Source organism: Lysinibacillus sp. UBA5994, assembly GCF_002429725.1.
In the GTDB taxonomy this organism is placed as follows: Bacteria; Bacillota; Bacilli; order Bacillales_A; family Planococcaceae; genus Lysinibacillus; species Lysinibacillus capsici.
The window spans coordinates 57672-107659 of record NZ_DJAU01000056.1 but is presented as its reverse complement, the minus strand read 5'-3'; the positions used below and the strand labels follow the sequence as shown (position 1 = coordinate 107659).

The 49988-nt window shown below is 38.8% G+C and carries 51 protein-coding genes, 2 pseudogenes and 1 riboswitch; of the genes and pseudogenes, 7 read left to right on the top strand and 46 right to left on the bottom strand.

Features of this window, described 5'->3' with window-relative positions:
• Positions 1-838 (top strand): saccharopine dehydrogenase family protein (locus B3D98_RS16800; RefSeq protein WP_288584486.1); only part of this gene is annotated, 838 nt, incomplete at its 5' end.
• Positions 835-1863 carry a carboxynorspermidine decarboxylase gene (locus B3D98_RS16795; protein ID WP_288584483.1) on the top strand — a complete coding sequence of 343 codons (1029 nt, stop codon included), beginning with the start codon at positions 835-837 and terminating at the stop codon, positions 1861-1863. The genes B3D98_RS16800 and B3D98_RS16795, both read left to right, overlap by 4 nt.
• Before the next feature lie 45 nt (positions 1864-1908).
• On the opposite strand, the gene B3D98_RS16790 is transcribed toward B3D98_RS16795, so the two are convergent.
• From B3D98_RS16790 to mce, 6 genes are all read right to left on the bottom strand, one after another.
• A complete protein-coding gene (locus tag B3D98_RS16790) occupies positions 1909-2790 on the bottom strand; it encodes an amidase (protein ID WP_288584480.1) in 882 nt (293 codons plus the stop codon).
• Positions 2791-2833: 43 nt separating this feature from the next.
• A riboswitch (cyclic di-GMP riboswitch) is annotated at positions 2834-2925 on the bottom strand.
• Positions 2926-3062: 137 nt separating this feature from the next.
• Positions 3063-3551 carry a chemotaxis protein CheW gene (locus tag B3D98_RS16785; RefSeq protein ID WP_004231214.1) on the bottom strand — a complete coding sequence of 163 codons (489 nt, stop codon included), beginning with the start codon at positions 3549-3551 and terminating at the stop codon, positions 3063-3065.
• Between the two features lie 23 nt (positions 3552-3574).
• Positions 3575-4690 (bottom strand): M20/M25/M40 family metallo-hydrolase, encoded by a 1116-nt coding sequence (locus B3D98_RS16780; RefSeq protein ID WP_048392312.1) that lies wholly within the window; start codon positions 4688-4690, stop codon positions 3575-3577.
• A 134-nt stretch (positions 4691-4824) separates the two neighbouring features.
• Complete coding sequence (locus tag B3D98_RS16775; RefSeq protein WP_288584471.1) at positions 4825-5778, bottom strand: hypothetical protein; 954 nt, start codon at positions 5776-5778, stop codon at positions 4825-4827.
• 106 nt (positions 5779-5884) lie between these two features.
• A complete protein-coding gene (locus B3D98_RS16770) occupies positions 5885-7432 on the bottom strand; it encodes an acyl-CoA carboxylase subunit beta (protein ID WP_009370220.1) in 1548 nt (515 codons plus the stop codon).
• A gap of 5 nt (positions 7433-7437) precedes the next feature.
• Positions 7438-7851, bottom strand: a complete 414-nt coding sequence (gene mce / locus B3D98_RS16765; protein WP_004231207.1) for a methylmalonyl-CoA epimerase — start codon at positions 7849-7851, stop codon at positions 7438-7440.
• Between the two features lie 125 nt (positions 7852-7976).
• Here mce and prli42 point away from each other — a divergent pair, with 125 nt between their 5' ends.
• On the top strand, positions 7977-8072 hold the full coding sequence (gene prli42, locus B3D98_RS16760; RefSeq protein ID WP_009370219.1) for a stressosome-associated protein Prli42: 96 nt from the start codon (positions 7977-7979) through the stop codon (positions 8070-8072).
• 22 nt (positions 8073-8094) lie between these two features.
• Here the strand turns inward: prli42 and B3D98_RS16755 are convergent, their stop codons facing one another.
• The 10 genes from B3D98_RS16755 to B3D98_RS16710 form a co-directional block, all read right to left on the bottom strand.
• Entirely contained in the window at positions 8095-9105 is a 1011-nt protein-coding gene (locus B3D98_RS16755) for an aromatic acid exporter family protein (protein ID WP_081010952.1), read from the bottom strand.
• Between the two features lie 152 nt (positions 9106-9257).
• Entirely contained in the window at positions 9258-9698 is a 441-nt protein-coding gene (locus B3D98_RS16750; RefSeq protein WP_004231203.1) for a BrxA/BrxB family bacilliredoxin, read from the bottom strand.
• Between the two features lie 161 nt (positions 9699-9859).
• Entirely contained in the window at positions 9860-10957 is a 1098-nt protein-coding gene (gene meaB / locus B3D98_RS16745; RefSeq protein ID WP_103118406.1) for a methylmalonyl Co-A mutase-associated GTPase MeaB, read from the bottom strand.
• Positions 10957-13110: a methylmalonyl-CoA mutase gene (gene scpA, locus B3D98_RS16740; RefSeq protein ID WP_288584458.1), complete on the bottom strand. Its 2154-nt coding sequence runs from the start codon at positions 13108-13110 to the stop codon at positions 10957-10959. The genes meaB and scpA overlap by 1 nt, the downstream gene beginning before the upstream one ends.
• Positions 13107-14810 carry a methylmalonyl-CoA mutase family protein gene (locus B3D98_RS16735; RefSeq protein ID WP_288584455.1) on the bottom strand — a complete coding sequence of 568 codons (1704 nt, stop codon included), beginning with the start codon at positions 14808-14810 and terminating at the stop codon, positions 13107-13109. The genes scpA and B3D98_RS16735 overlap by 4 nt, the downstream gene beginning before the upstream one ends.
• Positions 14811-14931: 121 nt before the next feature.
• The gene (locus B3D98_RS16730) at positions 14932-16275 is read right to left on the bottom strand and encodes a dihydrolipoamide acetyltransferase family protein (RefSeq protein ID WP_259950890.1); all 1344 of its coding nucleotides are present in this window, start codon (positions 16273-16275) and stop codon (positions 14932-14934) included.
• Positions 16276-16445: 170 nt separating this feature from the next.
• Positions 16446-17429, bottom strand: coding sequence for an alpha-ketoacid dehydrogenase subunit beta (locus B3D98_RS16725; protein ID WP_016993882.1), 984 nt, complete (start codon positions 17427-17429; stop codon positions 16446-16448).
• Positions 17429-18445: a thiamine pyrophosphate-dependent dehydrogenase E1 component subunit alpha gene (locus B3D98_RS16720; protein ID WP_259950889.1), complete on the bottom strand. Its 1017-nt coding sequence runs from the start codon at positions 18443-18445 to the stop codon at positions 17429-17431. The genes B3D98_RS16725 and B3D98_RS16720 overlap by 1 nt, the downstream gene beginning before the upstream one ends.
• An 86-nt stretch (positions 18446-18531) precedes the next feature.
• A complete protein-coding gene (lpdA, locus tag B3D98_RS16715) occupies positions 18532-19959 on the bottom strand; it encodes a dihydrolipoyl dehydrogenase (RefSeq protein WP_054549169.1) in 1428 nt (475 codons plus the stop codon).
• Positions 19960-20136: 177 nt separating this feature from the next.
• The gene (locus tag B3D98_RS16710) at positions 20137-21231 is read right to left on the bottom strand and encodes a Leu/Phe/Val dehydrogenase (RefSeq protein WP_048392303.1); all 1095 of its coding nucleotides are present in this window, start codon (positions 21229-21231) and stop codon (positions 20137-20139) included.
• Positions 21232-21618: 387 nt separating this feature from the next.
• Here B3D98_RS16710 and B3D98_RS16705 point away from each other — a divergent pair, with 387 nt between their 5' ends.
• Positions 21619-21855, top strand: a complete 237-nt coding sequence (locus B3D98_RS16705; RefSeq protein WP_004231186.1) for a DUF2627 domain-containing protein — start codon at positions 21619-21621, stop codon at positions 21853-21855.
• A 47-nt stretch (positions 21856-21902) separates the two neighbouring features.
• On the opposite strand, the gene B3D98_RS16700 is transcribed toward B3D98_RS16705, so the two are convergent.
• From B3D98_RS16700 to nusB, 15 genes and pseudogenes are all read right to left on the bottom strand, one after another.
• Complete coding sequence (locus tag B3D98_RS16700) at positions 21903-22631, bottom strand: glycerophosphodiester phosphodiesterase (RefSeq protein ID WP_054549168.1); 729 nt, start codon at positions 22629-22631, stop codon at positions 21903-21905.
• Entirely contained in the window at positions 22624-24195 is a 1572-nt protein-coding gene (locus B3D98_RS16695; RefSeq protein ID WP_048392301.1) for a DUF342 domain-containing protein, read from the bottom strand. Before B3D98_RS16695 ends, B3D98_RS16700 begins: the two co-directional genes overlap by 8 nt.
• 278 nt (positions 24196-24473) lie before the next feature.
• Positions 24474-24653, bottom strand: coding sequence for a hypothetical protein (locus tag B3D98_RS16690; RefSeq protein ID WP_081010951.1), 180 nt, complete (start codon positions 24651-24653; stop codon positions 24474-24476).
• A gap of 302 nt (positions 24654-24955) precedes the next feature.
• A pseudogene (gene spo0A / locus B3D98_RS16685) lies at positions 24956-25637 on the bottom strand (sporulation transcription factor Spo0A).
• A gap of 384 nt (positions 25638-26021) precedes the next feature.
• Complete coding sequence (locus tag B3D98_RS16680; protein WP_048392300.1) at positions 26022-26969, bottom strand: SpoIVB peptidase S55 domain-containing protein; 948 nt, start codon at positions 26967-26969, stop codon at positions 26022-26024.
• 122 nt (positions 26970-27091) lie between these two features.
• Positions 27092-28783: a DNA repair protein RecN gene (gene recN, locus B3D98_RS16675; protein WP_269898197.1), complete on the bottom strand. Its 1692-nt coding sequence runs from the start codon at positions 28781-28783 to the stop codon at positions 27092-27094.
• Between the two features lie 33 nt (positions 28784-28816).
• Positions 28817-29266 (bottom strand): transcriptional regulator AhrC/ArgR, encoded by a 450-nt coding sequence (ahrC, locus tag B3D98_RS16670; RefSeq protein ID WP_004231170.1) that lies wholly within the window; start codon positions 29264-29266, stop codon positions 28817-28819.
• Positions 29267-29366: 100 nt separating this feature from the next.
• Complete coding sequence (locus B3D98_RS16665; RefSeq protein ID WP_004231167.1) at positions 29367-30185, bottom strand: TlyA family RNA methyltransferase; 819 nt, start codon at positions 30183-30185, stop codon at positions 29367-29369.
• On the bottom strand, positions 30185-32086 hold the full coding sequence (dxs, locus tag B3D98_RS16660; protein WP_288584431.1) for a 1-deoxy-D-xylulose-5-phosphate synthase: 1902 nt from the start codon (positions 32084-32086) through the stop codon (positions 30185-30187). Before dxs ends, B3D98_RS16665 begins: the two co-directional genes overlap by 1 nt.
• A 163-nt stretch (positions 32087-32249) precedes the next feature.
• Positions 32250-33131 carry a polyprenyl synthetase family protein gene (locus B3D98_RS16655; RefSeq protein ID WP_054549165.1) on the bottom strand — a complete coding sequence of 294 codons (882 nt, stop codon included), beginning with the start codon at positions 33129-33131 and terminating at the stop codon, positions 32250-32252.
• Positions 33132-33134: 3 nt separating this feature from the next.
• Positions 33135-33368: an exodeoxyribonuclease VII small subunit gene (xseB, locus tag B3D98_RS16650; protein ID WP_008179899.1), complete on the bottom strand. Its 234-nt coding sequence runs from the start codon at positions 33366-33368 to the stop codon at positions 33135-33137.
• Positions 33365-34723, bottom strand: coding sequence for an exodeoxyribonuclease VII large subunit (gene xseA / locus B3D98_RS16645; protein WP_054549164.1), 1359 nt, complete (start codon positions 34721-34723; stop codon positions 33365-33367). The genes xseB and xseA overlap by 4 nt, the downstream gene beginning before the upstream one ends.
• A 230-nt stretch (positions 34724-34953) precedes the next feature.
• Positions 34954-35769, bottom strand: coding sequence for an undecaprenyl-diphosphate phosphatase (locus tag B3D98_RS16640; protein ID WP_048392294.1), 816 nt, complete (start codon positions 35767-35769; stop codon positions 34954-34956).
• Positions 35770-35898: 129 nt separating this feature from the next.
• Positions 35899-36735 carry a bifunctional methylenetetrahydrofolate dehydrogenase/methenyltetrahydrofolate cyclohydrolase FolD gene (folD, locus tag B3D98_RS16635; protein ID WP_288584418.1) on the bottom strand — a complete coding sequence of 279 codons (837 nt, stop codon included), beginning with the start codon at positions 36733-36735 and terminating at the stop codon, positions 35899-35901.
• Positions 36710-36982 (bottom strand): annotated as a pseudogene (nusB, locus tag B3D98_RS16630) (transcription antitermination protein NusB); the annotation flags it as partial. The gene folD and the pseudogene nusB, both read right to left, overlap by 26 nt.
• Before the next feature lie 383 nt (positions 36983-37365).
• Between nusB and B3D98_RS16625 the strand changes: the two are divergent.
• Positions 37366-38268, top strand: a complete 903-nt coding sequence (locus tag B3D98_RS16625) for a MerR family transcriptional regulator (RefSeq protein WP_288584416.1) — start codon at positions 37366-37368, stop codon at positions 38266-38268.
• Between the two features lie 124 nt (positions 38269-38392).
• A complete protein-coding gene (locus tag B3D98_RS16620) occupies positions 38393-39562 on the top strand; it encodes an MFS transporter (protein ID WP_048392291.1) in 1170 nt (389 codons plus the stop codon).
• Positions 39563-39657: 95 nt separating this feature from the next.
• Here B3D98_RS16620 and B3D98_RS16615 read toward each other — a convergent pair whose 3' ends face one another.
• Together B3D98_RS16615 and B3D98_RS16610 are read right to left on the bottom strand one after the other, a co-directional pair.
• Positions 39658-40068: an Asp23/Gls24 family envelope stress response protein gene (locus tag B3D98_RS16615; protein WP_004231142.1), complete on the bottom strand. Its 411-nt coding sequence runs from the start codon at positions 40066-40068 to the stop codon at positions 39658-39660.
• 111 nt (positions 40069-40179) lie between these two features.
• A complete protein-coding gene (locus tag B3D98_RS16610) occupies positions 40180-40506 on the bottom strand; it encodes a nucleoside triphosphate pyrophosphohydrolase (RefSeq protein ID WP_048392290.1) in 327 nt (108 codons plus the stop codon).
• A 103-nt stretch (positions 40507-40609) separates the two neighbouring features.
• Here B3D98_RS16610 and B3D98_RS16605 point away from each other — a divergent pair, with 103 nt between their 5' ends.
• Entirely contained in the window at positions 40610-41017 is a 408-nt protein-coding gene (locus B3D98_RS16605) for a hypothetical protein (RefSeq protein WP_259420381.1), read from the top strand.
• A 176-nt stretch (positions 41018-41193) separates the two neighbouring features.
• Here the strand turns inward: B3D98_RS16605 and accC are convergent, their stop codons facing one another.
• The 13 genes from accC to B3D98_RS16540 all read right to left on the bottom strand — a co-directional run bounded on the left by accC (position 41194) and on the right by B3D98_RS16540 (position 49895).
• Positions 41194-42561, bottom strand: coding sequence for an acetyl-CoA carboxylase biotin carboxylase subunit (gene accC, locus B3D98_RS16600; protein ID WP_004231135.1), 1368 nt, complete (start codon positions 42559-42561; stop codon positions 41194-41196).
• A 14-nt stretch (positions 42562-42575) separates the two neighbouring features.
• Positions 42576-43082 (bottom strand): acetyl-CoA carboxylase biotin carboxyl carrier protein, encoded by a 507-nt coding sequence (gene accB, locus B3D98_RS16595; protein WP_004231133.1) that lies wholly within the window; start codon positions 43080-43082, stop codon positions 42576-42578.
• A gap of 200 nt (positions 43083-43282) precedes the next feature.
• Complete coding sequence (locus tag B3D98_RS16590; RefSeq protein WP_004231131.1) at positions 43283-43837, bottom strand: SpoIIIAH-like family protein; 555 nt, start codon at positions 43835-43837, stop codon at positions 43283-43285.
• The gene (locus B3D98_RS16585; protein WP_048392288.1) at positions 43838-44257 is read right to left on the bottom strand and encodes a hypothetical protein; all 420 of its coding nucleotides are present in this window, start codon (positions 44255-44257) and stop codon (positions 43838-43840) included.
• A 62-nt stretch (positions 44258-44319) separates the two neighbouring features.
• Positions 44320-44463, bottom strand: a complete 144-nt coding sequence (locus B3D98_RS16580; RefSeq protein ID WP_004231124.1) for a hypothetical protein — start codon at positions 44461-44463, stop codon at positions 44320-44322.
• Position 44464: 1 nt separating this feature from the next.
• A complete protein-coding gene (locus tag B3D98_RS16575) occupies positions 44465-45376 on the bottom strand; it encodes a stage III sporulation protein AE (protein WP_004231121.1) in 912 nt (303 codons plus the stop codon).
• Positions 45377-45388: 12 nt separating this feature from the next.
• Positions 45389-45766 carry a hypothetical protein gene (locus tag B3D98_RS16570; protein WP_016994741.1) on the bottom strand — a complete coding sequence of 126 codons (378 nt, stop codon included), beginning with the start codon at positions 45764-45766 and terminating at the stop codon, positions 45389-45391.
• A 5-nt stretch (positions 45767-45771) separates the two neighbouring features.
• On the bottom strand, positions 45772-45981 hold the full coding sequence (locus B3D98_RS16565) for a hypothetical protein (protein ID WP_012295089.1): 210 nt from the start codon (positions 45979-45981) through the stop codon (positions 45772-45774).
• Between the two features lie 90 nt (positions 45982-46071).
• Positions 46072-47079, bottom strand: a complete 1008-nt coding sequence (locus tag B3D98_RS16560) for an NAD(P)H-dependent flavin oxidoreductase (protein ID WP_048392287.1) — start codon at positions 47077-47079, stop codon at positions 46072-46074.
• A 194-nt stretch (positions 47080-47273) separates the two neighbouring features.
• A complete protein-coding gene (efp, locus tag B3D98_RS16555; protein ID WP_004231115.1) occupies positions 47274-47831 on the bottom strand; it encodes an elongation factor P in 558 nt (185 codons plus the stop codon).
• A gap of 17 nt (positions 47832-47848) precedes the next feature.
• Entirely contained in the window at positions 47849-48910 is a 1062-nt protein-coding gene (locus B3D98_RS16550) for a M24 family metallopeptidase (RefSeq protein ID WP_081010950.1), read from the bottom strand.
• 2 nt (positions 48911-48912) lie between these two features.
• Positions 48913-49347, bottom strand: a complete 435-nt coding sequence (gene aroQ, locus B3D98_RS16545) for a type II 3-dehydroquinate dehydratase (protein ID WP_004231111.1) — start codon at positions 49345-49347, stop codon at positions 48913-48915.
• Between the two features lie 122 nt (positions 49348-49469).
• Complete coding sequence (locus B3D98_RS16540; protein WP_048392286.1) at positions 49470-49895, bottom strand: hypothetical protein; 426 nt, start codon at positions 49893-49895, stop codon at positions 49470-49472.
• Positions 49896-49988: the final 93 nt, after the last annotated feature.

The following is a 49988-nucleotide window of genomic DNA, read 5'->3' as shown; positions in this document are numbered from 1 at the left end:
TGGCTTAACTGCATTACTTGGAAGCGGTTTTGACCCAGGTGTAACAGGCGTTTTCACAGCTCATGCACAAAAACATGAATTTGATGAAATCCACTATATCGATATCGTGGATGCCAATGCGGGAGATCATGGATATCATTTCGCAACAAACTTCAACCCAGAAATTAACATTCGTGAAATTACAGCGAATGGTCGTTACTGGAAAGAAGGCGAGTGGATTGAAACTGCACCACTTGAGAAAAAAGAAGTGTATAACCTACCTGAAATCGGACCAAAAGATATTTACCTTCTATACCATGAAGAGCTTGAATCCCTTGCAAAAAATATCAAAGGTTTAAAACAAATCCGCTTCTGGATGACGTTCTCTGAAAAATACTTAACACACTTAAAAGTGTTAGAAAACGTAGGTATGACATCAATTGAGCCAATCGAATTCGAAGGGCAAATGATTCAACCAATCCACTTCCTTAAAGCGGTATTACCAGATCCAGCTTCACTTGGACCACGTACAAAAGGTAAAACAAACATCGGTTGTATCATTCGCGGTCTAAAAGATGGCAAAGAAAAAACGTACTATGTGTACAACGTATGTGACCACGAAGAGTGCTACAACGAGGTTGGTTCACAAGCGATTTCTTACACAACTGGCGTACCAGCTATGATCGGTGCAATGCTTGTGATGAACGGTGAATGGCGTAAACCAGGTGTATGGAATGTGGAAGATTTCAATCCAGATCCATTCATGGATGCACTAAATAAATGGGGTCTACCATGGCAAGAAAGCCATAACCCAGAATTATTAGACCTTGATTTAGATGCAAAGGAATTAAGCCGATGAAACCAATTGATTTTTCAAAAGTTCCATCCCCTTCTTATGTAGTGGATGAGCGATTATTAACAAAGAATCTTGAGCTTTTAAAATCAATTCAAGATCGAACAGGCTGCCGCATTTTATTAGCCCTTAAAGGCTTCTCTATGCATTCAACATTCCCACTAGTAGGGGAATATTTAGCGGGCATTACATCTAGCTCACTGCATGAGGCACGTCTTGGCNNGGCTCAGTTCAAGGATAAAGTTAAATCTGCTGGTAAAACAATTGAATGTGGTATTCGTGTGAATCCTGAATACTCTGAAATTGAAACAGCTCTTTATGATCCTTGTTACACAAACTCTCGCCTTGGTACAACATTGGCTAACTTTGATAAATCACAGCTTGATGGTATCGATGGCTTACACTTCCATGCGATGTGTGAACAAAATTCTGATACATTAGAGCGTATTATTGAAGTAGTTGAGGAAAAATTTGGTGATGTTTTACACCAAATGAAATGGTTAAACTTCGGTGGCGGTCACCATATTACACGTGATGATTATGATGTAGAAAAACTTGTGAACATCATTAATTATATTCAAGAAAAGTATAACCTGCTTGTTTATCTTGAGCCAGGTGAAGCAGTAGCCCTTAATACAGGCTATTTAGTAGCAACGGTGCTAGATATTCAAGAAAATGGAATGGATCTTGCTATTTTAGATACATCAGCAACATGTCACATGCCTGATGTACTTGAAATGCCTTACCGTCCAATGATTATTGGTTCTGGACAAGCAAATGAATTAGCACACACATATCGCTTAGGCGGACTAACATGTCTAGCTGGTGATGTGATTGGCGATTATTCGTTTGAACAGCCATTAAAACCAGGTGATCGTCTTGTATTCACAGATATGGCTCATTATTCAATGGTGAAAAACCATATGTTTAACGGTGTCAACTTACCATCTATCGTTTCTTATAATGATGAAGAAGGTATTAAAGTCATTCGTGAATTTAAATTCGAGGACTACAGTGGTCGACTGTCCTAATACCAATAGAAAAGCCCTTCCAGTTTAACACTGGAAGGACTTTTTTTATGGACGCATGGTCATCCAATTCTCCACATAATGAATGGCTACTCCATGAAAAGCATCGTTATTTGAAAAATGTTGCTGAACAAGTATAAGCTGTTCATTCATAAAGGCTTCTCCATTATCATAAAAAGTAATATTTTCCCCTTCCTCTGAAGCGCCTGTTTCTACACCAATTACAATTGATTTATTCACAGTGGAAGCATAAGCGATTTCATGTTCTACAATAGAGATAATATCTTTTGCAGCATCACGATAGGCCATGATCGTCACACTATCCGTATGGTCAATGACCCAATCAGCTAATAACCCTTTTCCAAATTGGTTATTATACTGAACTTCATCAAACCAAAATGGCATATCTACTTCTAAAGTAAGTTGTAACTGACTTGCTTTCTCACTTGCTTTCATTATTAGTGTTTGATAGGATTCTATCGTTTGTGCTTGATGTAAGCTCCATCCACTATTTAAATAAGGTTCTACATCAAGATGAACCCCAGAAAATTGCTCAGATTCAGTTGAATTCTCATTATATGTATGTAACCAATTAAACAATTCGTCTTGGCTTCGACTACCCTCAGCTGAAACCCAGCTTGCAGCACCATCCAATGCATAAATGCGAATACCTCTGTGAGAAGCGTTACTAATAAAATGCTTATAGTCATTGCTCGCTATGCCTTGATCGATTTGCAGATAAACTTTATTGACATCGTTATGTTCTAAAAATAATAATATTTTTTCTTGGTCATCCATGATGAGGGATGTATCCCACAGCCAAGTAGCCTTTTCCTGTATAGACATTGCATCAACCTTTCCACTTGATAAAGCTAATGAACTAATCATGATGACGATTAGTGCGGTCCATACTTTTAATTGTCTCTTCATACGAACTAACTCCATTCTACTCGCCACGGCTCCTAGAACAGAACCTGGCAACCTGACAATCTTGCACTGAAATTATAGTGTTTAGACTCATGGCTTTGCGTCCCTCCCTTTCGGTGAAGTTTGCCTTTTTCAGTTTTTTCTTAATCATTATCATACGCGGTTAGTAATTGTTTGTCTGTAGGTATAATGCATAATTGTCACATGTATGATCAGGTAAAAACGACAAAATACAGGTTAAATTTACTATTCAAACATAAAAAAACGTAGAGTACTTAAGCCTCTACGTTTTCCTTTTCATTTTCAAGCATTTTGTGTAAATAATCGATAATTTCCCTAATTCCCTCTAATGAATTAACCAGTATTTTTGGATCAACATATGTTATCATTCGATTTTCAAGATTAGCTACCGCAGTAAAATAGCGTGTTTTACTATAATTGACTAGACCCAATTGCTGAAGTACTGATTCATCGAAATCAAGAATTTCACGTGCTTCTGTAACAAGTAATCCATAATTAACAACATCTGTATTCAACACAATGATACGAGCAGTTGCTGTATTCGATGAACGATTGTACAGTATGCGTTCAAAATCAAGAACAGGTACAAGCTCACCGCGAATTCTTGTAAAGCCTAGAAGATAGTTAGGTAAATGAGGAATAGGTGTTACTTGCTCTAATTTTTCAATTGAAATCGCTTGCTCCACAGGTACAGCATACTCCTCTGTCCCACAAGCAAAAACGACTGCTTTGACACTTTCCATAGGGTCACATCCTTATTCGACTGTTAGTTTTTCGCCGATTCTTTGACGATTTCTACTAGTAAATCTGCTAATTTTTCAAGTTCTTCTACTGGTATTTTTTCATTTGTTGTATGGATATCCTCGTATCCAACAGATAAATTAACTGTAGGAATACCAAAGCCTGCGATGACGTTTGCATCTGAGCCTCCACCAGAAATGCCTAGTGTCGGTGTACGATCAATATTGCGTGCAGCAGCCATAGCTACCTGAACTACTTTATCAGATTCCGTTACACGGAAGCCTGGATACATTAGCTTCACTTCTACCTCTGCACGTGCGCCTAAAGAAGCAGCTACTTGTTCAAACGTATCTTGCATATGCTTTGTTTGCGCATCCAATTTAGCTTTGTCTATAGAGCGTGCTTCTGCAAGGATTGTCACTTCGTCACAAACAATATTCGTCGCTTGTCCACCTTCAAAACGCCCAATATTCGCTGTTGTTTCTTCATCTAAACGACCTAGTTTCATTTGAGCAATGCATTTTGATGCGACAGTTATGGCAGAAATGCCCTTTTCAGGAGCAACCCCTGCATGTGCCGTTTTTCCAATAATCTTTGTGAAAATTTTCGCTTGGAATGGTGCTGCTGTCACGATACCACCAACTTTACCATCGCTATCAACCGCAAATCCATATTTTGCTTTAATGTTAGCTGGATCTAACTCTTTAGCGCCAACAAGGCCACTTTCTTCACCAGCCGTAATAATAAATTCAATATCGCCATGTGCAATATTTTGCTCTTTCAAACGTTTGACCATCTCAAATAGAGCAGCTAGTCCTGCTTTATCATCGGCACCTAAAATCGTCGTACCATCTGATACGATATAGCCATCTTCACGTAAAGACGGTTTGATGCCTTTTCCTGGAACGACAGTATCCATATGAGAAGTGAAATAGATTGGCTCTACATCCAATGTGCCTTTTAATGTGGCAATAATATTACCTGCCCCATGTCCATTACGCGTATGTGCATCGTCTTGAATCACTGAAAATCCAAGTGCAGTTAACTTATCTACAAGAATTGGTGCTATTAGTTGTTCATGTTTTGTTTCCGAATCAATTTGTACGAGCTCAAAAAACTCTTCTACTAAACGACTTGTCATGTTGTAAAACTCCCTTAGTTTACGTGTATTTCCACGTTATAGTATATGTATCATTTTAGCACAACGTCAGAAGAGTTGAAATCATTGAACAATACTACCAAAATAAAAAGTCTGAGAAAAATCTCAGACTTTCCCTAGTCATTGAAAATAAGCTCTTTTTCTTTTTCTAATGATTGTAGGTAGTTGACAGCTTTATTATGTTTATCCTGTAAGCGCCAAATCGTATTATGTACATCATCTTGAACACGCGAGACCTGTTCCCTTGCTGTAGAGATTTTAGAATGAACAGACCATGCTGAAAAAATATCATCAAAAAAGTAATCAGCAAACTTAACAAACCCATCTGTTTCAATATGCAGCGATTTCGTAGACATTTCATGAACATCTAATAATTCATTATGAAACCGTTGTAACGCAATTTGAGCACTATGTAAATAGTTTTCAGACTGATCGAGTTCATCATGCTTTAAGTGCGTAGCAATCAGCCCACCGCCAAAAAATGTATCCCATGTGGAATATCCATTGGCCGAATGTAATGAAGCTGCTGCTTGCCCTAGCCTTGTAAGAGCTACTTCTCCCGCTTCCTCCGCCTCTTTAATTTCTCTAATGAGCTGCTTTGTTAGCATTTCCTCATGTGCTAAATGCTCTAGCCTTTCTGCTTGGGCAGCATCATGAATCTGTAAATACTTCTTCTTTTTAAGGTAGACCTGTTGAAGTGATTGCTGTAGCGCATTTTCATCAATCTGGGCAAGCTGATTCATCACTTGCACGTTGTCCTCTGCTAAATCATTTTGCATTTTCTTTGCTTCATTCAGCTTTAATTCAAGTACTGCCGCCTTATCAATTTTTTCTGCCCTCAGTTCATCTTGTTGCCCTGTCCACGTACGAATCATATTCATAAACGAGAAACCATCCAATTTATCAAGTTTGGATCGAATTTGGTGGAGTGCTGCTGTATGAGTGTCTATTTCCTGTTGTGTATGTTTAATTTGCCCATCAATTAACTGATTTTGTTCGTTTAATCTAGATGCTTTTCTAAGTTGTGCATGAATCTTTTCTTGCTCTGTTTGTAATTGCTGCCATTCCATTCATCTCAACTCCTCATATCTATCAGTACGGATGACATACAAAAATGTTTCACTTTTTGGCAATGAAAAACCTAGCAACTTTTGAGCTGCTAGGCTTGTATGACTATTATAGAGGAATATTACCGTGCTTTTTCTCTGGACGTGTTTCATGTTTGTTTGACAGCATATCAAGTCCTTGAATCAGCTTGATACGTGTATCTCGTGGATCGATTACGTCGTCTACCATACCGCGAGATGCTGCAACATATGGGTTAGCAAATTTCTCTTTATATTCTTCGATTTTTGCTGCACGAGTTGCTTCTGGGTCATCTGATTTTGCAATTTCACGGGCAAAAATGATGTTAGCTGCGCCAGCAGCACCCATAACAGCAATTTCAGCATTTGGCCATGCAAATACAAGGTCAGCACCAATTGATTTAGAGTTTAAGGCAACGTAAGCGCCTCCATAAGCTTTACGTAAAATCACTGTAATTTTTGGAACAGTCGCTTCTGAGTAAGCATAAAGAATTTTCGCACCATGACGAATAATACCACCATGTTCTTGTTTAACACCTGGGAAGAAGCCAGAAACGTCTTCAAATGTGATGATTGGGATATTGTATGCATCACAAGTACGAATGAAACGAGCAGCTTTATCAGAAGAATCGATATCTAAGCCACCAGCAAGAACTTTTGGTTGGTTACAAACAAGCCCAACTGATTCGCCAGCAATACGTGCAAAACCGACAACTACGTTTTTAGCAAACTCTGCATGTACTTCCATGAACGAACCTTCATCCACTACTTGCTCAACAACTTTACGTACATCATATGGACGTGTTGTTTCGATTGGTACTGTATCTACGATTTCTGGACGATAGTCATCCCCTTCAGGTCTAGCTTGACGAGGCGCCTTTTCTTTATTGTTTTGTGGTAAGTAGCTTAATAGTTTTTTAATTTCATCAATCGCTGCCTCTTCAGAAGGAGCACGGAAATGAGCATTCCCACTGACCGCATTATTTACTTTCGAACCACCTAAATCTTCAGCAGAAATTTTCTCTCCTGTTACCGTTTCGATTACTTTAGGTCCTGTAATGAACATTTGAGATGTCTTATCCACCATTAGAATAAAGTCAGTAATAGCTGGAGAATAAACAGCTCCACCAGCACAAGGTCCCATAATCACAGAGATTTGTGGAATCACACCGGAATAAATGGCATTTCGGTAGAAGATATGACCATAGCCATCTAATGAAAGAACACCCTCTTGAATACGTGCACCGCCTGAGTCATTGATGCCGATAAATGGTGTACCATTTTTAGCAGCTAGATCCATCACTGTTGCCATTTTTTTCGCATGCATTTCTCCAAGCGCCCCACCAAACACTGTGAAATCTTGAGAGAATAAGTATACTGGACGTCCGTTAATTTTACCGAATCCAGTTACGACACCATCACCAGGTCCCTCCATTTTTTCCATGCCGAAGTCTACTGTACGATGTGTAATAAATGGGTTGATTTCGAAAAATGTACCTTCGTCTAGCAACAAGTCTATACGCTCACGAGCAGTAAGTTTCCCCTTCTCATGCTGCTTATCGATGCGATCATAGCCACCACCAAGTTCAATTACCGTTTTACGGTCATACAAGTCATTGATTTTGTCGAACATATCCATACTAATCACTTATCCCCTTTTCCACTTTTATCACATAATTCATATAACACCCCAAATGAGGATTTAGGATGCATAAACGCAACCTCTGCCCCTCCAGCACCTGGCCCTGGCTCTTCGGATAAGAGACGTACACCTTTTTCACGAAGCTCTGCCATTCGTTCACGAATTCCCGTCACACCAAACGCAACATGATGAATTCCTTCTCCACGTTTTTCAATAAAACCATGTATGGCACTTTTATCACTCATTGGTTCTAATAGCTCGATTTTCACGTTCCCTGCATCGATAAATGCCACACGAACCTGTTGAGATTCTACTTCTTCCACTTTCATCAACTTTAAGCCCAAAGTTTCTGTATAATATGTAATGCGTTCATCAAGATCGCGCACTGCAATCCCAATATGGTCTACTTTCTCCATGGTGACATCTCCTTCTGTTATGGTACATACTCTATTTTACAGACTTTTTTGTCAAAACTCTACTACTTGAGAAATTTTTCAGATTTGCTAAACTATTTATAAGAAAAGAAGGAGCGAACGAGCATATGAGTAATAAAAAATTTCAAAAAGTCGTTATTTATAGTATGATCGCAATTATGCTAATCTCATCTCTAGCATTCGGATTATCTATGATAATTTAAGGCAAAGCACGAGGCGTCCACACTACTGTGGGCGCTCTTTTTTAGCCTTTAACCCTTTAAATGACTGCTTTATTTCTAAATACCTGTCCATTTCCTCTATAAACTGATAGAGGGCTGCCTGAGCGATAAATTGCTCGTGGCTTTGTGGTAAAGGAAGCTGAGAAAAATCGCGCTTAACATGTTCGAGTTTTTCGCGATACTGACTAGCCGTATTCCCCGAATGAACATGCTCACCTAGGTCTTGTAAAAAATCTGCCACAATTTCAGCCTCTTGTACTATAACAGGTAATGTCGTCACTTTGGGTAGCACTCTTTCGATAATTTCTAGCTGCTGCTCTCGCATATCGAAATATACATAGTAATCATTTTTACGTCTTGTAAAATGGTTTTGAACATCTTTAAACGCTAATGATTTTGCCTCTTCTAGTGCTTTGATTGCATCGATAATTTCTTGGCCGTTCCACAACGTATCTCCTTGCCGTAAATAGCTGGCAATTTCTAAAAAAATCTTACTATATAGCTCCTCTATTTTGACTCTGTAGTAATTTAATTCCTTTTGAATGTCTGGCATATACATATTAATGGCAATCCCTGTTCCATAACCGATAGCCATCAACGCTAATTCATTATAAACAAGTGTTAATGAATAACCTTCAGCAGCGTAAATATGCATAATAATCACGACACTGGAGATAAATCCATCCGCAACCTTTAAAGATACAATAGTAGGAATAAAGAGTATAAGCATGCCTGCTAGTGTAAGTGGATGATAAGCAAATAACTCAAAGCTTACAAAGGCAAAAAGCATTGCTACAATACTTGCAACCAATCGTGTATAGGCTGCATAAATGGATTTCTTTTTTGTTGGCTGCACACATAATATGGTTAGAATACCAGCAGATGCATATGAGGCTAAATCAAAATACTGTGCAATGGCAATAGCGATGGCCGCACCAATTGCTGTTTTTAAAGTTCGATAGCCGATTGAAAACTTCTTCAGGCCGACTGCCTCCCATCCTTTAGTACTCTTCACTCATTCAGCTAATTATTTAGCCAATATTACAAAAATTTTAATAATAATGAAACTACCTATACATGAGGATCAGTAGGAAGCCTACATAGATAGCATGATCTATGAGGCTTTTCTACTTGATTGAAAATGATTTTTCTTATGCAAGAATAGACTTAAAGCTCGTCACAATATTCTTCAAAGTTTGCTTGTAAATTTGTCACAACTGACATTGGGTCATGCCCTTCAATTTCATAGCGTCCCACTTCTGCGACAACTTGTCCGTCTTTTAATAGAACGAATGATGGTGATGAAGGTAGATGATCTTCTCCAAAATGGTAACGCGCTGCTGCAGTTGCCTCTTTATCTTGCCCTGCAAACACTGTTACTAAATGGTCTGGACGTTTATCATAATGAACGCATTGTGCTGCTGCTGGACGAGCGATACCACCCGCACAACCACACACTGAGTTCACCATTACTAATGTTGTACCTGGACGAGCAAACGCCTCTTCTACAGCTTCTGGTGTTGTTAATTGTTCATAACCAGCTGCCTCAATTTCAGCACGTGCTGTTTTTAAAATTTCCTGCATAAATAAATCGTAATCCATATTCATATAGCGATAGCTCCTTTCAAGTTCGCGCCAATTTAGTTATATTTCAGATAGTAGATTTTTGACGCTTATCCATCTCTTATCATAGCAGTTTGCAAGCAATTTGTGCACCTACTTGCTCAACACATTTCAGTTGAAATTACTACGATTTCAATAAGACTCGTTTACTTGTCTTCCTGCTCCTCGCTAAATAAACGATCCACACCTTGTGTAACTGTCAACTGTCCACTTAAAATTTGACGTTCAAGCTGTTGTACTTGTGCTTTACGTTGCGGGTTTCCATAAAAGATATCTATTAAATGATCGGTAATCATCGATTGGAACCATTCTTTTGTTTGTTGCTGGCGTCGGGTAGCCCAATAGTGATTTGCTTCTACGATTTGCTTGAATTCCCCAATTGTTTCCCAAACCTTATCAAGTCCTCGATTTTCTAGTGAACTAACAGGCATGGCAGTTGACATCCAACCAGGTGTAGCAGGCTGTAAAAAGTGCAAAATTTGTTTGTACTCTGCAACCGTTTTTTTAGCTAGACGTACATTATCACCATCCGCCTTATGCACGACAATTGCATCTGCTAATTCCATAATGCCTTTTTTCATGCCCTGCAATTCATCCCCCGCTCCTGTTAAAACAAGAAGCAGGAAGAAGTCAACCATGCCACGGACATAGGTTTCACTTTGTCCAACACCCACTGTTTCAATTAAAATCACATCATAGCCTGCTGCCTCACAAACTAACATGGTTTCTCGTGTCTTTTTGTGAACACCCCCTAGGGTACCTGCCGATGGCGATGGACGCACAAATGCACTAGGCTTCTTAACGAGCTCTTCCATACGCGTTTTATCGCCAAGTATACTTCCTCCCGATAGAGAAGAACTTGGATCAATGGCAAGAACAGCAACTCGTTTCCCCATATCACAAAGCATAGTACCGAAAGCCTCTATGAATGAGCTTTTTCCTGCCCCAGGCACACCTGTTATGCCAATTCGGATACTATTGCCTGTATGTGGAAGAAGCTCCTGCAATAGTTCTTGTGCCTGTACTTTATGGGTAGCGTTTGAACTTTCAATGAGGGTAATGGCTTTTGATAAATGTGTGCGAGAGCCCGCACGTACTTGTTGTGCAAGCTCTCCTACATTTAGAGTGTCTGCCTTTTTCTTTCGGAACTTTTTGGGTGTACCATATTGCATCCCGTCGTGAGTCGCCTCTACTCCGTCCATGACAAATAGCGCACTTTCTTCCATTCCTTTATTTTTGTCCATTATTCAGACACTTCCTCATAGCCTAAACGTTTGTAGATTTCTTCAATAATTTTTTGTGCGGATACAGGAATCACTGTACCTGGTCCGAAAATGGCTACTGCACCAGCATTATAAAGGAAATCATAATCTTGTGCTGGTATAACACCACCCACAATAATGATAATATCTTCACGACCTAGTTTTTCAAGCTCAGCTATCAATTCAGGCACTAATGTTTTATGTCCTGCTGCTAGTGAAGACACACCAATAACATGAACATCATTTTCAACAGCCATTTGAGCAGCCTCAGCAGGCGTCATAAATAATGGAGAAATATCTACGTCAAAGCCTAAATCTGCATAACCAGTTGCGACAACCTTTGCACCACGGTCATGTCCATCTTGTCCCATTTTAGCAACTAAAATACGCGGACGACGACCTTCATTTTCAAGGAATTCTTCTGTCATTTGTTTCACTTCCGCAATTTGCTCCTCATCAGAGAAGTTTGCAGAGTAAACACCAGAGATCGAACGAATGACCGCTTTATGACGACCAGAAACTGCTTCAATCGCATCAGATATTTCACCTAAAGAAGCACGAGCGCGCGCTGCATCCACTGCTACCGCTAGCAGGTTTTCTTCTCCATCTTGAGCCGCCTTCGTTAAGCGAGCTAAATGTTTTTGAACTTCCGCTTCATCACGAGCTGCCTTCATCGCTTCTAAACGTTCAATTTGTTTTTGACGAACAATGGTATTATCGATATCTAAAATATCGATTGGCTCTTCTTTTGCTAAGCGATACTTATTCACGCCAACAATCGTTTCTGTTTTAGAATCAATTTTCGCTTGACGTTTTGCTGCAGCTTCCTCAACCTTCATTTTTGGAAGTCCCGTTTCAATCGCTTTAGCCATACCACCAAGCGCTTCAATTTCTTCGATTAACGCCCAAGCAGATTTCGTAATTTCTTCTGTTAATTTCTCTACGTAGTACGAACCACCCCAAGGATCAATGACTTTTGTCATCGCTGTTTCCTCTTGTAAAAATAACTGTGTATTACGCGCGATACGTGCTGAGAAATCTGTTGGAAGTGCAATCGCTTCATCTAATGCATTTGTATGAAGGGATTGCGTATGTCCCATCGAAGAGGCATTTGCTTCGATTAAAGTACGTGCAACATTGTTAAATGGATCTTGCTCAGTTAATGACCAGCCAGATGTTTGGGAGTGCGTACGTAATGCTAATGTCTTTGGATTTTTCGGGTTAAACGTAGACATCATTTGTGCCCAAATACGACGTGCTGCACGCATTTTAGCAACTTCCATGTAATAGTTCATACCAATTGCCCAGAAGAACGATAAGCGAGGTGCAAATGCATCAATATCAATGCCTGCTTTTAATCCTGTTCGTACATACTCCAAGCCATCTGCTAATGTATAGGCAAGCTCAATGTCATTTGTTGCGCCTGCTTCTTGAATATGGTAACCCGAAATTGAAATAGAGTTAAATTTTGGCATATACTTCGCTGTATATTCAAAAATATCTGCAATGATATTCATTGACATAGCTGGTGGGTAAATATATGTATTACGCACCATGTATTCTTTTAAAATATCATTTTGAATGGTACCAGCTAATTGATCTGGCGTTACCCCTTGTTCTTCTGCTGCTACAATATAGAATGCAAGGACGGGTAATACGGCACCATTCATTGTCATTGAGACAGACATTTGGTCTAACGGGATTTGATCGAAAAGGATTTTCATATCCTCAACTGAGTCAATCGCAACCCCAGCTTTTCCTACATCCCCTGTTACACGTGGATGATCAGAGTCATAGCCTCGGTGTGTTGCTAAATCAAACGCGACAGAAAGACCTTTTTGTCCCATGGCCAAATTTCGTTTGTAAAAGGCATTGGATTCTTCAGCAGTTGAGAAACCAGCGTATTGCCGAACCGTCCATGGACGTGCTACATACATAGTAGGGTATGGTCCACGTGTGTTGGGTGCAATCCCTGCCACATCATTTAGATGTTTAGCCTCTTTAATATCTTCTTTTGTGTAAATATCTTTAATTTCAATCCCCTCATTTGTCATGAACTTGTCTTCAGACGCTTGAGGTGCTTCAGCTGTTAAAACCTTTTCTATTTCTACTGCATTAAAATTTGGCTTGCTCATCGTTGGACCTCCTTCATGCTCGCAAACACGGACTGTAATTTTTCAATGATGTTTTGTCCTGCGAAAATAAAGCCGTTTAAGCCATTTGCTAACCATGCTTCTTCTTCGTCTTTAAATTTGCCCGCTACATCTACAAGCACATTCGCTGGTTTTTCAGCTAAAATGGCTGATACAAATGCTTTTGTATCATCATCATTGCCTGCAATCACTACATACTTAGCCTCTGTCGCCTTCAGCCAAGCTACTGCCTCTTCTACAGTTGTCACTGGCTCACTTTTTTCTGGTACAAGACCCACTGTGTTTAAGAAGCCCGCTACAAAATCTGCGCGTGGTTTAGAGCTTTTTAATGATCCTAATGCTAAAATACCTGTTTTTACATCTGCTGCTGTCATGTCTGCACGTAAGTCCTCAAATGGAGCAGCGATACGCTTAATATCAGCAAATAATGGATTTGTATCCTGTTCAAGAATATCAGCTGGATTAGCATAAATATTCGTTCCAATTAATGATTGCTTACGTGTTTGGGCAGCTTTGATGCGTTTTTGATAGGATGCTTCCACTTCTTCTGCAAGCTTGCCAGAGGCTGTATATTCATCGATACCGCCAGCTGCCTGGATGTCTAAAAATAGTGCCCATGCTTCTTTCACAAAATCTGCTGTTAACGACTCGATAAAGTAAGAGCCCCCTGCTGGATCTTTTACTTTTAAGACATTTGTTTCTTCTCTTAAAATTAATGATACATTACGAGCGATACGAATGGATTGATCCGTAGGTTTTGTTAACACGTCATGTGGATGAACCGTAAAGAGATCAGCACCACCGATTAAACCAGAAAGCGCTTCATTTGAAGAGCGTAATAAATTTACATACACATCTAATTTAGAAAAGCTTCTTAATGATGTTTCAGCAACAGTAGGGATTTTGATATGATCTGTTACGCCATAAGCGGATGAGAACGCTTTCCAAAGTACTTTAAAAGCACGTAGCTTTGCAATCTCCGTAAAGAATTGTGTATCAATGGCAAATGATACAAAGAATTTCTTCGAGAACGCTTCAAAGCTTTCTTCTTGTTCTGCAAATTTGGCTGCTAATGCAAGTGCATAGGCTAATTCTTGTATAGCGTTAGCACCTTCATTATGATAAACCGTTGTGTCTGCACTGACTGAGCGCACGTTCGGAAATGCAGTCAAAGTGATAGGGTCTTTTGAAATAATGTAACCTTTAATGGCTTCTTGTTGATCTACTGGAATGTTGTCGAATACTGCTAATAATGGGTCTTTTGAATTTTCAATAGTAATTTTAAACGAATATTCTGAGAAATATGATGCTAATTTGACCAATACTTCTTCTGTCCAAGCAAAGCTCACTCGGCTATCAATCGTAATAACTTCATTGCCTCGAGCTAGACTATCCTCAAGCTGTGCAAAAAAAGCTTCGCTTGAATCAGCGTGAATTTGTTGTGCCACCTGAAATACTTGATCATTTTGTAGGGAACGGATTGTGGCAACTTGTAAATCAAGCTCTTCTCCAAGCTTAGCTACTAAACTTTCTTGCGTGTAAAGCGGCTGTAGTGTAACACCTTCATTTGTTTTTGTGAATAGTGACTCAAATGGTTTCCCTTTTAAAGCTTTGATTGCTGCATCTTGCCAGTCTGAATAGGCTGGTATTTCAAATTCAATATTTTTCATGTTGTTTGACATGCGGACGCTTAATCAGCTTCCCCCCTTAGTAGTTTCTATTTGTTATTCTACATGACAAATTGCGACTCGAAAAGCATAAAAAAAATCGGAAACCCTTATACAGCAGGTTTCCGACAAGTCATCAGTAGACTGACGTTGAAGATTTATTTGTATTTTCGAGTATTTCTTTTACTCTATTTAGGAATTTACCACAGACAAGTCCATCAAGCACACGATGATCTAATGATAAACATAAATTCACAATATCACGTGCAGCAAACATTCCACCTGGTAAAACAACAGGTTTTTTTACAATACTTTCCACTTGTAGAATCGCTGCTTGTGGGTAATTGATGATGCCCATTGATTGAACAGAGCCAAATGCACCTGTATTATTCACTGTAAATGTACCACCAGTAATGTCATCCATTGCTAATTTTCCTGTACGAACTTTGATAGCCAGTTCATTGATTTCTTTCGCAATTCCTTTAATGGATTTTTCATCTGCGTGTTTTATAACAGGTACAAATAAGGCATCATCCGTTGCTACTGCAATCGAAATATTGATGTCATGTTTTTGAATGATTTTATCTTCCGCCCACATCGAATTCAGCATTGGGAATTCCTTTAAAGCTTGAGCAACCGCTTTTACAAAGAAGGCGAAATATGTAAGATTAAAGCCTTCTTTTTGCTTAAATTCATTCTTTAAGCTATCACGATAAGTCACTAAATCTGTTACATCCACTTCCATCATCATCCAAGCATGCGGCGCTTCATGTACACTTTTCACCATATTATTCGCAATGGCACGACGGATCTTCGTCACTGGAATTTCGATATCTCCTGGATGAATAGGTTGTACAGGTGCAGCTGCTTTTTCCACTTGTTGCTGTGGTGCAGAAGCTGCTGTAGGTGCTGATGTCGTTTGAACGGTTGGAGCTGCTTGTGCTACATCATTTGCCGTTGGGATATTACCTGTTTCAATGAGCTTTAACAGGTCTTTTCGTGTAATACGACCACCCTCGCCAGTACCTGTTACAAGGTCTAAAGCTATATCATGCTCCTGTGCAAGTCGAAGAACAGCTGGTGAATAACGTACTTTACCCGTACGTGCCTCTTTTGGTGCAGATACTGGAGCTGCTACCTGCTGTGGTGCCTCCTGTTTCTTTTGAACACCTGCATTTAAAATAGCCGTACTTACCGCTGATTTTTTTTCAGGTGGTGGTGCTGGTAATTCACCTTCTCCCGCTATTTCAATCGAGCAAACGACTGCTCCAACTGGTAATGTCTGACCTTCTTGCGCAAGTAGCTCCGTGATAACCCCTTCAAATGATGACGGGATTTCAGCATTTACTTTATCAGTAACAACCTCTGCTAATGGATCATACTTTTTAACTGTATCTCCAGGCTTTACAAGCCATTTTTCAATTGTACCTTCTGTTACACTTTCGCCGAGCTGTGGCATTGTAATATTTTGAACCGACATCTTTTATTCCTCCCATCAATTAAGCCTAGGCGTCATTGTACCTGATGCAGCGCTAAAAACATTAAACGTAGATAGGCATTTAGACAGATTTTGACTTTCATATGTGCAAAGTCAAAATCTGTTGTTCCGTCTGAGGCTTTTATTTTTTCGTTCAGCCTTGTTGTAATCTATTAGAACGCAGCAAGTTCTCGCATAGCACGTTCCACTTTATCAGGATTAATCATAAAATATTTCTCCATCGTTGGTGCATATGGCATGGCTGGCACATCAGGTCCCGCTAGACGTTGAATTGGTGCATCAAGCTCAAATAAACAATGTTCTGCAATAATTGCAGCAACCTCACTCATGATACTACCTTCTTTATTATCCTCTGTGACAAGCAATACTTTACCTGTCTTACTTGCAGCCTCAATAATCGCTTCTTTATCCAGAGGGTAAACTGTACGCAAGTCAAGGATATGAGCGGAAATACCATCCGCAGCTAGGCGTTCTGCCGCTTGTAAAGCAAAGTGGACTGCTAAACCATAGGTAATGACTGTCACGTCATCTCCTTCACGTTTTACATCTGCTTTACCAATTGGCAATGTGTAATCATCTAGTGGTACTTCCCCTTTAATTAAACGATAGGCACGTTTATGTTCGAAAAATAATACTGGATCTTCATCACGAATAGCAGCTTTCAATAAGCCTTTTGCATCATACGGTGTTGATGGAATGACAATTTTCAAACCAGGTGTACCAGCAAAAAGTGCTTCAACGGATTGTGAATGATAAAGTGCCCCGTGAATACCTCCGCCAAAAGGTGCGCGGATGACCATTGGACAAGTCCAGTCATTATTAGAACGGTAACGAATTTTGGCTGCCTCTGAGACGATTTGATTGACAGCTGGCATAATAAAATCAGCAAATTGCATTTCAGCAATCGGACGCATACCGTACATCGCAGCACCAATACCCACACCAGCTATTGCACTTTCTGCAAGCGGTGTATCAAGCACGCGGTATTCACCAAATTGATCGTATAGCCCAGTAGTGGCTTTGAATACACCACCTTTACGACCAACGTCCTCTCCTAAAATGAAAACTCGTTCGTCACGTTCCATCTCTTCTTTCATTGCTAATGTAATCGCATCAATATAAGACATTACTGCCATTACATGTCACCTCCGTCCACTGGTGCATAAACATATTTAAGTGCATGCTCTGGTTGTGCATATGGAGCCGCTTCAGCATAATCAGTTGCTTCATTTACTTCTGCCATAACACGCTCTTCGATTTCAGTACGTATCGCGTCCGTCATCACGCCACTATCCATTAAATACTTTTCAAATAATACAATTGGATCCTTTGCTTTGCCTTCTGCAATATCTTCAGCCGTACGGTATTGACGGTCATCATCATCTGAAGAATGGGCTGTTAAACGATAAGTGACTGTTTCGATTAAGCTTGGACCTTCCCCATTACGTGCACGATCTGCAGCCTCTTTCACCACTTTATACACTTGTAACGGATTTTTCCCATCCACGGTCACTCCTGGCATTCCATAGCCAATCCCACGATCAGATACTTTTGCACAGCCTAGTTGACGCTCTACTGGCACAGAAATCGCATATTGATTGTTTTCTACCATAATAATGACTGGTAGCTTATGCACACCTGCAAAGTTCGCTCCTTCATGGAAGTCTCCTTGGTTGGATGAACCTTCACCAAGCGTAACGAAAGAAACAAAATCTTCATTTTGTAGACGTCCTGCAAGTGCAACGCCCACTGCGTGTGGAACTTGAGTCGTAACAGGAGATGAACCTGTTAAAATACGATTTTTCTTTTGACCAAAGTGGCCTGGCATTTGACGGCCACCAGAGTTTGGATCTTCTGCTTTAGCAAACGCAGATAGCATCAGTTCTCTTGGTGTCATACCAAAATGTAAAACAACACCCATATCACGATAATAAGGTGCAATATAATCCTTACTTTTATCCAGTGCAAAGGCTGCTCCAACCTGTGCCGCCTCTTGACCTTGACAGGAAATTACAAACGGAATTTTACCAGAACGGTTTAACAACCACATACGCTCATCCAGTCTTCTGGCCATTAACATTGTTTCGAACATAGCAAGTACATCTTCATTTGACAAACCTAAATCTTCATGTTTGATTTGAACATCTTGCATACGAACACCCCTTTCGTATTATAGAGAAATAACTATCTTATCCTATATCCCCACATTTGGATATGTTAGTTATGAAATTCAGAAAATTAAAAATGGATAGCGCGATCATCCACTGCTAGAGCAGATTCCACTAACACCTCATTTAAGGATGGATGTGGATGAATTGCCTGACTAATTTCCCATGGTGTTGCATCTAACACTTTTGCTAAGGATGCTTCACCAATTAAATCTGTTACATGAGGCCCTACCATATGAATACCCAAAATATCATCTGTTTCTTCATCAGCAATAATTTTGACAAAGCCTTCTGTCTCTCCATTTACTAATGCTTTACCAATGGCCTTAAACGGGAATTTACCAATCTTTAATGAAAATCCTTGTTCTTTAGCAGCACTTTCTGTTAATCCAATGCTAGCAACTTCTGGATAGGAATAAACACATTTCGGTACTTTTAGTGCATCCAATGTCTCGGTTTTCCCTGTTGCTATATGCTCAATAGCTGAAAGCCCTTCATGAGAAGCAACATGCGCTAATTGTAAGCCACCAATCACATCTCCTATGGCATACATATGAGACTCTTTCGTTTGATAGGAACCATTCACTTTAATAAAGCCATTTTCCACTTCAATCTCTGTATTTTCTAGACCAATACCTTGCGTATTCGCCTCACGTCCTACACAAAGTAATAGTTTATCAGCCTCAAAAACTTCTTCTTTTTCATTCACTTGCGCAGAAATGAAAACGTTATCATTTTCAATTTTGAATGTATTTGTATCTAAGCGAGCATTCGTAACAATACGAACGCCTCGTTTCTCAAGTTGTTTCGTCACTTCTTTAACGATGTCCGCATCTTCAGCTGGTAAAATGGATGGACCATATTCTACTACTGTTACATATACACCAAAATCGCATAGCATAGATGCCCACTCAATTCCAATAACACCACCACCAACGATTAGGAGTGACTTTGGTAAACTTTCTAACTGTAATGCGTGGTCTGAATTCAGCACATATTGCCCATCTATCGTTAACCCTGCCATACCACGAGGCTTTGAGCCCGTTGCAATGACAACATTCGTAGGCACAAGCATTTCATTTTCATCGCCATTGGACATTTCTACAGATATTGTACCAGGCATAGGTGAGAAAATAGATGGACCCAAAATTCGCCCTGTACCATGATAAACATCTATTTTACCTTTTTTCATCAGTGTATTCACACCTTGGCTTAATTGCTCAACGATTGCTTGTTTCCTAGCTTGAACTTTGTCAAATTGTAATGTTACACCTTCAATATCGACACCATATTCGCTAGCTGTTTTATTAGCCATACGATATACTTCGGCACTTCGGAGTAACGCTTTACTTGGAATACAGCCTTTATGCAAGCATGTACCTCCTAAACGCTCACGCTCTACAATGGCTGTTTTTAAGCCTAGCTGAGCAGCTCGGATGGCTGCAACATATCCACCTGTACCTCCACCTAAAATGACAACATCATAATTTTGAGCCATGTTTATTCCCCCTATTGAGAAAAGTGCTAAAGGATTCTATTAAACAATAACCACGTGATTTTTTAACAGTCAGTGCTTTAGAAAAACTTTAGCTTTACTTCATTAAAGCCCTAATTTCTTTGTTGAAAATAGAAGAAGTCGACAATGCGACTTCTCTTCATGTATCAACTGTCTAAATTAGCGACCGTGTAAAATATTTTTTTCATTTTTTAAAAATTGGCTGCGCGATTTTGCTACGCGAGCGATACGTTCCTCAGCTAAGCGGTTCGCTGCCACATATGTTGGAATGCCATCTCGTTTTGAAATAGCAAAGATTTTTTCAATACTATCATAAATGCCATCAACGCGTTTCATTGCACGTTCACGATTATAGCCATATAATTCATCCGCAACGTTAATAACGCCACCAGCATTGATTACATAATCTGGTGCATAGACGATACCTAATTCATGTAGGTAGTCACCATGACGTGAATCTTTTAATTGGTTATTTGCAGATCCAGCAATCACTTTCGCTTTTAATTGCGGAATTGTTTCATCATTTAAAATTGCCCCTAATGCACAAGGTGAGAAGATATCTACTTCTTGCGCATAGATTTCATCTGGTGCCACTGCAATCGCGTCGAAGTCATTAACAACTCGATCAATAGCTGCCTGATTGATATCTGTTACAACAAGTTTTGCCCCTTCATTATGTAAATACTCGCAAAGCTTGTAGGCTACATTTCCTAGACCCTGTACAGAAACTTTTAATCCTTCTAGTGAGTCTGAACCGAATGCTTCTTTTGCAGCTGCCTTCATACCACGGTAAACACCATAAGCTGTTACTGGAGATGGGTTACCTGAAGAACCGAATGCAGGAGAAATTCCTGTTACATAATTTGTTTCTTCATGGATTAAATCCATATCTGATACCGTTGTACCTACATCTTCAGCTGTAATATAGCGGCCATTTAATCCTTGAATGAAACGACCTAACGCACGGAACATCTCTTCGTTTTTATCTTTAAATGGGTCACCGATAATGACCGTTTTTCCACCGCCAAGGTTTAAACCAGCTGCAGCATTTTTGTAAGTCATTCCTCGTGCTAAACGTAATGCATCTTCAATTGCATTTTCTTCCGACGCATACGTCCACATACGTGCTCCACCTAGTGCTGGTCCAAGTGTTGTATCATGGATAGCGATAACCGCTTTTAACCCTGATGCTTCATCTTGGCAAAATACCAATTGTTCGTAATCATACTTTTCCATATACTTGAAGATTTCCATGAAACTCGCCCCTTTGCTTTGGAAAGTGCATCCCCAAATGCCCATCCAATCAAGTTTTATCTAACAATCTAATCTTCATAGCGTCCTCACTCAGCAAATTCTGAGCTCCTATTCGGTAGTAGGTGTTTAGACCCTAATACTTAAAGAAGAAATTGTTTAGTAATGGATAATATTGCTCCACTTATTTTTACAATACTGACAAATTCACAATTTCGCAACTATTATTACATATTCTTATTTAAGTAAGAATTTTCTAAACATTCAGTTACAATTGCTACTTTCTGTCCTGTCACGTTTTTAGCTAAAAATATTATATTGGTTTATACCCTTCCTTGACATTCCCCCATCCACAGGTAAAATTAATCATAGGAATAAGGAGGGGTATACATGGCCCGTTTAGCTGCATTTATTGTAATGCTTATTCCAGGTCTTATGGCTGCAGGTGGCATTAAATTTATGCGTGATACATTATTTGGTAAGCTTATTTCACCATTCCCATTTTTATGGCTGCAATTTGTAGTTGGTGTCATTTTCTTCGTCATAGGCTTTGGTTTTTTCGCTGGATTTTTACTGCATCGCGATCGAAAAAACGGAAAAGTAGCACCACGCTTCCAAAAAAAATAAAAAAAGCTATCCAAATAAGTCATGCAAGACTTACTGGATAGCTCTTTTTATATCCGCTGCTGAGATGTGATAACTTTATCAGGATAATCCGTAATCCAACCAATAACAGAAGGGTGCGGATTAGTTAAAAATGGTTCCGTGCCATCAATAGCATAAAAACGACATGCTTTTTCACTTGTAACACAGGCCTCCAAATATCTTGGTTTGTAGTACCTTTTATGCATATGCACACTATCAGCCGCTTTATAATCAGCTAGAAGATCCCATTTTATTTTTTTCGTAGCAATAAGGGCCGTTTCAAATTCAGGTCTATGCTTTTTTACGATCTCTAAAAGCTCATAGTGAAAGGATGAAAAATGACTACCTTTTGGCAGAGCCAAGCCTCCAAGAAAATGAATTAGCCCACTCTTATTGTCCAAGATCGTTGATTTTAATTCAATATTCAACGGCATCTGCTGTATATTTGCCCATGCTAAAACTGCCTCAAACGCTGGCATTTTATAGGACGAAAATAGACGTCTCCAAGGCTTGCCAAGTTTAAAGCGCAGAAGCTCCTCCATCGTACAATCGCTCACCAATTTATTGGTGCCTACTAACCTCGATAATTGTGGATCATGATACACTACAGGTAATCCATCTTTTGAGAATTGAATATCTAGTTCAATCCCATCAGCACCTAGCTCTAATGCCTTTTCAAAAGCTTGAAAGGTATTCTCTAATGCATAAGCAGAAGCACCTCGATGTGCAAAAACAGGGATAAAAGCTGCCTTAGACATTTAACTCACCAAATTCTAGTAGGAATTTACCATTCGTCATTTTGCTTAATAAAGATGATTTTCTACCAATTTGAATATAAGTTCCAGGGTGCGCCTCTTTTGTCACAATAATCTCTTCTTTCCCTACATGACGCATTTCATCCATTAATAGTTTTATTTCACGATCTAATGTAATCGCTTCAGCCTTTAATTTAGTTAAGGCTTGTTTTGTTACCTCAAATGACGCTGATTGTTCTTTGGACATTTGATTGAGAAAAGGTAATAAATTTTTCATGCTATTCTCGTGTGCGGAAATCTCTGTTTGCAATTGTTTTAGCTGTGCTGCTTTTTCCTGCATCACGGTGTTATTTTCCTGCTTATTAATACTTTCTATTATTAAATCTGTTCGACGCTCTAATCGGTTTCCTGAAATGGCCGTAACAATCGTATTTTTAGCTACTGCACGTCCCCCAATAATTTTACCTTTTCGTTCATCCACATATATTGAATGAGCAGAAAGTTGTGAACCTAGTGCGTAAAAACCAATATGAATACTATTAGCTGCAAATAAATTTGCTTCATTTACATGTTTAACAAATATATTGCCACCTGCTTCTACCACTGTTGAACCAAGACCAAAGATGCCCCCACGAATATATACATCACCCTCAATGGATTTAATAAGCTTGGCACCGCTTACACCCTCAGCTCCTTCAATGGAAATATCTCCAGTCGCAATAACTGTATAGCCATTTGTTACTGTACCTTTAATACTAAGTGAACCATTAAATTCAAGGTTACCTGTTTCTACTCCTACATCACCATTTATAGGAAGGTGCCTGTTTACACCAATCATGCCTTTGACATCATCTAAAACGCCAGCAATTTTCGAGCGAATGACGATTTTTCCGTCTTCTTCCACTTCATAGGCAGATTTTGTATCATATTTGATAGGATAATCTCGTCCAGGTACAGCAGCAACTTCTTGACCTAGCACATTTTTCCCTGGTTTACCTAATGTAGCAGGAATCTTTTCACCTAGCCAAGAGCCTTCTGAAATTTCCGAAATAAAATTCATATCATAGTAATCCGCTTTACCGTCTTCACGAATGACTGGCTTTCTCTCGGGTTTAGGTAAGTATGTAATTTGTGCATCTATTCCTGCTATAGGTTGCTCACCTTGAGCAATTAAGAATGCTTTTCCTGGTTCAGCCTTCAATATATCAAAATCTAATATGCCATGTATAATTCCATTTTCATTGAGTGTTTCTCGGATTTGTTGTGTTAATTTTTCTTTATTATTTTGAATATAATCATGCGTTTCATATATAAAAACAGAGGCTGACATCTTATCACGTGCCACTTCTGCTTCAATGTTCGGAAGCCAGCGTCCAATTTCAACAGGATTGGTATTCTGGGTTGATAACACATTTTTTAAAATTGAAAAATTAGATAATTTCAGTCGTGGATGACTACGTAGGATGCTATCAAATTCTTTTAATGGGAAACCTGCGCTAAAAGTAAGCATAAATACCTTGCCATTTTCCTCAGAAATTTCGAAGTTTTCATTTCGAACTAGAATCAAGCTACCTCCTCCTTCCCTCTATATGTAAGTATATACAATCCACTTACATTTGTTTAGAGACCATTGTCACTACCGAGAAAGAAAATAGTACCACTTAATCATTAAAATATAAGACAATATTTTATTTACCCTAAAAGATTATAGATATTTAGTACTAATAAATTGTTTGTTTTTGAGTTTTTTTATTAAAATTACCGATAAATTCAAAGTAATTCCATCAGGCTATTTTGAATATATCATCTTCCAAGTACAGGTATCCACGGGTGCTTCCCACTAAACTATAGGTCTAAATAGGTCTTTTTAACTAACGGTGTATTGATATTCCTTTCAATTCGGAAAGTAGAACCTAGTTGTATCAATTGCTGTCGATTCATATATTGCATACTTATTTTACCATCGAATGCTAAACGCACCTCAAATAGCTCTTCTGTTATCTGTGTGATTTCGAGCGAATTCATTCCCTCTAATTGAAAATTTATACTTTTTATTGTAATCACCTACTATAAGTTTGTAGAAAGGTCTCAAATGATTTTACTCTTCATCTTTAGAATATGACGTTAAATCCACTATACATGTATATATCGTGTTTTTTAGCTGATTTAACGTTCTTTTAACGATTTCAATGTTAAAGGTCAGCCACAGAAATTTCCACAGTATTTGTTCAAGTAACAAAAAAAGCGCCCCTTTAAACTATAGATTTAAAAAGGCGCTATACTATGCGAAGTATAATTGCTGTATATGTTAATGATATATATCGGTACTAGCTAGCCATCATATCAATACGAATTTTGTCTGCGATCATGGCGATGAATTCGCTATTTGTTGGTTTGGATTTCAAGTGATGGACTGTATAGCCAAACATTGACGAAATGGATTCATAATTGCCACGATTCCAGGCTACCTCTATGGCGTGACGAATCGCACGTTCCACGCGGGATGGTGTCGTATTAAATTTTTTAGCGATTTCTGGATATAAAATTTTTGTCACAGATCCTAATAATTCAATATCCTCAAAGACCATTTGAATGGCTTCACGCAAATAGGAGTAGCCCTTAATATGTGCAGGTACACCGATTTCTTTGATGATGGCTGTAATCGTACTGTCTAATTGATGCTGATTTAATTTTTGAGGTACTGTCGGTTGTAATACGCTTGTCTTTTTCGGAAGTGTCGCCTTCTGTCCAGCACAATGTAAAATCTTTTGTACCAATTGGTCGAATTCAAAGGGCTTTAGCATGAAATAAGAAGCTCCTAAATCCACCGCCTGTTTCATGACATCCTCTTGGCCAAAAGCCGTTAGCATAATGACTTGAATTGATGACATTTTCTCATTTTGATACATGGACTCTAATACAGCTAAACCGTCAAGATGAGGCATNNTGCTCCATTGTTTTTAATAACTCACGATTATCATCTGCAATCGCTACTTTTACCTTTGTCATTTCAATTCCTCCTTCTGGACTTGCTTTGAACACCTCAAAGCGATAACCTAAACCCCTAAATGCCGTTTTTGGCACACTGTGGAATTTTCGACATTTTTGTTTTAAAAACCTTTTCTATTTCCAAAAATGAGTATGTAGTCCGATACTTTCTTTTAATATCGACAAGTTACGCTAAATGACGCGACTTGTCGAATGCTCTTATAACTTATTTTAGATAAATTTAGTAGATAAAACTACAGTTTTTTTAAATATCATGCCTTCTTCAGGAAATTATCGGAAATACATGTTGGATTCGATGAAATAAGGGTAAAAAATCCGTGTAGTTTCCCGCGGCTTTTGTCCTGCCTGGGGAAAATTAAACGGATTTTTACCTTTCATACCTTTTTATGAAGACCTTCTTAACATTTCCGCTACTGTTAGCGCTGCACCTTTTTTCGGCTCCTCCACAAACATATGTGTCACAGCACCGACAAAACGACCGTCTTGGATAATAGGACTGCCACTCATTCCCTGCAAAATGCCACCTGTTTTTTCAATGAGCTTCTCGTCAGATACTATAAATTCAAGGCGTTCATTTTCCACTTTGGTAATTTCTATTGAAAAGGTTTCCACCTTACTGCCTTCAATGGCTGTATAGATTTCAGCTTTCCCCGTTTTTATATCTTTTTCATGCATAATTTCTATCGCTTTGGGTAATCTTTGTTGATAACCGTCTTCCCAGCGGCCAAAAATACCATAAATAGTATTTTTATCTATACTACCTAGACGTTCTTGATGCTTTTCAATGGAGGAAATTTTATAGCCAGGTTGGCCTGGTGTGCTTTTTCGGATTTGCTGAATAGAAGCTAAAAAAATGGAGCCAGCTCTAAAAACAGGGGCTTCTTGTAGGGTTGAATCGACAATTTGATGACCTAGTGCACCGTAATTTTTTGTCTCTGGATCAATATAAGTCAGTGTTCCTACTCCATCTGTTTCATCTTTTAAAAAGGAAATGACATGCTCTGCTTCTTGGTTTTGTAATTCCAATGTAATTTGTTGGCCTTCACTATTGATCGTCCATGTCTGTTGGCCATCTTTTGCCACAGCCTGCTTGGCATCAGCAAGAGATTTTACTGGTATATCGTTTATTTTTTCAATAACAGCGCCTCCTTTCATCCACTGATTGGAAGCTAACAGTACATCGTGTGCGACAAATACATGGGACAATTGAAGTTGAATTCCAATTGCTTCGCCCATTGGTATAAGCTTTTTGGCGGCTAAAGCTTGTATAGGCAACACTAATAAAAAGATGAGCATAGGCAAAATGACTAATTGACGCCAATGACGATTCATACGACACCTCCTTTTCATTTTTGTCTTTTTACTATGTGTTGTTGTGACGTTCTTATAAGCGGTAAATATTTGCGCAAAATGAAAAAAGCCAGAAACAGCTGAAACTGTTTCTGGAATAATGGTTAACGCATTTGTTTTTTTCGTTCATCTGCCATTTTTAAAAGCTCCGTGGCATGCTGTAGTGTTAACGCTGTAATTTCCGTTCCAGACATCATACGGCTAACTTCCTCTATTCGAGCATCTTGATTAATTTCTGATAAGGAAGTAAACGTTCGATCATGCTCGACTTCTTTTTTAATGAAGTAATGATGATCAGCCATCGCTGCAACTTGAGGTAAATGTGAAATACATAAAACTTGAGAATTAACAGAAATCGCGGCAATTTTCTCTGCAATTGCCTGCGCAACACGACCACTGACACCTGTATCCACCTCATCAAAGATAATGGAAGTAATTCCATTGGAAGAAGAGAAAATGGTTTTCAACGCAAGCATCATTCGTGATAATTCTCCACCTGATGCAATTTTCGGTAAAGACTTTGGTGGTTCCCCAACGTTTGTGGAAATGTAGAAGATAATTTGATCTTTCCCATTGGCATCGAAATAGGGTAATTCATCGAAATTGACAATAAATTTTGCTTTTTCCATATGTAATTCACGTAGCTCTGCCATAATTGCTTCACTCAATTGTTGAGCTGCAGCTTTACGTACAGTTGAAAGTTCACTAGCCAGCTCATTGAGTACAGCTTCCATCTCTAATACACGTCGTTCTTTCACCTGCAAAATCTCATCACGATTCAACAGCTCATTTAACTCGTTTTTAATTTTTTCATAATAAGCCAAAATCTCTTCCACTGTCGTTCCATATTTGCGTTTTAAAGTTTGCAACAACGCTAAACGCTGCTCAACCTCGTTTAAACGTGCAGGGTCAAATTCCAATTCATCTAACACATTTTTGACCTGATAGGCTGCATCCTGTAATGCATAAAACGCAGTTGTCACTGCCTCAGATGATTCTTTGAATTGTTCATCAACCGTTGCAGCATCTTCTAAAGCACCCATTGCTGTTCCGATCCAATCAAGCCCTTTCGTTTCGCCCTGAATGGCTTCATAGGCTGCACTAGAACGTTCAAAAATTTTATTAAAATTCATCAGACGACGGCGTTCGTCTAGAAGTTCGTCTTCCTCACCTAACTTTAAATTAGCTTCGTCCAACTCTTTAATTTGAAATTGATACAAATCGATACGTTGTGCCATCAACTGCTCATCAATGGATATAGAAGCTAAGTCTTTTTTGAGCAAACGGTATTCATCATATTGAGCGCGATAGTTTTTTTGAATCGGCGACAGCTCTTCTTCTGCAAATTGATCAAGCAAATTGATGTGCTGCTTTTCATCCATTAGCTCTTGATTTTCATGTTGGCCATGAATATCTATGAGACTTGCCCCAATGTCTCTTAGTACCGACAAAGGCACGAGCTTACCATTCACTCGGCAAATACTTTTACCGGTATCATTCAAATCACGACGTAAAATAATTGTATCTTCTTCTATTTCAATGCCTGCTTCTTCTAACTTTTTCAGAACAGGATGAACTGAACTCGAAATTTGAAATAAGCCACCCAATTCTGCTTTTCTTGCGCCATGACGAATAAATTCAGTGTTGCCTCGTCCTCCTGCAAGTAAATGCACCGCATCAATGATAATAGATTTTCCGGCACCTGTTTCCCCAGTGAGAACTGTTAAGCCTTCTAAAAAGCTGACAGTCAAATCCTCAATGATGGCAAAGTTTCGAATACTAAGCTCTCTTAACACAAATTGTCACCTCTAAATCAAATTAACCATTTTTTATAGCATGTCTAACAAACGATTTTTTGTATTTTCACGCTCATTTTCATTTCGACAAATAATTAAAATGGTATCATCTCCAGAAATTGTACCTAAAATTTCCGGCCAATCTAAATGGTCAAGTAGGGAAGCAATGGCATTCGCATTCCCAGGAAGAGCTTTCATGACTAAAAAATGTGATGCCCCATCAATACTTACAAAAGCATCGGCTAATGCACGATGTAATTTTTGGACTGGATTGAAACGTTGATCTGCGGGTAGGCTATATTTATAACGCCCATCCTGTAATGGTACTTTTACTAAATGAAGCTCTTTAATATCTCGTGATACTGTAGCTTGTGTCACATTATAGCCTGCTTCTTTTAAAAAATCGACTAAATCATCTTGTGTTTCAATTTCATGATTGGCGATAATATCCCGAATCCGTATATGTCGTTGTCCCTTATTCAACGAAATCACCTCTTATAAATAATTGTATATGTGTATAATCACACTACCATTTTCAACAAAAAAGCACAAGAAAAAACACGGCTCTATAAGCGAGCACGTGTTATTTTAATGAATTATGCGCTTCTTCAACGAGTGCATTAAAAGCTGTATATGCAGGTAGCACTTCTTGTCCAATAGGATTCACTAAATGGAATAAAAATTCAATATTTCCTTCTCCACCTGTGATTGGAGAGAATGAAGCATCTTTTACTACAAAACCAACCTCAGTTGCCATTGCAGCCGTTTTTTCCAAAACTTCTAAATGTACTTTTTTATCACGAACGATTCCTTTTTTACCTACTTTATCTTTCCCAGCTTCAAACTGAGGTTTCACCAATGCCATAACATCCCCACCTGGCAGCAATAATGTTTTTAATACTGGTAAAATCAGTGATAATGAAATAAAGCTAACATCGATTGTTGCAAAATCAGGTAAACCTTCTGATAAATCGGCTGCCGTTGTATAGCGAAAATTCGTTTTCTCCATTACTGTCACTCGTTCATCAGAGCGAATTTTCCATGCTAATTGGTTCGAGCCAACATCTAGTGCATAGCAATGTCTTGCACCATGTTGTAAGGCACAATCTGTAAAGCCACCTGTAGAGGAGCCAATGTCAAGCATTAGCTTCCCTTCTACAGACATATCAAAAATTTGTAGCGCCTTTTCTAATTTAAGGCCTCCACGACTCACATATTTTAAATCTGAGCCCTTTACTTGTAGCGGTGCATCGACGGCAATTTTCTCGCCTGCCTTATCAATTCGTATTTCATTTGAAAAGACAAGGCCTGCCATAATGGACCGTTTTGCTTTTTCTCTTGTTTCACATAGTCCACGCTCTACAAGTAAAATATCTACACGTTCTTTTGGTTGTTTTGTCATTATTTATTCAAACCCACTTGCTGTTTTTGTTGAAGTAATACATGCATACGTGCAACCGTATCTTCTGCTGTCATATGAATTTCTGCGAGTAGCTGATCTACGTTACCATGCTCAATATATTGATCTGGGATGCCCATTCGATCAACTAGCGCATTTAAATAGCCGTGGTCATGAGCAAACTCTAATACACCACTACCAAATCCACCTTGTAGAACTGCTTCTTCAATTGTTAAAATCGGTTTTTGACTAGATAATATACGGTGTAGCATATCCTCATCCATCGGTTTGATAAAGCGAGCATTGACCACTTCAATATCGATTCCTTGTTGCGCAAGCATTTCAGCAGCAGCCATTGCCATTGGAATCGTTGTTCCAAATGTCAAAATAGATGCATCTTTCCCCTCACGTAAAACTTCCCAGCTACCAATTGGTAAAGCTATAAGCTCATCATCTAATGGCACACCAATTCCATTACCACGTGGATAACGAAGTGCAATAGGACCACCATCATAATCAATTGCTGTTTTTACCATATGTTGCCCTTCATTCTCATCCTTTGGCATCATAATTGTCATGTTTGGAATATGACGAAGGAAAGCAATATCAAATACACCTTGATGTGTTTCCCCATCTGCTCCCACTAAACCAGCCCGATCAATACCAATAAAGACATTTAAATTCGGGCGAGCAATATCATGCAATACTTGGTCATATGCACGTTGCAGGAAGGTAGAATAAATCGCTAAAAATGGCTTCATCTTTTGCGTAGCTAATCCTGCAGCCATCGTTGCCGCATGCTGCTCCGCAATCCCTACATCAAAGAAACGATTTGGGAAGTCCTTTTGAATACCTTGTAGCTTTGAACCTACAGGCATGGCAGGTGTAATCGTTACCACTCGCTCATTTTCATGAGCAATTTTACGAACCGTCTCAGCAATTAAACTACTCCAAGCTGGTCCAGTAGTCTCAGACTTCACAAAGGCACCATTTTCAATTTTATAAGGACCTGTTCCATGCCAATTTCCGATTGTATCATCCTCGGCTGGTTTATAGCCCTTTCCTTTTTTCGTAATAACATGAACAAGGACTGGCCCTTTTACTTTTTTCGCATGTGATAATGTCATTTCAAGCGCTTCAAAATCATGTCCATCAATTGGACCAAGATATTTAAAACCTAGCTCCTCAAAAAACACACCAGATACTACTAAATATTTTAAGCTATCCTTTACGCGTTCAACAGTAGAGGCAAGCTTTCCACCTAATACTGGAATCTTATTAATAAGTGATTCCAGCTCTTCCTTGGCTTTTGAATACTCCTTGGCTGTACGTAGACGACCTAAAACATTGTGTAATGCGCCAACATTTGGTGCAATCGACATTTCATTATCATTGAGGATGACAATCATATTTGTTTTTGCATGGCCAATATGATTTAATGCCTCAAGTGCCATACCACCTGTTAAAGCCCCATCACCAATAATAGGGATAACAAAGTTGTTTTCTTTTTTTATATCACGTGCTGCTGCCATACCCATGGCTGCTGATAAAGATGTCGAGCTATGACCTGTTTCCCACTCATCATGTTCACTCTCCACGCGCTTCGGAAATCCACAAAGCCCTTTGAACTGACGTAGTGTGTCAAATTGACTCGCACGACCTGTTAAAATTTTATGCACGTAAGCTTGGTGGCCAACATCCCACAAAAACTTATCTTTTGGACTGTCAAACATTTTATGCAACATGATCGTAAGCTCGACTACTCCTAAATTCGGGCCGATATGTCCACCTGTGACAGAACATTTTTCGATTAAGAAGGTACGAATTTCTTGCGCTACCTGCTCAAGCTCCTTCTTATTTAAGTTTTTTAAAAAGGATGGACTAGTTATTTTATTTAAATCCACCTTTCTCACACACCTTTTCAATAAAATATTCACCGCAATTGTGTTTCCACCATTATAGCAGTGTTATCAATATGCTAAAAGTACGAGCACTTCATTGTTTACATATTGCAAACGTTCCCACCTATTCTAGCATATTCTTTTCCTTCAACGCCTTGATTTTCTCTTAGTTTTTACGATGAACTATATAAGCAGCAAAGTCACGTAATAGGCTGACATCTATTGGTAATTGATCGAGTGCGTTAATGGCATGTTGATAATGCTCAGCAAGCTTTTCTTTTGCTCCCTCTAGGGTTAAGAGTGCTGGATAAGTGCTTTTATCACTAGCGACATCTTTTCCAGCTGTTTTTCCTAGTTCTTCAGTCGTTCCCTCAATATCTAAAATATCGTCTTGAATTTGGAAAGCTAAACCAATATGGTGCGCATATTCTTTCAATGTAGCACGGTCTTGTGCTGATACATCTGCAAGTACGGCTCCCGCTTCAATACTAAAACGCAATAAAGCACCTGTTTTATTGACATGGACTTGTTCCAATTCAGCTAAATTAAGCTGACGTTGCTCCCCTTCCATATCTAGTACTTGACCACCAACCATGCCTTCTGCACCTGCTGCAACGCTTAGCAACTGGACAAGCTCAATACGCTTTTCAGCAGAGATATCCATGCGTGCTAAAATGCCAAATGCCAGTGTGTTTAATGCATCACCAGCAAGCGTAGCCAGCGCTTCTCCATAAACTTTATGATTTGTTGGCTTGCCTCTTCTAAAATCATCATTATCCATGCTTGGTAGATCATCATGGATTAAAGAATATGTGTGAATGATTTCAATAACCGAACCGACAATCAAACCGTCCTGAAGATTTTTACGGTAAAGCTCTAGTACCGCTAACACAAAAAGCGGACGAATTCGTTTACCCCCTGCCTTTAATGAATAAAGCATGGATTCCTTTAAATCTGCTGGTGCATCAATTTGTTCAACAAGTGCAAACATCATCTCTTCAATTTGTGGTGTATTGCTTTCAATAAAGTACTTTAATGGCTCATTCATTTCCTAATTCTCTCCCTTTAGTGGATCAAATGCTGTTGTTTCACCAGTCTCTTGGACAATTGATACAAGCTGCTCCTCAGCATGTTGCAGCTTACTATGGCAAAACTTTGATAGCTCCATTCCTTGCTTGTATAAATCAATCGCATTTTCCAATGGCACATCACCCTGTTCTAACTGGCGAACGATTTCTTCTAGTGCCGTCATGGCTTCTGCAAATGTTTGTTGTTTTTCAGTCACAACAATTCCCCCTCATTCTTTGGCAAGATATTCGTCACGTTAGCCACAACCTTTCCATCATGGAAAGTCAGTGTCAGTTGATCTTGCTTTTGCACCTCAGTGGATGATTTGATCATTTGCTGATCTTTATATGCTACTGTAAATCCTCTTGTTAGAATGGACAGTGGATTTAAAGCTTCTAATGTTCTAACGGTTGACTCAAATTGTTGTTGCTTTTTTGCCACATAATACGTTGTAGCACGTGATAATTGTTGAACGCGCGCTTCAAGCTCTCTCTGATGAAAAGCAAGTGCCTTTTTGGGTGAATGTTGCTCCACCGTACTATGTAATTGTTGAAGTTGGGCAGCTTTTTTCATCAAGCTCACTTGCATTGCTGCCTGTAATCCTGACTCAAGCTGTGCCAATCTTTCTGTAAAAGGTCGATAAAGTCTTTCTGGCATTGACAATGGATAAGACTGCTGGAGCTTATTTAGACGTTGTCGCTCTGCCATAAGTTGCGACCTAACCATTTGATGTAGCTGTGATTTCTGCGTAAGCACGCGTTGGTAGAGATCCGCTTGATCGGGCACAGCCAACTCAGCAGCAGCTGTTGGAGTAGGTGCACGTAAATCGGCTACATAATCGGCAATCGTTGTATCTGTTTCATGGCCAACCGCACTAATAATAGGAATTCGGCTTTCAAAAATAGCTCTTGCCACAATTTCTTCATTAAAAGCCCATAAATCCTCGATGGAGCCTCCTCCTCGCCCGACAATCAACACATCACAGCTTGCCTCTTGATTAGCACGTTGAATATTTTGCACAATATTCGGTGCAGCCTGAGCTCCTTGTACAAGGGTTGGATAAATCAAAATTTCAGCAAGTGGGTAACGCCTCTTTAAGGTTGAACAAATATCCCGTATAGCTGCACCAGTTGTTGACGTGAGCACACCAATTTTTTCAGGAAATTTTGGTATCGGTTGCTTCCACTCAGGTTTAAAAAGACCTTCTTTTTGTAATTGCTCTTTTAATTGATTGAAGGCAACAAATAAGCTACCAATGCCATCCGGTTGCATTTCCTGTACATATAGCTGATAGGTTCCATAGCCTTCGTAAACGTTTACATCCCCTCGGATAAATACTTGCATACCTTCCTTTGGTTCAAACGCTAATTTGGTAGCCGCTGCTTTAAACATCGTCGCAGCTATTCGGGCACCATCATCCTTTAATGTAAAGTAAATATGGCCGGATTGATGAATTTTCACATTTGATAATTCACCTTTTACATACACTTCACGCAAATGTGGATCTGCATCGAATTTTCGTTTAATATATTTTGTTAACGCTTTTACTGTTAAATAAGAAGCAGAGGACATGTTTTCGGCTCCTTTACTAAAATCAAGTTTTTCACAAAACTACACCTATCATAACATTTTTTGCAGTCGTTGACGTGCCAAAATGCAGTTTCGATAGAAAAAATGACTGTCTTTCTTCTATCGAAAAACAACTATAACACATTCCTACACGTTCTCACTATTAGAAATCGTATATTATGACAAATAACAAACAAAGCCCCATAACTTCATACGTTATGAGACTTTATATTTTAATAAAATAGTAATAAAAGAGTTCCTACAATAAAACAATAATACGTAAAGTAGCTAAGTTTGCCACTTTTCATAATGCCCATAAACCAACGCATCGCAAAATAAGTCATAATGAGTGTTGCCAAGAAAGTGGCGGCATATGGAAGAGCTAAGGCACCTTTATTCGGCTCGTCTAAAAAATCTGTAATGCCAAGGACTACCCCACCCAAACTTACAGGAATATAAAGCATAAAGGAAAAACGTAAGGCTGTATCCTGCTTCATCCCTACTGCTATGGCGGAAATAATCGTAGCTCCTGAACGGCTAATGCCTGGCGTTAAAGCAACTGCTTGCCCCAGCCCTACAATGATGGCATCTTTAGCACGTAAATCTGCATCTTTCTTCTTGCCACGCATATTACGAATTAACCATAATGCAGTCCCTGTCACAAATAGCATGAGCGCAATCGTCGTCATACTTACGTTATCTGCAATAACATCACTTAATAACACCCCTAAAACGCCAGCAGGAATTGAACCGATGACAATATAGAGAGCAAAGCGAAAATCTGCGTTATACCGCTTTTCTCTAGTTTTCAAGTAAAGAAAAAAATGACTGATCAGACGAACAATATCCTCACGATAAATATACATAATAGCAAGTAACGAAGCTGTATTGGTTAAGATGGCAAAAGTAAAACCTTGTTCACCTAGTCCCAGCATTTCGCTAGCAATCATTACATGTCCACTCGACGATACAGGAATTGGCTCTGTAAAACCTTGGACAAGTCCAATAATGATATGCTTGACAATTAACATAATATCGATATTTTCCATAAAAACCTCCTCCTCAGTATGTATGTCCCAAACGTTACATTAGACGACATAATCGAAGAAAAGTTCTGAATTTACACAACAAAAAAGTCACCTCACACAATGTTGAGATGACTTTCTTCAAAAGGTTTTTTATTTTGCAAGCGTATTTTCAGCTGCTTGCACTGTGTTGAATAGTAACATTGTGATGGTCATTGGTCCTACACCACCTGGTACAGGCGTAATATGAGACGCAATCCCATCTACTTCTGCAAAGTTTACGTCACCGCATAATTTATTGTTGTCATCGCGATTAATGCCTACATCAATAACAACAGCCCCTTCTTTCACGTGCTCTTTCGTAATAAAGTTTGCACGACCAACTGCGGCAATTAAAATATCTGCTTGTTTTGTAAATGAAGGTAAATCTGGCGTTTTAGAGTGTGTATAGGTTACCGTTGCATCCTTTTGTAAAAGTAGTTGTCCCATTGGTTTACCAACGATATGACTACGACCTACGATTACAGCATGCTTTCCTGCGATTTCAATTCCTGAATACTCAAGAAGCTTCATCACGCCAAACGGTGTACAAGGTAAAAATGTTTCTTGGCCAAGCATCATTTTCCCAACGCTTACAGGTGAGAATCCATCGACATCCTTCTCGACAGCAATCGTTGCAATGACTGTATCCTCATCAATATGTTTTGGGAGTGGTAATTGAACTAAAATACCATGAATATCCTCACGTTGATTTAAAAGCTCAATTTGTGCTAGTAATTCCTCTTGCGTTGTCTCTTCGGGTAATTTAATGAGTTCTGAAAACATACCAATCGCTTCACAAGATTTTTGTTTATTTCTCACATATGTAGCTGATGCCTGGTTGTCTCCAACTAACACAACCGCTAAACCAGGTGTCAATCCTCGCTCTTTTAAACGAATGACACGCTCTGCTACAGCATTANNGTGTTTCTGGCATGTATAACAATTCATATACAGCTAAACGTAAAACCGTTCTTTCAATTTTGGGTAGACGGGCAAGTGACCACTTTTCAAGATGCTGTTCTAATGTAGCATCGATTTCCTCCAAATGTTCAGCTGTTCCATTTACGATCTTTTCGTAGAAGGCATTGGTAGGTTGACCTTTAATATGGCCCATTGCTTCTTCAACTGTTAGATCCGTATTGTCTAGCTGAAACAAAACTTGCAACGCTTTTTCGCGTGCTTCATGTCGTTTCATGTAAAGCTCTCCTTCTTAAGTGGCATTAAGGTTTATAATAGCATAAAATCACATGAGAAACACGATTTCAAGCAAGTTTTCAATAATCTGAACCTTTTTCAAGGAACTTTTTGTTTAAGCCCACTTCTCATCGAATAGTGGTATTCCAAAAATGAATGTTTCCTGTTCGTAATGGTATAATAAAGAAAAACGTTAGAGGTGTCACAATGTAAACTGAAGCTATATGTCTTAGCTGCAAAAAACATTTAAAATGGTTGACAGTGAAGAACAAATCAACAAATGAAGGAACGTACATCTCACCTATTTTACTGGGTGGATGCAAGCATAAAATTCGTTTTGATGCCATTCGAAACTTTTTTAGCTTTTATTAGTGGAGGCCATTTATGAAGGAACATTATTATACGATAGGTGAGGTTGCCAAACTTTCAAACTTATCGGTTCAGACATTACGTTATTATGATCAAATTGATTTATTTAAGCCTGCTTATATCGATACCTTCACCAATTATCGGTATTATAAAGGCAATCAGCTATTCTATTTAGACATTATAAAGTCCCTTAAATATATCGGCGTGACGCTCGATGATATAAAAAAAGCACTTAGATTAACCTCTGAGGATTTGCTTGATTTTTTAGCTCAGCAGGAGCTACGCATCAATCAAAAAATTTCACGTTTAAACGAAGCAAAAAATACCTTACTGAAAACAAAAAAGCAATTACAGGAGCAAATTGATATCCCAGTCTTCGGTGAGATTTATGCGCAAATAGAGGAAGCAATGCCCGTTCTTCAAGTAACCACTACTGAATTAACACCGACATCGAGCACCAGTACATACTATGCCACTTTAATTAAAATCATCGAAAAGGAAGGCAGTGTCTTAAACAGTCGTTATGGCTGTATTTATCCACTAGAGCCCTATAAAGATGTCAATGACATCATTTATGATGCTATTTTCACTCCCCTATTAACGGAGCGCACATTTTCGCAGCTTTCACCAAACATACAACAAACCATTATTCCTGGGGGTAGATATGTATGCATTGCCTTTATTTACGATCCTGATACTTATTTTTCATTCTATGAAAAGTTGAGAAATCATGTATTGGCTCAGCAGGAACTATTTGAATCGCAAGTGTATGAGCTATACATGCCAGCAACGCTCACTATGGAACAAGAAAAGAAATTTATAGTAGAATTAAAGATTAGGCAAAAACAAGAGACACAAAATTCCTCCGAAAAAGTAGTGGCGCATTCGTATAACTCTCAGCCAGAACTCCCAAACTGATAAAAATTTTTAAAAATAAAAACAAATCTTTTGACCCTATAGTTACTATAGGGTTTATCGTATTACATGGAAATATTCTAGTAGATTGAAAACATGTATCGCGAACAATTAGAAGGAGAAGTTTATGAGCAAGAAACAAAATATAACCTTAGCTATTTTATTATCTAATCTTTTCATTGCCTTTTTAGGGATTGGTTTAGTCATCCCTGTTTTACCAACCATCATGAATGAGCTACATATTTCTGGCTCTGTTGTTGGTTATATGGTGGCAGCCTTTGCCATTACACAATTAATTGCATCACCAATTGCAGGTAAGCTTGTTGATAATATTGGCCGCAAAGTTATGATTGTTGCAGGTCTTTTTATTTTTGGACTTTCTGAGTTTTTATTTGGGTTTGGTCGTTCTGTTGAAATTCTTTTTGTCTCTCGTATGTTAGGTGGCGTGAGTGCCGCTTTCATTATGCCAGCTGTAACCGCCTATATAGCTGATATTACGACATTGGCACAGCGCCCTAAGGCACTTGGCTATATGAGTGCAGCCATTAGCACAGGTTTTATTATCGGCCCTGGGATCGGTGGTTTTTTAGCTGAAATTGGTACACGTGTCCCATTTTATGCAGCTGGGGTACTTGGTCTGTTCGCAGCTATCCTGTCATTGCTGTTTTTAAAAGAGCCAACACGTGCTACAGACAATGAAGAAGTAGCACAATCCATGTTAGGTAGTGTCAAGCGTGTGTTTAGTCCACTCTACTTCATACCATTCATTCTTATTTTCGTGTTATCATTTGGCCTCGCTGCATTCGAATCATTGTTTAGCTTATTCGTTGATCACAAATTTGCGTTTACACCATCGGATATTGCCATAATTATTACAGGAAGTGGTATTGTTGGGGCACTAGCTCAATTAATACTATTTGATTGGCTGACAAAGAAAATGGGTGAGATTAATGTTATTCGTTACTCACTAATCCTTTCAGCAGTATTAACATTTGCCATGACGATCGTGAGTCATTATTTTGCCATCTTATTCGTGACATTCTTTATTTTCGTAGGCTTCGATTTAATTCGACCTGCTGTTACTTCGTATTTATCGAAAATTGCCGGAAATGAACAAGGATTTGTTGGTGGCATGAACTCTATGTTTACAAGTCTTGGTAATATTTTTGGCCCAATTCTAGGTGGGGTATTGTTCGATATCAATCTGAACTATCCATACTACTTTGCTACAATCGTATTGGTGCTAGGCGTCATACTTGCTTTATTCTGGAGAAAGCCAAAGCATATAGAATTATAAAATAGCGATACATCCACATGAACATCCTAGAGAAATCCATATAAAAAGGACTGCCCTTTGATGAACGAATCATCATTGGGCAATCCTTTTCTTTTTTATTCATGCACTACTGTTTCTTCTTTTTCAAAGTGAATACCTGTAATATGCACATTTACTTCTGCTGTTTCTAGTGCCGTCATATTAAAAATAGCCTGACGGATTTGCGTTTGAACTTCTTTTGCTACTTTAGGAATGGCATATCCATATTTCACAGAGCAAAATACATCAATCGCAATTTCACCAGTTTCCGTTACACCTGATTTAATGCCTTTATTGTGTACTTTTTTACCGAAACGTTCCACGACACCCGTCGCAATATTTCCACGAGTTGCAGCAATGCCTTCTACTTCATTGACAGCAATCCCAGCCACAACCTCGATCACCTCTGCCGCTACCTCAATTTTTCCAAGCTCTTCTTTCCCAGAAGGTGTTGGTTGTACGAAAGATTGTCCTACTTTCTCTGCCATACAAATATCATCCTTTCCCTTACACATCACAAACAAGTGCTGTACTTACATTTATTATACTATAAAAAGGAAGGTTTGGCTGTCGAAAGCCGTTTTAATTTAAAACCGACTTTACTGATCCACGACATCGATTAAATAAATTCCCTTTTCAAATCCCCCACGAGCTTTCTTCTTGTGTACACGGGTCGCTTCTAGCTCCTCAAAGCTTACACCTAGCACACCGATAGCCATATGAATGAGCTCCAGTATGTCTGCGAGCTCTTCAACACTATCTTCTTTATGCTGGGCTTCGTAAAATTCTGTAGCTTCTTCTATCATTTTAGCCTTTATTGCCTTTACCAGCTCACTAGGTTCTAAAATGCGTGCATGATAGGATAAACCCTTCGCTTCAATTACTTCTAAAATTTTATCCCTCACTAGCTTATTGTATATTGGCATCCATTGTTTCACTCCTTTTCAGGGGGATGACTATTTCTTTCTTCTATTATATAGTATTCTTTCTATAATATAGAATTGATTTGAGATAAAGTAGAGGTAGAGTATGTTACAAAAATGGTTGTTTGGCATCGGTGGGGTTGTCCTCATGTTTACAATGTTTTTTTTATTTTTGGGGAATAGTGCTAGTGAAGATACATTGCTTGCGAAAAATATAATGGAAAAAGCAAATAATGGTACAACTATAGTTTCACTAAATAAATTAACGGATTTTGATTGGGAAAAAGCGCAAATTTTTGGACCTTATACAACGAAAGATGCGATTGAAGAAACAATGAACATACAGTTTAAAGGTAGTATTAGTGGATTAGATGTACGGGAAGATATTTTCCTTCTTGTATTTGCGAAAGAAGGCCATGCGATAAAGACAGCTGTGCTTTACAGAAACATAGGAGACTATTCAACAAAGAATGGTATATTAACACCAGATAACGATCTTCTATCTATAAAATAGAACTTTTATAATCTTTTTCACCACACTTCAACTAGTAATTGTTTAAGCTTCTATAACGGTCAATCTTTCTTCTATGATTGATCTTCCTACCTGCAAGTAAGTCTTCTATCTAGTTATGCTTAGACATAAAAAACCTCCTAACTAATAATAGCTAGGAGGTTTAAACTTGCGAACGCTTACTTCACTTTTTCTGCTACACCCAATACATCGTTCTCTTCTAGGAACTTCGTATTGAATTGCGCTGATTTGAAGACATCATTGTTCATTAGTGCTTGGTGGAATGGAATGGTTGTATTAATTCCAGGACCAGATACTTCGAATTCACTTAAGGCGCGGTTCATTTTTGCAATCGCTTCTTCACGTGTATCCGCGTGAACAATTAGTTTTGCTACCATTGAATCGTAATATGGTGGGATTGTATAGCCTGCATAGACAGCAGAATCAATACGTACACCATAGCCACCTGGTGTTATATACGTATCAACAGTTCCTGCTGAAGGCATGAAGTTTTTATAGGCATTTTCTGCGTTAATACGGCATTCAATCGCCCAACCATTTAATTTTATATCATCTTGTGTGAATGGAAGCTTCTCACCAGATGCAATTTTTAATTGTTGTTGTACAAGATCTACACCAGAAATCATTTCTGTTACTGGGTGCTCAACCTGAATACGAGTGTTCATTTCCATGAAGTAGAACTTGTCCTCTTGATAGTCATAGATAAACTCGATTGTGCCAGCACCTTCATAGTTACATGCTTGTGCCGCTTTTACTGCAGCTGCACCCATTTCAGCACGACGCTCAGAGGATAGGGCTGGAGATGGAGCTTCCTCTACTAACTTCTGCATACGACGTTGAACCGTACAGTCACGTTCGCCTAAATGCACCACGTTACCGTAGCCATCTGCTAAAACTTGGATTTCACAGTGACGGAAGTACTCGATAAATTTCTCTAAATATACGCCAGGGTTACCGAATGCTGCAGCAGCCTCTTTTTGCGTAATTTCAATACCTTTTACAAGATCTTCTTCTGTACGTGCTACACGGATTCCTTTACCGCCACCACCAGCAGTTGCTTTGATGATGACAGGGTAACCAATTTTAGCAGCCCATTCTTTACCAGTTTCGATATCTGGTACAATACCAGTACCTGGAACAAGTGGAACGCCTGCTGCTTCCATTGTTGTACGTGCAACGTCCTTGATGCCCATAATTTTAATAGAATCAGATGATGGACCGATAAATTTAATGCCAGCGTTTTCACAAGCTTCAGCAAAATCAGCGTTTTCAGATACGAAGCCATATCCTGGGTGGATGCCATCAGCACCTGTCTTTTCAGCTACGCTAAGTAGCGCTGGGAAGCTAAGATAAGAATCTTTTGATAGCTTCGGTCCGATGCAATAAGCTTCGTCTGCTAACTTCACATGTAATGCGTCAGCATCTGCTTCAGAGTACACAGCAACCGATTGAATGCCTAACTCTTTACAAGCACGAATGATACGCACAGCGATTTCGCCGCGGTTTGCAATTAAAACTTTTTTCATTTGTTTTGCACTCCTTACTCAGCTTTTACAAGGAATAATGGTTGGCCGTACTCTACTAAGTCGCCATCTTTAACTAGAATTTCAACGATTTCCCCTTGCACTTCTGCTTCGATTTCGTTGAATAATTTCATTGCTTCTACGATACATACGATTGTTTCGTCCCCTACTTTGTCACCCACTTTTACGTAAGCAGGAGAATCTGGGTTTGGTGCTTGATAGAAAGTACCGACCATTGGAGATACAATTTTATGTAACGATGGGTCGTTAACTGATGGTGCCGCTGCAGCTGGTGCTGGCGCTTCTTCTTTCGCTGGTGCAGGTGTTACTGCTGGAGCTTCTGCTGGTGCAGATTGTTGTACAACAGGTGCTACTACTTCTTTTTTAGGTGCTACAGTTTCTGTAACAACAACATTATTCTTTTTAAGTTTTACTTTTGCGCCATCTACTTCATACACAAACTCGTCAATAGAAGAAGAATCCACTAATTTGATAATTTCACGAATTTCTTGAATTTTGAACATTTCTAACTCTCCTTATGAATTAAAATCTACTACAATAACTATTCTATATTTTTTCGTATCAATTTGAAATAGTTAAATGAAAATTAAGTAAATATGAACAAAATAAAAGGCTTTCCTTTACTAAGCGAAAGCCTTTTCATGAAGCTGATATATAACAACCTTTTAATAATTAACTAAAAATTTATTTTTTTCTTTATTTTTTAATAATTATTTGCACTGAACTTAACTTGCACATCATTTGCGCCTTCCATCTCTGTTTTTACCAAATAAATAATTTCGTTTGCTTGGGCTTTTGACAATTCCTCTGCCATCACTGTCACCGACACTTTTTCTCCCTCAGCACGAACAAACGCATCAGAGTAGCCTAATGATTTTACGAGCATCTCAAGCATAGCTTCAGCTGATTCACGTTTAATAAGGCCATCCATTTCATTATATGCCTCATTTTTTTCTTCGGCAGAATATTCTTCTGAGGCAATCTTTTGTGTTAACTGTTCACGAAGCTGACTTCTCTCATCACTAACCTGCATACGCATTTCTTCAAATAAGTGACTTGGTGAAGATACTTCTTGTGTTATATCATTTGTTGCCTCCTGATCTGTAACACCTGTGACAGCTGTTTGTTGCAGTGTATCATCTGTAAAAATAGTAAGACCATTGAATTGCTTTGCTGGATCTACCAAATAATACACTGAAATGACTGCTACTAAACTTAATAATGTCATAAACCAAACTGTTCTTCTACGTACGCGCATTTACTTTTCCTCCTTATTTTCCATTGGAACGATAATAATTCGATGAATCGGTAATTGCATCACTTGACTGACGACAGCACGAATTTCATTTTTCACAAAGATATCGGAAGCACCCTCTGAAACAACGAGCATTCCTGTCACGTTTTTCGTGCCTTGTTCAGTCCCTCGAAAATATTGGCTGAATAGTTTATTGGCATTCTGATCATCTGTCATCTCTCCATAATAAAAGTAGACTTTAACCTTCCCAACACCTTCCATTGCCTTCAGGGTTTGCTCAAGTTTTTCTTCATTCGTGAGCGGTGAACCATTGTCGCTTGTTGAATTCGTTTGATACATAGGTAAAATGATGAAAATTCCCACGGAGGCAGCTATCAAAATTAAAACCATCAATGACGTTGTTTTTTTTCGTGTCTTTTCCACATCACTTGTACATTGCCTCCTTTCATCTTCTCTTTTTCAAGTGTATGTACGCTTGTTTCTTCCTATGAATTGATAAATGGAATCTTTAATAGCAATTGCAAAAATACTAACGTGATGACCAACTTTGTCAGTGAAATTATTTCCTTATCATCCGTTAGAAACACAAAAATCTGACAGACAAACAGCAATGCCAATAAAAGAATCAATCTATCTCCCCCCTGCCATGACTTGTACGAACACAATGAGGAAAAAACAAGAAAACATAAATGAAAAAGCAATTAAAAATGATACAGCACATAAAGTAAATAGTGATTTGCTAACTTGATCTAGTAGTCTACAAATATCATCAAAGGCAATCGGTTCTAAAATAGCAGCAAGCATTTTCAAAGAATAGGCACTAACTACAAGCTGCACGGTTGGGATAAAAGACACCGTAATGACGGCGATAAAGGCGCTAATACTTGTAAGAGAAGATGTAAATTGAGTCATATGCTGAAACATCGAAAAACTATCCACAATAAAAGAACCAACAACTGGAATATTTTCTTCAATTAATTTTTTGACGGGCTCTGCTACAGCCGCATTGACACTAAATGCTGCTACACCACTTGCGGTCATCAGTAAGACATAGCAAATAACTGAGGCCGACACGATGCTCATAATTGTAAAGCGAATTAATTCAGCTATTCGAGTAAAGGATATTTCCTTTACGATGACACTGCATACATCAAAGACAATGGCCAAAAGCACGCCAGGAATAAGCCACTTACTACTGATAATGGTGAGGACTTGTACAAAAAACAGTAAAAAAGGCTGCCAGGAAGCAATCGCTGTAATACTACTGGATAATAAAAAGCTTGATGTAAGAATCGGATAAAATGCCGTAAATAGATGGGCTAGTCCTTGTGCAATTTCATCAATTAATGTAAAGGAGTTGACAACAACAGGACCGATTGTTGCTAAAACGATAAGAAAAAAAAGTATCCTTGTCCCTTTTTCAAACTCTGGTAATAGCATGTTCACAATCAAAATGATGATGACGTAGCTGCAAAGCATGAGCGTCATCTTGAGCAAGAGAAAGAATGGGTCGATTAAAAACGATAATATTTGCTCCTGCAATGGCTTCGCTCCTTAGTTTAGCCTTTTTAAAATGGCCGACACCTCCTGTAGAACAGCCAGAAATTCTTTAAACCAATACAGCAAAATCACAATTTTCACCGCAGCAAAAACGATGTTCCCGAGCACTTTATAATTATGTTCTGCCAAAAGCAATGCCACCCACTGCCCGACATAGAACATACTTGCACTGATTAAAATAGCCTTCGCATAAGGTAAAAACGCAAGTGTTTCTAACAATTGTTTGGCGAAAGGCAATAAAAGCGTCGAGAACAACATGCCAAAAAGCAAAAAAGAAAACATCACACTGATTAGCGCATGGAGTGGCTGTATAACTTCTTTTATCAGCAATAATAAAAGCAGCATGACAACAGCGACGATGACAATTTCCATTCACATTACCCGGATGAGGTAAGCCATTGGAAGAAGGTTAAAATCTCATTAAAGAATAGACGTAAAAATCGAAGTAATTCTGCTGTCATATATAAGTAAGCAATGAAAAAGAGGAAAAATGAAAACTCCTTCTTCCCTGTTTGATCAAAGAAAACATGAAGAAGCGCAACGACTAGTCCCACTCCAGCAACTCTTAATACGTCTTGTAATTCCATTCCTACGCCCCCTCGTGTACAGCAATATATGTCGCTCTTCAAAAAAAAAGACCTCTATACAGATGTATAGAGATCTTCTACGATAAAAAATTATAATAGTTTGCTCACAATGTTTTTCACCGTATCCGTTTGCTGTATGAGGTGACTATTTTCACCCATCCACATGGATAAATATTCTGCATTACCTTGCTCAGCACTTTCCTTACGAATGGTAGTCGTTAGATAATTTTGTAGTGGATAGGGTGCTACTGTCGCATCCTCCATACGTTTCGTGAAATCATTTGCTAAACCTCTTGCTGGTTTACCAGTAAATGCAAGCGTAATCGTCGTTTGTTGTTCTTTTGATGCCAATACAGCATTTTTATAGAGTGGCGAAATTTCGCATTCATCTGCCACTAGTAAAGCCGTCCCAATTTGAACTGCCTGTGCCCCACTTTCAAGTGCCTTTTGAATATCCTCTTTGGTTACAAGGCCTCCCGCAGCTATAATTGGAATCGCAACTTTTCCCACTACTTGTTGTAGTAAGTCATGCAATGGAATTAATTGCAGAGGGTCAGTAAAAGAGCCTCGATGACCGCCAGCCTCTCCCCCTTGTAATACAACCGCATCCATTCCTGCTTGCTCCACCAGTATGGCTTCCTCTAATGTGGTAGCAGTACCAATCGTATAGACGCCATGATCTTTTAATTGTTTAAGAACAGCTGGAGATGGCAGCCCAAATGTAAATGAACAAACTGCTACCTTTTCTTCAATCACAGCTTGAACCTGTCCTGCAAAAACTTCCTTTGATGTTACGCTCTGTACAGGGGATAATCCTAATTCATCGTAAAAAGGTTGCAGTGCCATTCTGGCTTGTTGTAAAACCTCGACATCAATTTTGGGTTCTTCTTGCACAAATAAATTGACCGCAAAGGGCTTTGTCGTTAATTTCTTCACTTCTTGAATAAACTGCTTTGTTTGTTCACCATCTAAGTAACCTGCACCAATTGAACCTAATAGGCCTGCCTCAGCACAAGCCGCCACAAATTTAGGTGATGTCACGCCTGCCATTGGTGCTTGTATAATTGGATATCGCATATCAAATGTTGTTTGTAGCATACCTTTCACTCCTTACTCTGATTGTAAACAATTCTACCAGTAATGACCATCTATCTGATGATAGAAACTTGATAGTACCTCAATAAAAATTAAATAGTGCTTCTATCTATTATCACATTAAATGAACGATTTGACAGTATATGTATAAGAAAAAAATAAAAACCTACTCTTTAATGAAAAGAGTAGGCTGATCATTATGCACGTGAAACGTAAGAACCCTCATCCGTGTTAATGATTAAAACGTCACCTTGGTTAACGAAGAATGGTACTTGTACGATTAGACCTGTTTCAAGAGTAGCAGGTTTTGTACCACCAGAAGCTGTATCACCTTTGATTCCTGGTTCTGTTTCTGTTACTTCTAATTGAACAGTGTTTGGTAATTCAACACCTAACATTTCACCTTGGTAAGATTGAATATGCACTTCCATGTTTTCTTTTAGGAATTTTAATTCATACTCAATAGCAGATGAAGCTAGTTCAGTTTGCTCATATGATTCCAAGTCCATAAATACATGCTCGTCACCTTGTGCATATAAATATTGCATTTTACGATTATCGATTTGTGCCTTTTCAACTTTTTCACCAGCGCGGAATGTTTTTTCATTCACTGAGCCGTTACGTAGGTTACGCAATTTAGAACGTACGAACGCAGCACCTTTACCTGGTTTTACGTGTTGGAAATCTAACACGCGGTATAATTGGCCATCAACAATAATTGTTAGACCTGTACGGAAATCGTTTACTGAGATCATTTGTGTTCCTCCAAAGTTTATAAAATAATGAGTTCTTTTGACGAATGTGTTAGTAGTTCATTACCCGTTTCTGTGATTAAAATATCATCCTCGATACGGACACCACCGATTCCAGGTAAGTAAACACCTGGTTCAATCGTCACGGCCATACCTGGCTCTAGCACTGTATCAGAACGCATCGATAAGCCAGGGCCTTCATGTACTTCAAGACCAATACCGTGTCCTAAAGAATGACCAAATGCTTCGCCATATCCTTTTTCTTTTAAGTAGTCACGTGCAATCGCGTCCGCTTGAATACCTGTTAATCCAGGACCCACTTTTTCAAGTGCTAACAGTTGAGAAGCAAGGACTGTATTGTACATATCTACCAATTTTTCAGATGGTTCTCCCACAGCCACAGTACGTGTAATATCCGAAATATAGCCATTATAAAGCGCACCAAAGTCTAATGTAACAAAGTCGCCTTTTTCAATCACTTTATTCGTTGCAACGCCGTGTGGTAATGCTGAACGAAGACCAGACGCAACAATCGTGTCAAACGAAGACTGAGTTGCTCCTTGTTTACGCATGAAAAATTCTAATTCATTCGAAACTTCAAGCTCGGTTTTACCAGGCTTGATGAAGCCTAAAATATGTGTAAATGCGTGATCTGCAATTTCACACGCAGCCTTAATAATATTAATCTCTTGTTCCGTCTTAATCAAGCGAATTTTTTCAATTAGCCCAGAAATCGGCACTAAATCTGCTTGAATCTTCGATTTATACAGTTCATAAGTGCCATAGCTTACAGTATCTTTCTCAAAGCCCAATAATTTGATACCCATATTATTTACTTGAGTAGCAATTTCTTCAATAATTGTGGCTTCATGCTTGACAATACGGAAGTCCTGAATTTGTGCAGCAGCCTGCTCTGTATAACGGAAATCTGTAATAAATACAGCATCATTTTGAGACACAATTGCTACGCCTGCTGTCCCTGTAAAACCTGTCATATAGCGACGGTTGTACCCATTCGTAATTAAAATACCATCGATGCTTTGTTCTTGAAGTGCTTTACGTAGCTTTTGTAATTTCAACATAATCAATTCTCCCTCTCGATAAATGTACGTAGTGCCAGTTCATAGCCTTTCGTACCTAGTCCACAAATTTGACCAAGGCAGGCCGGAGCAAGATAGGAATGATGTCGGAAAGCCTCACGTTTGTGGATATTGGAAATATGTACTTCGATAACTGGCACAGAAATACCTGCTATCGCATCATGCAATGCGATGCTTGTATGGGTATATGCACCAGGATTAAAGATAATACCATCATATTTTTCGTCCTCTGCTTCATGCACCCAATCTACTAGTACCCCTTCATGATTGGATTGACGAAATTCAACTGTAGCACCTAAAGAAGCCGCAAGATTTTGAACATTTTCTCGAACATCATCCAATGTTTCATGTCCATAAATATGTGGCTCTCGTTTACCAAGTCGATTTAAGTTCGGTCCATTCAAACATAATAACTTCACGCTTCTATTCGCCTCTTTCTATGTACTTGCCATTTATTTTATCATACACCGTGCATTCAGCAACTAATTTCAACTAGTGGTGCCATAAATATCCCCTTAAACGAAGGGGATATTTTGTACCTTCAACTTTGTTTTTGTGCTGTATGTTCCTTCTGATGGAAATTGGCGGTTTCAAGCAAGAAACGTAATAAACAAATAACGGTCACCATAAAGGGAATCGACAGTTTTTTAAAAGACGTAAGCTGTAATGGTAAATCTAAAGCAATCCATTCCAATGAGATGGTCACCAAAAGACCTAATAAAAGGGAAGAAAAAACAGCTGGGATGATATATACATAGCGCATAGTCATGTATAAAAATAAGCCGATAATAAATAGTAGAAAAATAAAAAAGGTCCATTGAAATAATTTGGAGCTTTCTTCAAACCAATTCCATTTTTTATAAAACCCTATCGGATGCCATTTAATGAGATGGAAATAATGTAAACCTTTTAAGCACAGCGCTAAAACAAGCGCATTGACAAGTGCTGTAATTGTCGCTACTTTCACCCTATACCTCTCCTTTATGCACACTAATTATTTCCTAAAATGTACGATTAGTGTAGCCATATAGAAAATTTACTATGCGTAACGGTAGAGGTT

Bases quoted from the DNA above. Each gene is read 5' to 3' on its own strand.
- B3D98_RS16790 (WP_288584480.1), bottom strand. From the start codon at position 2,790: ATGAAGAGACAATTAAAAGTATGGACCGCACTAATCGTCATCATGATT.
- B3D98_RS16785 (WP_004231214.1), bottom strand. From the start codon at position 3,551: ATGGAAAGTGTCAAAGCAGTCGTTTTTGCTTGTGGGACAGAGGAGTAT.
- B3D98_RS16780 (WP_048392312.1), bottom strand. From the start codon at position 4,690: ATGACAAGTCGTTTAGTAGAAGAGTTTTTTGAGCTCGTACAAATTGAT.
- B3D98_RS16775 (WP_288584471.1), bottom strand. From the start codon at position 5,778: ATGGAATGGCAGCAATTACAAACAGAGCAAGAAAAGATTCATGCACAA.
- B3D98_RS16770 (WP_009370220.1), bottom strand. From the start codon at position 7,432: ATGGATATGTTCGACAAAATCAATGACTTGTATGACCGTAAAACGGTA.
- mce (WP_004231207.1), bottom strand. From the start codon at position 7,851: ATGGAGAAAGTAGACCATATTGGGATTGCAGTGCGCGATCTTGATGAA.
- prli42 (WP_009370219.1), top strand. From the start codon at position 7,977: ATGAGTAATAAAAAATTTCAAAAAGTCGTTATTTATAGTATGATCGCA.
- B3D98_RS16750 (WP_004231203.1), bottom strand. From the start codon at position 9,698: ATGAATATGGATTACGATTTATTTATGCAGGAAATTTTAAAAACAGCA.
- meaB (WP_103118406.1), bottom strand. From the start codon at position 10,957: ATGGACAAAAATAAAGGAATGGAAGAAAGTGCGCTATTTGTCATGGAC.
- scpA (WP_288584458.1), bottom strand. From the start codon at position 13,110: ATGAGCAAGCCAAATTTTAATGCAGTAGAAATAGAAAAGGTTTTAACA.
- B3D98_RS16735 (WP_288584455.1), bottom strand. From the start codon at position 14,810: ATGTCAAACAACATGAAAAATATTGAATTTGAAATACCAGCCTATTCA.
- B3D98_RS16730 (WP_259950890.1), bottom strand. From the start codon at position 16,275: ATGTCGGTTCAAAATATTACAATGCCACAGCTCGGCGAAAGTGTAACA.
- B3D98_RS16725 (WP_016993882.1), bottom strand. From the start codon at position 17,429: ATGGCAGTAATGTCTTATATTGATGCGATTACATTAGCAATGAAAGAA.
- B3D98_RS16720 (WP_259950889.1), bottom strand. From the start codon at position 18,445: ATGCAAGATGTTCAAATCAAACATGAAGATTTAGGTTTGTCAAATGAA.
- lpdA (WP_054549169.1), bottom strand. From the start codon at position 19,959: ATGGCTCAAAATTATGATGTTGTCATTTTAGGTGGAGGTACAGGTGGA.
- B3D98_RS16710 (WP_048392303.1), bottom strand. From the start codon at position 21,231: ATGGAAATCTTCAAGTATATGGAAAAGTATGATTACGAACAATTGGTA.
- B3D98_RS16705 (WP_004231186.1), top strand. From the start codon at position 21,619: ATGGCCCGTTTAGCTGCATTTATTGTAATGCTTATTCCAGGTCTTATG.
- B3D98_RS16700 (WP_054549168.1), bottom strand. From the start codon at position 22,631: ATGTCTAAGGCAGCTTTTATCCCTGTTTTTGCACATCGAGGTGCTTCT.
- B3D98_RS16690 (WP_081010951.1), bottom strand. From the start codon at position 24,653: ATGAATTCGCTCGAAATCACACAGATAACAGAAGAGCTATTTGAGGTG.
- B3D98_RS16680 (WP_048392300.1), bottom strand. From the start codon at position 26,969: ATGAATCGTCATTGGCGTCAATTAGTCATTTTGCCTATGCTCATCTTT.
- B3D98_RS16665 (WP_004231167.1), bottom strand. From the start codon at position 30,185: ATGACAAAACAACCAAAAGAACGTGTAGATATTTTACTTGTAGAGCGT.
- B3D98_RS16655 (WP_054549165.1), bottom strand. From the start codon at position 33,131: ATGAATGAGCCATTAAAGTACTTTATTGAAAGCAATACACCACAAATT.
- xseA (WP_054549164.1), bottom strand. From the start codon at position 34,723: ATGTCCTCTGCTTCTTATTTAACAGTAAAAGCGTTAACAAAATATATT.
- B3D98_RS16640 (WP_048392294.1), bottom strand. From the start codon at position 35,769: ATGGAAAATATCGATATTATGTTAATTGTCAAGCATATCATTATTGGA.
- B3D98_RS16625 (WP_288584416.1), top strand. From the start codon at position 37,366: ATGAAGGAACATTATTATACGATAGGTGAGGTTGCCAAACTTTCAAAC.
- B3D98_RS16620 (WP_048392291.1), top strand. From the start codon at position 38,393: ATGAGCAAGAAACAAAATATAACCTTAGCTATTTTATTATCTAATCTT.
- B3D98_RS16615 (WP_004231142.1), bottom strand. From the start codon at position 40,068: ATGGCAGAGAAAGTAGGACAATCTTTCGTACAACCAACACCTTCTGGG.
- B3D98_RS16610 (WP_048392290.1), bottom strand. From the start codon at position 40,506: ATGCCAATATACAATAAGCTAGTGAGGGATAAAATTTTAGAAGTAATT.
- B3D98_RS16605 (WP_259420381.1), top strand. From the start codon at position 40,610: ATGTTACAAAAATGGTTGTTTGGCATCGGTGGGGTTGTCCTCATGTTT.
- accC (WP_004231135.1), bottom strand. From the start codon at position 42,561: ATGAAAAAAGTTTTAATTGCAAACCGCGGCGAAATCGCTGTGCGTATC.
- accB (WP_004231133.1), bottom strand. From the start codon at position 43,082: ATGTTCAAAATTCAAGAAATTCGTGAAATTATCAAATTAGTGGATTCT.
- B3D98_RS16590 (WP_004231131.1), bottom strand. From the start codon at position 43,837: ATGCGCGTACGTAGAAGAACAGTTTGGTTTATGACATTATTAAGTTTA.
- B3D98_RS16570 (WP_016994741.1), bottom strand. From the start codon at position 45,766: ATGGAAATTGTCATCGTCGCTGTTGTCATGCTGCTTTTATTATTGCTG.
- B3D98_RS16565 (WP_012295089.1), bottom strand. From the start codon at position 45,981: ATGGAATTACAAGACGTATTAAGAGTTGCTGGAGTGGGACTAGTCGTT.
- B3D98_RS16560 (WP_048392287.1), bottom strand. From the start codon at position 47,079: ATGCTACAAACAACATTTGATATGCGATATCCAATTATACAAGCACCA.
- efp (WP_004231115.1), bottom strand. From the start codon at position 47,831: ATGATCTCAGTAAACGATTTCCGTACAGGTCTAACAATTATTGTTGAT.
- B3D98_RS16550 (WP_081010950.1), bottom strand. From the start codon at position 48,910: ATGTTGAAATTACAAAAGCTACGTAAAGCACTTCAAGAACAAAGCATC.